This is a genomic window from Shewanella sp. ECSMB14101, assembly GCF_000773485.1.
GTDB classification, from domain to species: Bacteria; Pseudomonadota; Gammaproteobacteria; order Enterobacterales; family Shewanellaceae; genus Shewanella; species Shewanella marisflavi.
In genome coordinates this window covers 1-57,671 of record NZ_JSFF01000016.1, presented here as the reverse complement: position 1 = coordinate 57,671, position 57,671 = coordinate 1, and the positions used below count along the sequence as shown (strand labels likewise).

At 49.7% G+C, this 57,671-nt stretch carries 53 protein-coding genes and 1 other annotated feature; of the genes, 14 read left to right on the top strand and 39 right to left on the bottom strand.

Annotated elements, in window-relative coordinates; translation table 11 throughout:
* Positions 1-55 precede the first annotated feature (55 nt).
* From thrC to thrA, 3 genes are read right to left on the bottom strand one after another with little or no spacing between them, the layout of a single operon-like run.
* Positions 56-1,339 carry a threonine synthase gene (thrC, locus tag NY07_RS13055; RefSeq protein ID WP_033539806.1) on the bottom strand — a complete coding sequence of 428 codons (1,284 nt, stop codon included), beginning with the start codon at positions 1,337-1,339 and terminating at the stop codon, positions 56-58.
* A 10-nt stretch (positions 1,340-1,349) separates the two neighbouring features.
* Positions 1,350-2,303 (bottom strand): homoserine kinase, encoded by a 954-nt coding sequence (thrB, locus tag NY07_RS13050; RefSeq protein WP_033539805.1) that lies wholly within the window; start codon positions 2,301-2,303, stop codon positions 1,350-1,352.
* Positions 2,300-4,768 (bottom strand): bifunctional aspartate kinase/homoserine dehydrogenase I, encoded by a 2,469-nt coding sequence (gene thrA, locus NY07_RS13045; protein ID WP_033539804.1) that lies wholly within the window; start codon positions 4,766-4,768, stop codon positions 2,300-2,302. The genes thrB and thrA overlap by 4 nt, the downstream gene beginning before the upstream one ends.
* A 703-nt stretch (positions 4,769-5,471) precedes the next feature.
* Between thrA and slyD the strand changes: the two genes are divergently transcribed.
* Entirely contained in the window at positions 5,472-6,083 is a 612-nt protein-coding gene (gene slyD / locus NY07_RS13040) for a peptidylprolyl isomerase (RefSeq protein ID WP_033539803.1), read from the top strand.
* Positions 6,084-6,245: 162 nt separating this feature from the next.
* A complete protein-coding gene (locus NY07_RS13035; protein WP_033539802.1) occupies positions 6,246-6,626 on the top strand; it encodes a hypothetical protein in 381 nt (126 codons plus the stop codon).
* Here the strand turns inward: NY07_RS13035 and trpR are convergent, their stop codons facing one another.
* Positions 6,627-6,902 (bottom strand): trp operon repressor, encoded by a 276-nt coding sequence (gene trpR, locus NY07_RS13030; RefSeq protein WP_033539862.1) that lies wholly within the window; start codon positions 6,900-6,902, stop codon positions 6,627-6,629. It abuts the gene before it with no gap.
* 230 nt (positions 6,903-7,132) lie between these two features.
* Here trpR and NY07_RS13025 point away from each other — a divergent pair, with 230 nt between their 5' ends.
* Positions 7,133-7,594 (top strand): c-type cytochrome, encoded by a 462-nt coding sequence (locus NY07_RS13025; RefSeq protein ID WP_033539861.1) that lies wholly within the window; start codon positions 7,133-7,135, stop codon positions 7,592-7,594.
* A 60-nt stretch (positions 7,595-7,654) separates the two neighbouring features.
* Here NY07_RS13025 and NY07_RS13020 read toward each other — a convergent pair whose 3' ends face one another.
* On the bottom strand, positions 7,655-8,338 hold the full coding sequence (locus NY07_RS13020; RefSeq protein WP_033539801.1) for a cytochrome b/b6 domain-containing protein: 684 nt from the start codon (positions 8,336-8,338) through the stop codon (positions 7,655-7,657).
* A gap of 274 nt (positions 8,339-8,612) precedes the next feature.
* Between NY07_RS13020 and hpf the strand changes: the two genes are divergently transcribed.
* Together hpf and pheA are read left to right on the top strand one after the other, a co-directional pair.
* Entirely contained in the window at positions 8,613-8,987 is a 375-nt protein-coding gene (gene hpf / locus NY07_RS13015; RefSeq protein WP_033539800.1) for a ribosome hibernation-promoting factor, HPF/YfiA family, read from the top strand.
* An 847-nt stretch (positions 8,988-9,834) separates the two neighbouring features.
* Positions 9,835-9,954, top strand: a sequence feature (Phe leader region).
* Positions 9,955-9,994: 40 nt separating this feature from the next.
* Positions 9,995-11,965: a prephenate dehydratase gene (pheA, locus tag NY07_RS13010; protein ID WP_033539799.1), complete on the top strand. Its 1,971-nt coding sequence runs from the start codon at positions 9,995-9,997 to the stop codon at positions 11,963-11,965.
* A 56-nt stretch (positions 11,966-12,021) separates the two neighbouring features.
* On the opposite strand, the gene NY07_RS13005 is transcribed toward pheA, so the two are convergent.
* The 10 genes from NY07_RS13005 to ffh form a co-directional block, all read right to left on the bottom strand.
* Positions 12,022-12,357 carry a hypothetical protein gene (locus NY07_RS13005; protein ID WP_033539798.1) on the bottom strand — a complete coding sequence of 112 codons (336 nt, stop codon included), beginning with the start codon at positions 12,355-12,357 and terminating at the stop codon, positions 12,022-12,024.
* Between the two features lie 119 nt (positions 12,358-12,476).
* The gene (locus NY07_RS13000) at positions 12,477-13,523 is read right to left on the bottom strand and encodes a hybrid-cluster NAD(P)-dependent oxidoreductase (protein WP_033539797.1); all 1,047 of its coding nucleotides are present in this window, start codon (positions 13,521-13,523) and stop codon (positions 12,477-12,479) included.
* Positions 13,524-13,584: 61 nt separating this feature from the next.
* Positions 13,585-15,249 carry a hydroxylamine reductase gene (gene hcp / locus NY07_RS12995; protein WP_033539796.1) on the bottom strand — a complete coding sequence of 555 codons (1,665 nt, stop codon included), beginning with the start codon at positions 15,247-15,249 and terminating at the stop codon, positions 13,585-13,587.
* 266 nt (positions 15,250-15,515) lie between these two features.
* Positions 15,516-16,655, bottom strand: a complete 1,140-nt coding sequence (tyrA, locus tag NY07_RS12990; protein WP_033539860.1) for a bifunctional chorismate mutase/prephenate dehydrogenase — start codon at positions 16,653-16,655, stop codon at positions 15,516-15,518.
* Between the two features lie 14 nt (positions 16,656-16,669).
* A complete protein-coding gene (locus NY07_RS12985) occupies positions 16,670-17,761 on the bottom strand; it encodes a 3-deoxy-7-phosphoheptulonate synthase (protein ID WP_033539795.1) in 1,092 nt (363 codons plus the stop codon).
* Positions 17,762-18,071: 310 nt separating this feature from the next.
* Positions 18,072-18,422: a 50S ribosomal protein L19 gene (gene rplS, locus NY07_RS12980; RefSeq protein ID WP_011864870.1), complete on the bottom strand. Its 351-nt coding sequence runs from the start codon at positions 18,420-18,422 to the stop codon at positions 18,072-18,074.
* A gap of 34 nt (positions 18,423-18,456) precedes the next feature.
* Complete coding sequence (trmD, locus tag NY07_RS12975; protein ID WP_033539794.1) at positions 18,457-19,203, bottom strand: tRNA (guanosine(37)-N1)-methyltransferase TrmD; 747 nt, start codon at positions 19,201-19,203, stop codon at positions 18,457-18,459.
* A 15-nt stretch (positions 19,204-19,218) separates the two neighbouring features.
* On the bottom strand, positions 19,219-19,749 hold the full coding sequence (rimM, locus tag NY07_RS12970) for a ribosome maturation factor RimM (RefSeq protein WP_033539793.1): 531 nt from the start codon (positions 19,747-19,749) through the stop codon (positions 19,219-19,221).
* 20 nt (positions 19,750-19,769) lie between these two features.
* Positions 19,770-20,021, bottom strand: coding sequence for a 30S ribosomal protein S16 (rpsP, locus tag NY07_RS12965; RefSeq protein ID WP_033539792.1), 252 nt, complete (start codon positions 20,019-20,021; stop codon positions 19,770-19,772).
* 205 nt (positions 20,022-20,226) lie between these two features.
* Entirely contained in the window at positions 20,227-21,600 is a 1,374-nt protein-coding gene (gene ffh, locus NY07_RS12960) for a signal recognition particle protein (protein ID WP_033539791.1), read from the bottom strand.
* Positions 21,601-21,894: 294 nt separating this feature from the next.
* On the opposite strand from ffh, the gene NY07_RS12955 reads away from it, so the two are divergent.
* Together NY07_RS12955 and NY07_RS12950 are read left to right on the top strand one after the other, a co-directional pair.
* Positions 21,895-22,683 carry a cytochrome C assembly family protein gene (locus NY07_RS12955; protein WP_033539790.1) on the top strand — a complete coding sequence of 263 codons (789 nt, stop codon included), beginning with the start codon at positions 21,895-21,897 and terminating at the stop codon, positions 22,681-22,683.
* Positions 22,684-22,833: 150 nt separating this feature from the next.
* Complete coding sequence (locus NY07_RS12950) at positions 22,834-24,117, top strand: HlyC/CorC family transporter (RefSeq protein ID WP_033539789.1); 1,284 nt, start codon at positions 22,834-22,836, stop codon at positions 24,115-24,117.
* A gap of 72 nt (positions 24,118-24,189) precedes the next feature.
* On the opposite strand, the gene NY07_RS12945 is transcribed toward NY07_RS12950, so the two are convergent.
* From NY07_RS12945 to rpoE, 12 genes are all read right to left on the bottom strand, one after another.
* Positions 24,190-24,729, bottom strand: a complete 540-nt coding sequence (locus NY07_RS12945) for an Mpo1 family 2-hydroxy fatty acid dioxygenase (protein WP_033539788.1) — start codon at positions 24,727-24,729, stop codon at positions 24,190-24,192.
* A gap of 265 nt (positions 24,730-24,994) precedes the next feature.
* Positions 24,995-25,396, bottom strand: coding sequence for a holo-ACP synthase (acpS, locus tag NY07_RS12940; RefSeq protein WP_033539787.1), 402 nt, complete (start codon positions 25,394-25,396; stop codon positions 24,995-24,997).
* A gap of 45 nt (positions 25,397-25,441) precedes the next feature.
* Positions 25,442-26,179: a pyridoxine 5'-phosphate synthase gene (gene pdxJ / locus NY07_RS12935; RefSeq protein WP_033539786.1), complete on the bottom strand. Its 738-nt coding sequence runs from the start codon at positions 26,177-26,179 to the stop codon at positions 25,442-25,444.
* Positions 26,180-26,307: 128 nt separating this feature from the next.
* Complete coding sequence (gene recO / locus NY07_RS12930) at positions 26,308-27,003, bottom strand: DNA repair protein RecO (RefSeq protein WP_033539785.1); 696 nt, start codon at positions 27,001-27,003, stop codon at positions 26,308-26,310.
* Positions 27,004-27,093: 90 nt separating this feature from the next.
* Positions 27,094-28,080 (bottom strand): GTPase Era, encoded by a 987-nt coding sequence (gene era / locus NY07_RS12925; RefSeq protein WP_033539784.1) that lies wholly within the window; start codon positions 28,078-28,080, stop codon positions 27,094-27,096.
* Complete coding sequence (gene rnc / locus NY07_RS12920; RefSeq protein ID WP_033539783.1) at positions 28,077-28,754, bottom strand: ribonuclease III; 678 nt, start codon at positions 28,752-28,754, stop codon at positions 28,077-28,079. The genes era and rnc overlap by 4 nt, the downstream gene beginning before the upstream one ends.
* Positions 28,755-29,672: a signal peptidase I gene (gene lepB, locus NY07_RS12915; protein WP_033539782.1), complete on the bottom strand. Its 918-nt coding sequence runs from the start codon at positions 29,670-29,672 to the stop codon at positions 28,755-28,757.
* A 144-nt stretch (positions 29,673-29,816) separates the two neighbouring features.
* The gene (lepA, locus tag NY07_RS12910; protein ID WP_033539781.1) at positions 29,817-31,607 is read right to left on the bottom strand and encodes a translation elongation factor 4; all 1,791 of its coding nucleotides are present in this window, start codon (positions 31,605-31,607) and stop codon (positions 29,817-29,819) included.
* 108 nt (positions 31,608-31,715) lie between these two features.
* Positions 31,716-32,192, bottom strand: coding sequence for a SoxR reducing system RseC family protein (locus NY07_RS12905; RefSeq protein ID WP_033539780.1), 477 nt, complete (start codon positions 32,190-32,192; stop codon positions 31,716-31,718).
* A gap of 7 nt (positions 32,193-32,199) precedes the next feature.
* Positions 32,200-33,132 (bottom strand): MucB/RseB C-terminal domain-containing protein, encoded by a 933-nt coding sequence (locus NY07_RS12900; RefSeq protein WP_033539779.1) that lies wholly within the window; start codon positions 33,130-33,132, stop codon positions 32,200-32,202.
* Positions 33,133-33,196: 64 nt separating this feature from the next.
* The gene (locus tag NY07_RS12895) at positions 33,197-33,802 is read right to left on the bottom strand and encodes a sigma-E factor negative regulatory protein (RefSeq protein ID WP_033539778.1); all 606 of its coding nucleotides are present in this window, start codon (positions 33,800-33,802) and stop codon (positions 33,197-33,199) included.
* A 39-nt stretch (positions 33,803-33,841) separates the two neighbouring features.
* On the bottom strand, positions 33,842-34,420 hold the full coding sequence (gene rpoE / locus NY07_RS12890; RefSeq protein ID WP_033539777.1) for an RNA polymerase sigma factor RpoE: 579 nt from the start codon (positions 34,418-34,420) through the stop codon (positions 33,842-33,844).
* Positions 34,421-34,619: 199 nt separating this feature from the next.
* Here rpoE and nadB point away from each other — a divergent pair, with 199 nt between their 5' ends.
* A complete protein-coding gene (gene nadB / locus NY07_RS12885) occupies positions 34,620-36,233 on the top strand; it encodes an L-aspartate oxidase (protein ID WP_033539776.1) in 1,614 nt (537 codons plus the stop codon).
* A gap of 6 nt (positions 36,234-36,239) precedes the next feature.
* Here nadB and NY07_RS12880 read toward each other — a convergent pair whose 3' ends face one another.
* From NY07_RS12880 to rppH, 9 genes are all read right to left on the bottom strand, one after another.
* Positions 36,240-36,677, bottom strand: a complete 438-nt coding sequence (locus NY07_RS12880) for a protein YgfX (protein WP_033539775.1) — start codon at positions 36,675-36,677, stop codon at positions 36,240-36,242.
* Positions 36,658-36,897 carry an FAD assembly factor SdhE gene (locus NY07_RS12875; RefSeq protein ID WP_033539774.1) on the bottom strand — a complete coding sequence of 80 codons (240 nt, stop codon included), beginning with the start codon at positions 36,895-36,897 and terminating at the stop codon, positions 36,658-36,660. The genes NY07_RS12880 and NY07_RS12875 overlap by 20 nt, the downstream gene beginning before the upstream one ends.
* 77 nt (positions 36,898-36,974) lie before the next feature.
* Positions 36,975-37,883 (bottom strand): transcriptional activator NhaR, encoded by a 909-nt coding sequence (gene nhaR, locus NY07_RS12870; protein WP_033539773.1) that lies wholly within the window; start codon positions 37,881-37,883, stop codon positions 36,975-36,977.
* 22 nt (positions 37,884-37,905) lie between these two features.
* Complete coding sequence (locus NY07_RS12865; protein ID WP_033539772.1) at positions 37,906-38,289, bottom strand: hypothetical protein; 384 nt, start codon at positions 38,287-38,289, stop codon at positions 37,906-37,908.
* Complete coding sequence (nhaA, locus tag NY07_RS12860; protein WP_033539771.1) at positions 38,286-39,461, bottom strand: Na+/H+ antiporter NhaA; 1,176 nt, start codon at positions 39,459-39,461, stop codon at positions 38,286-38,288. Before nhaA ends, NY07_RS12865 begins: the two co-directional genes overlap by 4 nt.
* Before the next feature lie 308 nt (positions 39,462-39,769).
* On the bottom strand, positions 39,770-40,621 hold the full coding sequence (locus NY07_RS12855; protein ID WP_033539770.1) for a thymidylate synthase: 852 nt from the start codon (positions 40,619-40,621) through the stop codon (positions 39,770-39,772).
* 76 nt (positions 40,622-40,697) lie between these two features.
* Positions 40,698-41,492, bottom strand: coding sequence for a sulfite exporter TauE/SafE family protein (locus tag NY07_RS12850; protein WP_033539769.1), 795 nt, complete (start codon positions 41,490-41,492; stop codon positions 40,698-40,700).
* Between the two features lie 76 nt (positions 41,493-41,568).
* The gene (gene ptsP / locus NY07_RS12845; protein ID WP_033539768.1) at positions 41,569-43,800 is read right to left on the bottom strand and encodes a phosphoenolpyruvate--protein phosphotransferase; all 2,232 of its coding nucleotides are present in this window, start codon (positions 43,798-43,800) and stop codon (positions 41,569-41,571) included.
* A 22-nt stretch (positions 43,801-43,822) separates the two neighbouring features.
* The gene (gene rppH / locus NY07_RS12840; protein WP_033539767.1) at positions 43,823-44,347 is read right to left on the bottom strand and encodes an RNA pyrophosphohydrolase; all 525 of its coding nucleotides are present in this window, start codon (positions 44,345-44,347) and stop codon (positions 43,823-43,825) included.
* 692 nt (positions 44,348-45,039) lie between these two features.
* Here rppH and mutH point away from each other — a divergent pair.
* Both mutH and NY07_RS12830 read left to right on the top strand, forming a co-directional pair.
* Entirely contained in the window at positions 45,040-45,717 is a 678-nt protein-coding gene (gene mutH / locus NY07_RS12835; RefSeq protein ID WP_033539766.1) for a DNA mismatch repair endonuclease MutH, read from the top strand.
* 259 nt (positions 45,718-45,976) lie between these two features.
* Positions 45,977-47,056, top strand: a complete 1,080-nt coding sequence (locus tag NY07_RS12830; RefSeq protein ID WP_033539765.1) for an adenylate/guanylate cyclase domain-containing protein — start codon at positions 45,977-45,979, stop codon at positions 47,054-47,056.
* Positions 47,057-47,422: 366 nt separating this feature from the next.
* Here NY07_RS12830 and oxyR read toward each other — a convergent pair whose 3' ends face one another.
* The 3 genes from oxyR to NY07_RS12815 all read right to left on the bottom strand — a co-directional run bounded on the left by oxyR (position 47,423) and on the right by NY07_RS12815 (position 50,046).
* Complete coding sequence (gene oxyR, locus NY07_RS12825) at positions 47,423-48,334, bottom strand: hydrogen peroxide-inducible genes transcriptional activator OxyR (protein ID WP_052125687.1); 912 nt, start codon at positions 48,332-48,334, stop codon at positions 47,423-47,425.
* Between the two features lie 235 nt (positions 48,335-48,569).
* Positions 48,570-48,935, bottom strand: a complete 366-nt coding sequence (locus NY07_RS12820) for an Hpt domain-containing protein (RefSeq protein WP_033539764.1) — start codon at positions 48,933-48,935, stop codon at positions 48,570-48,572.
* Positions 48,936-49,134: 199 nt separating this feature from the next.
* Positions 49,135-50,046 (bottom strand): TIGR01212 family radical SAM protein, encoded by a 912-nt coding sequence (locus tag NY07_RS12815; RefSeq protein WP_033539763.1) that lies wholly within the window; start codon positions 50,044-50,046, stop codon positions 49,135-49,137.
* Positions 50,047-50,531: 485 nt separating this feature from the next.
* On the opposite strand from NY07_RS12815, the gene gltB reads away from it, so the two are divergent.
* From gltB to NY07_RS12795, 4 genes are all read left to right on the top strand, one after another.
* Positions 50,532-54,980, top strand: coding sequence for a glutamate synthase large subunit (gene gltB / locus NY07_RS12810; protein ID WP_033539762.1), 4,449 nt, complete (start codon positions 50,532-50,534; stop codon positions 54,978-54,980).
* Positions 54,981-54,985: 5 nt separating this feature from the next.
* On the top strand, positions 54,986-56,395 hold the full coding sequence (locus NY07_RS12805) for an FAD-dependent oxidoreductase (protein WP_033539858.1): 1,410 nt from the start codon (positions 54,986-54,988) through the stop codon (positions 56,393-56,395).
* 574 nt (positions 56,396-56,969) lie between these two features.
* Positions 56,970-57,254, top strand: coding sequence for a hypothetical protein (locus NY07_RS12800; RefSeq protein WP_033539761.1), 285 nt, complete (start codon positions 56,970-56,972; stop codon positions 57,252-57,254).
* Positions 57,255-57,287: 33 nt separating this feature from the next.
* Positions 57,288-57,593 (top strand): hypothetical protein, encoded by a 306-nt coding sequence (locus NY07_RS12795; RefSeq protein ID WP_140946926.1) that lies wholly within the window; start codon positions 57,288-57,290, stop codon positions 57,591-57,593.
* The last annotated feature ends 78 nt before the right edge of the window (positions 57,594-57,671 follow it).

The window sequence follows — 57,671 nt, the reverse complement described above, 5'->3', positions numbered from 1 at the left end:
GGGAAAAGACTCGGCTACTCAACGACCTATCTCACCCCTTTATCACTAGTACCGACTAGGCTAACACCTCAAACAGATGCGCCTTAAGCTTAGCGAAGTCTGCGGGGAGCTCTGCCGACAAGATCGGCTTATCCTTCACCGCCTGCAACTCTGGTGGCAGAGGAAGTGTGATTGCCAGCGCCTCTTCGACAACCTCTTTAAATTTTGCCGGATGAGCCGTACCGAGGAAGATCCCTTGCTCGTCTGCTGACAGGGTTAAAGAGAGGGCTTTAGCCGCAATGGCTGCATGGGGCTCAGATAGATAACCACCTTGATGAAGTTCAGCCAATGCCTCAACCGTATCTTGCTCAGACAGTCCAACCCCCACAAGCTCACTCAACGGCCAGTTCATCACCTGCATAATGGCCTCGACTCTAGGCCAGTTGCTTGGCTCAGCCACATCCATGGCGTTTGATAGGGTCGCCACTGTCGCCTTAGGCGACCATTCCCCCTCGGCCAAATAACGTGGCACAGTATCATTACTATTGGTGGCTGCAACGAAACGCTTCACCGGCAACCCCATCGCCTTGGCAAATAGGCCCGCCGTGAGGTTACCGAAGTTACCACTGGGCACAGCGATTACGGGATCACCTTGATTGCTCTGCTTAAATTGGGCGACCGCCTCAAAGTAGTAACAGATCTGCGCCAATAAACGACTGATATTAATTGAATTGGCTGAGTTAAGGTGCAAGCCATCACGCACATCGCTATCTTCAAAGGCAGCTTTAACCATCTCCTGACAGGCATCAAAATCGGCCTGTACCGCCACGGTATGAATATTGTCACCCAGAGTGGTAAACATCTTCTCCTGCAACAGGCTGATCTTGCCCTTTGGATAGAGCACCACTACCTGTACCTTATCCAATCCATAAAAGGCATCGGCCACTGCGGCGCCCGTGTCACCGGAGGTGGCGGTCAATATGGTGAGCTTATCGTCCTGTGCCAGACTATTGAGACACTGGGCCATAAAGCGCGCGCCAAAGTCCTTAAAGGCCAAGGTTGGGCCATGAAACAACTCCAGACAATAGCGCTTGTCATCGGCCTTGGTCAGTGGCAACGCAAAGTTAAAGGCGCGTTCCACCAGCTTATTCACCATCTCCTGACCCAGCTCCTCAGCCAGCCAGGCACCAAGGATCGCCTTAGAGCGCTCGACAAAATCCATCGCCAGCAGCGCGTCGATATCTTCCAATCTTGGGATACTCGCAGGGAAAAACAGGCCGCGGTCCTTCCCTAGCCCTAATTTAACTGCCTGGGTGAAACTGACCTTCTGCGAAGGGTGTTTTAAGTTATAGAGTTCCATCTTGATCCGCCTATTGATCTAAAATTGATTCGTCTACGCGGCGCGTGCCGAGCATATCGATTTGACATATATGGGAAAAACCTGCGCCAGAAGTTACATAATGCGCGTCCAGCCAGGCCTTGGCTTGCTGAGCCGTTTGCAGGTTATCGGTAACCGAAAAGAGCGTGGGTCCGCTTCCTGAAATACCTGTCGTTGCCATACCCAGTTCGGCCAGTGCTGCGCGCGCCTCCTCATAGCCGGGAATTTCCGAGGCGCGGTAAGGCTCCGCCAATACATCCTTTAATACCTCGATGGCCAACTTGGCATCTTGGCGGTAGCTGGCATGTACAAATGCACTCAGGTAACGACCAAAATCAATCGCCACAGATTTATCATATTGCGCCGGCAACAGTGCCCGCATCTTGGCAGTAGAGAGGGAGATCCCAGGGTAAGCCACCACCCAATACCAGTCTTTAAATACGGGGAGTCCCTGACACACGACACTTGGGGTATCCAGCATCAACTGCATGCCACCAAGGTAACAAGGCGCCACATTATCATAGTGAACCGAGCCGCTGATCTTGCCCTCAAACTCCCCCATCAGCCTTAGCAGAGCATCACTGTCATAGGGACGGTCAAAGTGCTCGTTTAGGGCGTACAGGGCGGCCACCACTGAACTGGCACTCGAGCCAAGACCACTGCCCACCGGCAGGTTTTTCTCTAACGTCATGGCGACGCCCGAATCGTTGCCGAGCTGCTCAAGAAAAAAGGTCGCACATTGGAAAACAATATTCTCTTCGCTGGCCGCAGGCAGTTTATCGGCCCAGTGACCCGCTAAGGTCAAAGACACTCCGTGGGGCGCAGATGAAATGGCGACACGGTCTCCTAGCAAGCTACCATCAACAGGCGCCAAGGCGGCGCCAAGCAGGTCAAATCCGACTCCGACGTTGCCCATAGAGGCCGGCGCATAAACCGTTAAACTCATACGCCCATCTCCCGCGTCCAGTTAAGGGTTCTCAATAGATCGGCAAACACACCTGCCGCCGTGACTTCGGTACCCGCGCCATAACCACGCAGCACAAATGGGATCGGTTGATAGTAACGGCTGTAGAAGGCCAGCGCATTCTCCCCACCTTTAACGCTGTAAAGCGGATCATTGGCATCGACCTCGGCGATCTTCACCCGGCAGCCAACCTCATCAATTTGACCGACATAACGCAGCACCTTGCCCTCCGCCTTAGCGCTAGCAACGCGCTGGGCCAGCTCGTCATCTAAGCTACTCAGATTCGCCATAAAGGTTTCGACATCACCAGAGGCATCAAAGTGACTTGGCAACACTGACTCAACCTCGATATCACTCAGCTCTATCTGCATGCCAACTTCACGGGCAAGGATCAGCACCTTTCGCGCCACGTCCATGCCGCTTAGATCGTCTCGAGGATCTGGCTCGGTAAAGCACTTTTCGCGTGCGATACGTGTCGCCTCAGACAGGCTCATCCCCTCATCGAGCATACCGAAGATATATGACAGCGAACCAGAGAGTATGCCATTGAATTTCTGCAGCTTATCACCGGCAAACAGCAATTTTTTAAGGTTGTCGATAACTGGCAAACCGGCACCGACAGTCGTCTCATAGAGGAACTGGCGACGCTGATGCAGCGCCGTCTGTCTGAGTGCCCGGTAGTAGTCAAAATCACGGGTATTGGCCTTCTTATTAGGTGTGACCACATGCAGTCCGGCATTCATTACTGCAACATATTGGTCCGACACGGCTTCGCTAGAGGTGCAATCCACCAGCACAGGATTAAGTAGCTGTTGATCTTTGGCCCAAGCGAGCATCTTATCCAGATCGCACGCTTCTTGACTGTCACTTAGCAAGCCTTGCCAATGATTAAGGTCTATCCCCTTGGCATCGAGCAGCATGTTACGCGAGTTGGCGACGCCACAGACGCGCACCGTAATATGCTGCGCCTTAAGCATTTCAGATTGCTGCTTAACCTGCTCAAGCAGACCAGCACCGACATTGCCGCAACCTACCAGGAAGACGTCCAGATAATGCTGCACATCGAAGAAACTCTGATGACAAGCGGCGATGGCATGCTTGGTCTTACGCAGCTCAATTACCGCCGAAATAGAACGCTCAGAAGATCCCTGGGCAATGGCCACTATGTTGACATTGGCCTGCGCCAACGCCTGGAAAAACTTACCCGCAACGCCTTTGTGGGTGCGCATACCGTCGCCTATCAAAGAAACGATAGCCAGATGATGACGCATGGCGATCTCTTCGAGGATTTCACTCTTAAGCTCCAGCTCAAACTCCTGCTCAAGTGCCAAACGCACCCGCTCGGCATCTTGTGTCGCCACACAGAAGCTGATGCTGTATTCGGATGAACTCTGAGTGATCAAAGATACTGACACCCCGGAGCGAGAGATGGCGCCCAATGTGCGGCTCGCCATACCCACCATCCCCTTCATGCCTGGGCCTGCAATATCAAACATGGTTTGATCGTCAAGGTTGGAGATCGCCTTGACGTTCAGGCCGGTTTCATCGGCTTGATTAGAGACTAAAGTGCCAGGGGCCTGAGGATTGAAACTATTACGTATATAGCAAGGGATATGATATTGAGCGATAGGGGCGATGGTTTTTGGATGTAACACCTTGGCCCCAAAATAGGATAACTCCATCGCCTCTTGATAACTGAGCTGAGTTAGCAGCTTAGCATCGGCAACCACGCGCGGGTCAGTGTTATACACGCCATCCACGTCAGTCCAGATCTCACAGCAACTGGCATCGATACACGCAGACAAGACGGCAGCGGAATAGTCTGAACCATTACGACCTAAGGTCACGATACGACCATTTTTATCGCCAGCGGTAAAACCAGGCATGACCCAGACTTGGTGAGCATCGAGAGAAAGCTGGGCAAAGCGCTGTTTGCTCCAGCCGATATCGACCACCGATTCCAGCGCAGGGCCGTTAGCTACAAATAACTGCTGTGGTACCAACTGGTTGGCCGATACACCTTGAGCAAGCATCAGCTGTTCCATCAGGGCGGCAGAGAGACGCTCGCCACCCACCACGATTTCGGCGCGAACAAAATCGGGACACTCACCCAGTAATACCACACCTTGAAGCTTATCTTGCCAGTGTTTAAGCTGACCGGCCAAAACCTCTTCGAGTCCAGCGGTTTGTTCGGCACTTAAGGATTCAAGCGCAGCCTGACCATATAAGGTCTTAAACACCCCATGTACCTGACCCAAGACCGAAGAGAAATCATCCCCTGCCACCGCCAGATCCACCATTTCCAACAAACCGTTAGTCACTGTTGCTGGAGCACTTAACACCACTGCCGTAGGTTGTTCACTGGCCGAGGCCAATACGATCTGCGCCGCACTGTTAAACCTCTGCCAATTGGCCAGCGAGGTACCGCCAAACTTCATTACCTTCATATTCTCTCCTTAGTACCGCACCCCAGAAACAAAAAAACCCGCTCCTTGATGGGGAGCGGGCTTAGTCATTTCAAATCGTTTCTTTCGAGTATGCTTAGCCGGCCCCCACGCTGGTAATCGTGGTGGTGGTAATAATGGTGGTTACTACTCGGTTTAGGCTAAACATATAAATTCTATTCGGTCACATTCAATGAGTTTGCGTCATGTCGTTACAGAATTGCCTTTTTTGCCCTCAGGTGTCAACCCCTGAAACGAAACTTTATAAAAATACAGTTTCAACAAGCATGGCAGCCAAGAGCGCAAAAACCTATACCCCACGACATCTAAACCATAGACAAAGCGCTACCCACGCTATCCCACAGAAGACACAGCTCAATCAAACATCAAGAATTTTCATTTAAAAACAATAAAATAAAAACACCTCAAGCCCAATCGCTCTAAAAATAAGGTTAAGCTGATAAATCAATTAAAAGCCTCAAAAACCACTATAGAAGGGCGTTAAACCCACTCCTCTAAACAACAATATTTTTTCACCCATAGTGAATAAAAATACAAAAATAGGTTGAGGTAGCCGAACTCTACCTCCCACGCTGCATCTATCAGATCAAAAATTTATCGATTTACCTCTAAGAAGCAGTGTTAGGTCATCGCCAAGTGAGGAAAACCAAGCTAAAATGCCGCCACATTCTGAATTGGAGGCGATATGATAATCACCCAACACACAGCTGTTAGCATCCATTACAGCTTAACGAATCAACAAGGCGAATTGATCGAGAGTTCTTTTGAAGGTGAGCCAATGCTATATCTTCATGGTGCGGAAAACATGATCCCCGGCCTGGAAAAAGCGCTCGAAGGCAAAAGTGTTGGCGACAAACTCGAAGTCACCGTTGAAGCAGAAGAAGCTTACGGTCCTTATCACGATGGTTTACGCCAAGACGTTCCTTTAGCGGCCTTTGGTGATATCGAAGATATCGTTCCTGGCATGCGCTTTATTGCCGAAACAGAAATGGGTCAGCGTCCAGTACAAGTCACCGAAGTGAAAGATGATGTGGTTGTCGTTGACGGCAACCATCCACTGGCGGGCCAAACGCTCAACTTCAGTGTTGAAGTATTATCTGTTCGTGAAGCAAGCGAAGAAGAGATTGCCCACGGTCATATCCATGCTGCAGGCGGCTGCGGTGGACACGAGCATAGCCACGAAGGTGGTTGTTGTGGCGGCGAAAGCCATAGCCATGGCGGTTGCTGCAGCGAAGATACTGAAAAACCAGCCAAAGAAGGCTGTGACGGTAACGGTGGATGTGGCTGTCGCCACTAACTGCTCAATCTCTTAACCTAAAGCGTTACATTGCCTCCAGAGAGTCAAACTCAGGTAGTAATATGAACAAAGCTGGCCACCTTTTACTAGGTGATGCCAGCTTTTTTACTTTATGCTGCAAAGGAAAGTGATTGAAGCCTGTATACGATAAGGATATCGATAATGTTAGCTAAGCCAGTTTATGAAAAACTCCCTACCCTGTATCTGACCATCGGCACTGCAACCATACTACTGAGCGATGGCACCACCCCGAAGCTCTTAGCTATATTGGTATTCATGCTCGGCGCCCACATATTTAATCTGCGCTCACAGAATCGTCGTAGCGACAATCCTAAACGCCGCAAGAGTGGTCTTTGGCCAGATGCCCTCTATAATCTGCTGCCCTATGGCTATCTGCTGGCGGCAATATTTGTCTTTCGCCATGCTTCTTCTAACACCTTGTTACTGCTTGCCGGAGCGTTAGGCTGTTACTCACTATTTCGCCTAGCTCAACGAAGCCACTATCGCAAACACCAGCTGCCACAGGCTATTAGAGTCATATAGCTAGAGGATCAACGCCTTAATTCTATCGCGTTGGGGCTCAGGCATATGCTTTAAGTAATTCGAGCAGCGAGTAATGGTCGCAATACTGATTTCAAACTCAGCGGCAATCTGTCGCTGACTCATCTCGCCGATAAGCAAAGCCTGAAATACCTTCAAACGTCCAGCAATGGCACTGCGCTCTTCTTCGGTTAATAGCAGCTCAAACAGATCGATCAAGGCTTCATGATCTTGATGATTAATCACCTTCTCTAATACCAGATCCCAACTAGCGCGCACATAGCCCCCTAAACTGTACTTGTTTACCATTACACGAAAGTGTACCAAGAATTGACCTACTCTGGCTATGAAGGATTCGCAAGCATTTAGCGAGCCGTATAGGAGTTAGACACATTCGGCAACATTTTGATGAGCATATTAGAGAAAAATCTATAGTATCTGATAGTTAAATAAGATTAGAATGCTTGCGCAAGATCACATAAACCAACAAAGTAGTGAGAATGAACGCCATGAAAAAACAGCTCAAACTTAGCCTGCTAGCCATAGCAGGTAGTGCCCTACTTGCTTCAGCGGTACAAGCCAATAATTTTAAAGAGACTGACGATGCCATTCACTACCGTCAATCTGCGTTTGGCCTAATCGCTCACAACTTTGGCGACATGGGTGCCATGTTAAAAGGCAAAAAGCCTTTCGATGCCGAAGTCTTTGCCATGCGCGCACAAAATGTTGCCGCCTTGAGCAAACTCCCTGCAGAGGGATTTGTCGCCGGTTCTGACAAGGGAGACACTGGTGCTCTAGCAAAGATTTGGAGCGATAAAGCAGACTTTGATAGCAAGATGAGCGCATTTCAAGATAATGCAGCCAAGCTCGCCGTTGCCGCGCAATCTGATGATCAAAACGCTATAAAACAAGCCTTTATGAACACAGGAAAAAGCTGTAAAGGTTGCCACGACGTCTACAAGAAAGATTAATAAAAGACGAATGAAAAAGGGGAGCCAGTTAAGCTCCCCATCTTCTATCTCAAATGAGCCTTATAACATGGCTGCAATAGGCCAAATTAAATAGTTCACCACCAATCCCGCCAAGACCCCTACTAAGGTTAACGCCACCAGGCTAGAGCGAAACTCAAACTGAGTAACATGATCACGACTCACACGCTTATAGCCAGTTATCATCGCACCAACCAATTTATCTCCCTTAATGCCGTGCCAGACCACTGCAAGAATATGCAATAGTGCGAGAAGCAAGAGTAAATTGAAATTTTGCTTATGTAGCCAGGTCAAACTACTGGCCACTTCGCTGCTGACATAAGTGTACAAGGGGCCTTCGGTAAAGATCTCATCGGTCGAAAACAGTCCGGTAGTCAGTTGCACAACCAGCACCAAGATCATGGCAACCACCATATAGCCACCGAGAGGATTGTGACCAATACTGTGCTTTTCGGGCTGCTTAACATAGGCCAGCACCTGAGAAGGCGGTTTAACAAAATGGCTAAAGCGCGAGGTCTCACTGCCTATAAGCCCCCAAAGTACACGAAATACAATCAGGACAAGCAGGCTATAGGCAAATACCTGGTGCCACTGCATCTCTCCCACATCTGCGCTCCACCATAAAGCCGCTAACAAGCAGATCATCAACCAATGAAACAGGCGAGTAGGCAGATCCCACACCTTAATTTTAACTTTGGATTCTATAGCGTGTTTTTCTGAGGACATCCGATTACTCATCACGTTAGAAAATAATGAAATCGATGATATTTGAAGCGTGGTGGGGAGGCAAATAGATTTATGTAAGCAGTGTTATCCAGTCAAATATGCCCACTAAAATTGAGAAATACAAGCCAATCCTAATGTTTATTTTGCAATTTTGTCTAAGGGCTCAAATAACCAACGAACGGATATAACAGGCCTCAAAAAGTTGATCTAGATCACGTTTTAAAGGGGGTGAATTGGTAATCTGAAGTCAAGGAAACAACGAAAGGTTCGACATATGATAAAGATTACAAGTAAAGATTTCGAAGTCACAGCACCTATCCGTGAACGTATCGAGAGCCGTTTAGAGAAATTGAGCAGACACGATGTGCAGCTCATCAATCCACATGTAATCATAGGTCAAGAGAAGCAAGGGTTTAAAATAGAAGCTTCAGTCGGTATACCAAGTAACACCTTATTTGCTCAGGCGAAAGACAAAGATCTCTATGCAGCAATTAATGCAATGGGTCAAAAATTGGAGAAACAGCTAAATCGCCTAAGCCACAAACCAGAAGGAGCACGCTATACCGCTCCGGTGATGGAGCCAACACCTGATAGCGTCGACATCGACGATGAGTATGAAGAGACTTTAGATAAGGACTACGCAGCTTAACAGTTTTATTTAACGGTAAGTGGCGAATCATCGCCTCAGGTAAGATACCGAGGAACGAACGCCAACGAACAGGCACAAAAGCCACTTACCCGACTTTGGTGAATCGCCACCAATCTAGAGGTCTATAGTCAGGCAAAGGGTAACGGGGACGCACAATCAGTAAGCCACAGATGCCATAAATAAGGCAGTGGAATTAAGCTAACAAACTAGCTATGTTGTCCGCCCTTGTTATACTTACAATAAGTCCTGTTTTTAGACGTCAAAATAAAAACAACACAGGAGTAAAAGGTCAAATCAATCTAGAACGAAACGTTATACCGTTAGCTTTGATTTTTACTGACGACTCACACAACCTAAGGCTTTTGATAAGCCCGCAATAGGAAACAGGCATAGCGCCAAACTAGTCGTCCCCTGAAGGTCAAAAGGATCGCCTTGCTAAAACCAATTAACAAACAGCCATCCTGAGCAGATAAAGAGGAGCGCAATCCCATTTTAACATTGAGTTCTTTTTCCGTAACTGAGGCAGCCTGAAAGCCAATAAAGGCAAACCAACGTAATAGACGTTAACAGGCCATTGGATCACCGCAAGTCGATTAGCCCGCTGCCTCTTCCTTATCACTTGCCGCAGCTTATTTATAACTGCAGGCTGACAGAAAAGGAGGATGACCCATTTTAGATTCAGATCTTTTACTCTCTCGGCGCACCTTATTTAGGTGCGCTTTCTATTACAAGCGCCCAACCTCTCAGACCCGAGACAATATGCCAAGCGACGAAAAGGATAAATTCTCACTTTGTCCTTTTTTTGATTGACAGGTCTGGGAGCAAGATTTAATTTGATGACTATGAAAACGATCACTAACGCTTTTTTTACTTTCTTTTTTATTCCACCCTTCTAGGGAGGCGGAATTTCGGTGTAAAAACGAAAGTAAGAATTCCAAAGCCTCCCTTTATGGGAGGCTTTTTTATTTGATGAATACAGCAAGAAGCGTTCAACGACAGAGGACAGCATGACCAAACCACAGCCCCTTAGCCACACACGGGAACAGATCACCGCGCTCGACAATGAACTGCTGGCACTATTGTCCAAACGAAGGGCACTAAGCTTAGATGTTGCTCGCAGCAAAGAGGTCGATATTCGCCCCATTCGCGATACTCAAAGAGAAAAAGAGTTGCTGGCACGCCTGGTAAAACAAGGACGCGAGCAAGGTTTAGACGCTCACTATGTATTATCTCTCTATCAGAACATCATTGAAGATTCTGTATTAAACCAGCAGGCCTATCTGCAAGGCCGAGCCAATCCAGACTTTCAGAAACAGCAATACAACATCGCTTACTTGGGCGCGCGAGGCTCCTACTCCTACCTTGCCGCCACCCGTTACTGCGAGCGAAGACAGGTTGGCATGCAAGATCTCGGCTGTAAGAGCTTCGATGAAATTGTCCAGGCAGTGGAATCAGGCCACGCCGATTATGGATTTTTACCGATAGAAAATACCTCCTCAGGCTCAATCAATGAAGTCTATGATGTGCTACAACACACCAGCCTGGCCATCGTTGGCGAAACCACCATTGAAGTTGGTCATTGCCTGCTAGCCAAACCTGGCAGCAACTCAAAACAGATAAAAACCATCTATGCCCACCCCCAACCTATCAGCCAATGCAGCCGCTACTTAAGTCAGCACCCTGAATTCAAATTAGAGTATTGCTCCAGCAGCGCCGAAGCCATGGAGCGAGTGCTCGAAGCTAATGATGACAGTGTCGCCGCGATCGGCAGTGCCGAAGGGGGAGCCTTGTATCAACTCGAGGCCATTGAACGTGAGCTGGCCAATCAAAAGATCAACCAGAGCCGTTTTATCGTGGTAGCCCGCAAAGCCATCGCCGTGCCCGAACAACTGCCAGCCAAGACTACGCTGATCATGGCTACCGGCCAGAAGCCAGGCGCTCTGGTGGAAGCACTCTTGGTGTTAAAAGCCCATAACCTCAACATGAGCAAGCTTGAATCCCGGCCGATCCCGGGTACGCCGTGGGAAGAGATGTTCTATCTGGATCTCGATGCCAATCTGGCCAGCAAAGAGATGCAACAGGCATTGAAAGAGCTCGAGCGCATTACTCGCTTCATCAAAGTCCTCGGGTGTTACCCCTGTGAAACCGTAAATCCAACTCAGCTAAGTAATAGCCAGCTGGCGATAGAGCCTACTACTAGCCGAGAGGCCCAGCAGGCCAAAGAAAGCTCGGATACCGGACATAAACGCCATGAGCTCTCGCAACATCCACAGGCAACCCAAGTCGTCACAGGCCAGCTGCACATTGGAGATGGTCAATTTGGCGCCATTGCCCAGCTCGCCCTAGGCATAGATCCCAGTCAGTTCAGTCAAGTGGCCAAACAGATTAAAGAAGCAGGGTTTCAAGCGGTCACAGTTAGCGAGTTCAACACCAGCCCAGATGCCAAACAGCAACTGAGTGAAATGAGAAGAGCCCTCAATCAATTCGATCTCGCCTGTATTATTGCCATCGAATACGAGACCGAGCTAGCACTAGCCTGTGACTATGCCGACCTCTTGATGATCAGCGGTAAGCAGATGCACAACAAGCACCTTTTAGAGCGCGTTGGCGCCCTGCATATTCCGGTGATCTTAGAGCGCAATACCATGGCAAGCCTGGATGAATGGCTCGATGCGGCCGAAACCATATTGGCGGCGGGTAATCAGCAGCTGGTACTTAGTGAAGCCGGCATTCGCACCTTTAACGAGCAGCGACCGACGTTAGATTTTTCAGGATTGATCAGCCTTAAACACAACACGCATCTGCCTGTCCTAATCAACACTCGCTACGCTTGCGTAGATGATGAACTGGCGAGTCAGGCGAGCGCAGCAAGAGCACTAAAGGCCGATGGTCTTATACTTGGGATTAGTGACGCTCTGCTGGCGCAGCAACTGCAAACCCATAGCGAGATCCTAAGCCGTCTTTATCGGGGTGACTAATCATCTATCGCCCACAAAAAAGAGGACCTTAGGTCCTCTTTTTTAATTAAACTGCGCTAAATCGCATGACCATCGAGCAGGCTCATCCAGCCCTTAATGGTGCGATGACAAAACCACAGGAGTGCCAATAAAGAAAGGCTGATCGTCAACCAGCCCTGGGGCACCAGATAAGCCAGTAGCAACATCGACATTAGCGACACGATAGACCAACGCTGCCATCGAATGTGAGAATAGAGCAAACTGCTCATCTTATCGCTCTTCTGCCCAAGGCTGATCAATAACGCAAACAGCGGTGGTAGCAGCAACAAAGGGAATGCCGACATCAAAGCATAGAGCAGATGCCCAAGGCTATGGTCGTCCAAGACGACAGGCTGTGACGTAGTCGATACCATAAGGGCAGCTCCAAGCAATCAATAGGGGTTAAACTAATGGTAGAAAGACGCAATACCGTGCCTTCATTATTAACCATACTGTGTCATTGCCCATAGCGCAAATTTGCGAGCTGATTTGATTAAAGCGACAGAGTTACATCCGATTTCAACCGCGTCGAACAAGCCAATACGAAACCTTGCTCTATCTCCATGGGTGTTAGCGTCATTTCACTGCTGGATTCTGTCTCACCGCTTAATACCTGACACTTGCACGCGCCACAGACACCGGATCGACAGGCGGCAATAATAGGTAATCCCTTAGCTTCAATCCCCTCTAGTATCGTCTGCCCCTCATTTAGGCCAGCGGTTACATCACCTATTTGTAGAGTAAAATCCGTCCCGTCTTGAGCGCTTATCTCAGCCGAGGCCGCTGGTGCACCAAAACTCTCCTCATGGTAACGACTCATATCGAAACCCGCATCATGCAGCATAGTCTTCACGACTTGCATGTAAGGCGCAGGCCCACACACAAATACAGTACGCTCAAGATAGTCGGGTACTGCCTCTGACAAGGCCGCTAAAGTTAACCTACCCTCAACGCTCGCGAACGCTTCAAGCCGCTCTCCAGACTCTATAGCATAGAAGAGGTCCATGGCATGATGACGCTCGGCCATCGTCGCTAGCTCGTCATGGAAAATAAGATCTTTGACTGATTTAGCACTGTGCACAAAGGCGATGTCGCTACCAATCTGAGTATCGGTTAACCAGCGCGACATGGAATACATGGGCGTGATACCGCTGCCTGCACTCAAAAATAAATAGCGGCTGGCAGATATATCGATAAGGTTAAAAGCGCCATCTGGGCCGGTCACATTAACGCTGTGACCCACTTTCAAATTATCGATAAGATAATTAGAGACGCGCCCACCGGAGATCCGCTTAATGGTCACGACCAGCGAATAGGGACGCGATGGCGACGAAGAAATGGTATAACTGCGCGCAACACGCTCACCATCTATGTCCAGCATGAAGGTAATAAACTGGCCAGGCTTAAAATGAAACTTTACCCGCTGAGTCCCCTGAAAGCGAAAGCTGGTGACATCATGGGTTTCCTGCCAGCGCTCGACACAGACGAGTCTCACCTCGCCGCGCTGCCAGTTGGGAGATAGATAATCTTGTTGATTCATGGGTGACTTACCGAACAAAAGAAACGCCCACGACATTAGCGCGGGCGTTTAGAGGCATTTTTTACGCAACGTTCAAAATGGCATTGAGGTCTTGTTCAACCGTTGTAGTGCTGCGCAAACCGAACTTATCTTCTAACACCTTTAGCAGATTCGGCGTTAAGAAAGCCGGTGCACTTGGGCCAGTGCGAATGTTCTTCACACCCAGAGACAACAAGGTCAACAAGATGACAATAGCCTTCTGTTCAAACCAAGAGAGTACCAGGCTCAGTGGCAGCTCATTGATCTCACACTCAAATACCTCTGACAAAGCGATCGCCAGCTGAATGGCAGAGTAAGCATCGTTACACTGACCGATATCCAGCAGACGCGGAATACCATTGATATCGCCAAAGGAAAGCTTATTGAACTTATACTTACCGCAACCTAAGGTCATGATGATAGAGTCCTGAGGCGCAGCCTTGGCAATATCAGTAAAGTAGCTACGTTCAGCCTTGTCACCGTCACAACCGCCAACCAGGAAGAAGTGCTTAATCGAACCGTTTTTAACATTTTCGACAACGGCAGGCGCGGCGGCCATTAACGCATTGCGGGCAAAACCTATGGTGATGTGATGGGGGATCTCATCATAGGCAAAGCCCTCAAGGGATAAGGCCTTATCGATCACCGCAGAGAAGTCATCCCCCACGATATGGGTCACGCCCGGCCAACCCACTATGCTACGGGTAAAGATACGGTCGGCGTAGTCGCCCACATTAGGATCGATAATACAGTTAGAGGTCATCACCACCGCACCAGGGAAGTTGGCGAACTCTTTCTGTTGGTTTTGCCACGCACTGCCGTAGTTGCCGACCAGGTGTGGATACTTTTTCAATTCTGGATAGGCCAACGCTGGCAGCATTTCACCATGGGTGAAGACGTTAATGCCCTTACCTTGGGTTTGTTGCAAGATAAGCTCTAGATCTTTCATGTCATGGCCCGACACTAAAATCGCCTTGCCCTTCACCGCAACCGTATTGACCTGAGTCGGCTCAGGGTGTCCAAAGGCCTGGGTCTCGCCTTCATCAAGCATCGCCATAACCCGATAGTTAAGCTGACCAATCTCCATGGCAGTAGCAAACAACTTGTCGGCATCGACAGAATCAGAACCTAAGAAGGCCATGATCTGGTGAAACTTAGCTGCCACATCACTATCTGTCTGCTCCAGTACGCGGGCATGCTCCATATAAGCGGCCGCGCCTTTAAGACCATAGAGACACAGTAAACGTAGCCCCATAATATCTTCATCGACCTGATCTTTACCGCGATTAGGCAGTGCCTGAGCCGCTTGCGCCAACATCTCTTCCTTAACACTGGCAAGTACTAAACTTGCTGCTGGGATAAGCGTCTCAACTGTCTTACCTTGTGCCTTACACGCTGTCTCATAGGCCGTTTGCAGTTGGGTGCGATAGGCATATGCCTGCTGGGTATAGGCTATGATACGCGCATCATCAAAGTTAACATTGGTCAGGGTCGCGAAGAATGCCTTGGGAACGAAGGTGTCGATAGCCTCGTCAATAATGCCAAATTCACGGGCTTTCTCAGCATAGGCAGACACGCCTTGCAGAATATAAATGAGTAGATCTTGCAGATCTGAGGTCGCGGCCAGCTTGCCACACATACCTTGAGAATAACTACAACCATTACCGGCAGGGGTTCGAATCGTTTGCTCACACTGAATACAAAACACAATACTGCTCCTTTATTTAATCATGCCTTTTTTTTGCATGTTTTGTAGCAGTCTACTGTGGTAGCTTCAACGACAAAAGTGAATCTTGATAGCAATGTGAGAAACTATGAAGCGGATCAAATTAGTATTTTCGAATCTAAACCGTCAAATTAAAGAGTAAAGAAATTTTAAAACAGTTACTTGCTTCGATATCTCCCCATAAAAAAATGGCGCCATTAGTGAAAGTCACTTGGGCGCCCATAGGGAGGTTTGATCGCTAATAAGGGTTAGCCAGTCTTCATATCGTTGACTGATTGCAGCATGGCTCGACTCTCACGCTGGAATTGCGGCGCGAAATCCCCAAACCAGGCGGCGACTTCTTCAAACTCGCGGATAAAGCCCTGCCTGTCACCACGTTTCAAGAGTTCGAGTGCCTGAGCATAGTTGTCCAGGTAATCCCCAATGGCCGTTAGGCTCTCCTGCTGAGCGAAAATAATGTCGGCATAAAGCTCAGGACTCTGGGCAAAAAGGCGCCCCACCATGGCCAGTTCGAGCCGGTAAATCGGCGAGCTAAACTGCAACAGATTGTCGATATCGGCCGCCTCTCGGTATAGATTCAAACCATAAACGAAAGAGGAGAAATGACGCATCGCCTGCACTAACTGCATCGCCTTATCATGCTGCTGGGCATCGGCCTCAACCAGCCGCGCGCCCCATATACCTATCTGCTCCAGCAACCACTCATATTGCTCGCGACCACGTCCGTGACACACTACTACCACTTGCTTTGCCAAGCTGCCCACATCTGGACCAAACATGGGGTGCAGCCCCACAACAGGGCCAGGATGGCTGGCGAGCATCGCCTCAAGCGGCTTCTCTTTGACCGATGTCAGATCGGCCAAGATACAATGACTTGGTAAACGGGTTAACTTGTCACGGATCAACTCACAGGTGATACTGATGGGCACGGTGACTATCACTAACCCAGCCCCATCGAATATGGCCTCGGCCTGCTGCCAGTCATCTTTATCAAGTGACTTCACCTGGTAGCCAGACAAACTCAGCATCTGCGCAAACAGACCGCCCAACTTGCCCTCACCACCGACGATCACCACATGGCCAAGATCTGTCTTCACCTGTTTGAAACCGACATCTTTCTCGTTGAGATAAGACTCACGCATCAAACGGCGCAAAATATCTTCGATTAGCTGGGGCGAGACATTCATCTTAGCCGCCTCTTCCCGACGCTTGGCCAACATGGAAGCCTCTCGCTGCGGCGCATAGATAGGCACACCGGCGGCATGCTTGACGCCGCCCACTTGGGCGACCAGATCCAGACGCTTACGCAGCAGATGCAACAGCTGTTGATCGACGCTGTCGATATGTTCTCTCAATTTTTCCAGTTCTTGGGTGGTTTTCTCACTCATTTGCGCGTGTTCCATCAAGCATTGACCGCCTTGAGCATATCAAATCTGTTGGGTAAAACCGATGCTAATTGCGCTGCGCCCTGACGTAAAAGCTGTTCGGTAGTCTGCCAGTCAATGCAGGCATCGGTGACCGACACCCCATAGGCCAGCTCACTCATCGGCTTATCACAACTCTGATTACCACCATTTAAATGGCTCTCTAACATGACACCGATAATCGACTTGTTACCATTGGCGATCTGATCGAACACATCTTGGCAGACCATGGGCTGCTTGGTGTGATCTTTACTCGAGTTACCGTGACTGCAGTCCACTATCAATCTGGCATTGAGATTAGCCGCATGTAACTGCTGCTCACTCTCGGCCACACTTTTGGCGTCATAGTTAGGTGTCTTACCACCGCGTAAGATCACATGCCCATCAGGATTACCCGCAGTTTGCAGTAGTGCGACCTGCCCTGCCTGGTTAATCCCCATAAATCTATGACTGCTGGCCGCCGATTGCAGCGCGTTGATTGCCACACCTAACTTACCGTCAGTGCCATTTTTAAAGCCCACAGGCATGGAGAGGCCTGAGGCCATCTCTCTGTGAGTCTGTGACTCTGTGGTTCTCGCCCCAATGGCCGACCAGGTCACTAGCTCAGAGATGTACTGTGGGCTGATAGGATCAAGTGCCTCGGTGGCCAATGGCAGCCCAAGTTCTGCTAACCAAATCATCAGCTCACGAGCCTGGCGTAAGCCTTTCTCGACATCGAAAGATTCATCCATATCCGGGTCATTGATCATCCCCTTCCAGCCCACGGTAGTACGTGGTTTCTCGAAGTAGACACGCATCAGGATGTAAAACTCATCTTTAAGTTCATCGTGTAACGTCTTTAGTCGCAGCGCATACTCTTTGGCCGAAGCGATATCGTGAATAGAGCAAGGTCCACTCACCACCAATACACGGTTATCACGCTTGTGCACTATGTCCGATACCGTTTTGCGTGCATTAAGCACGTAATTATAGGCAGCATTCGACAGGGGCAGTTGTTGCTTTAACTCTTCCGGGGTCACCAGCACTTTTTCTGAACTGATGTGAACATTATTAATCGTATCTTGCTGCATACCTGTCACCAACCTAACGTCTCTTCTCATACCAACTTGTAATATTGTAATGCTGCACCATTACACCAATGGAGTAACTATGCCTGTTGACCAAATTTAAATCAAGCAGAAATTAGCTTTTCAAACATAATTCACGATCAAAACCAATATGAGGTTACATAAACGCTGGGAGATAGGTTTTAACTGTCACTGAAAATGAGGGAGTAGGAACTTGGTGCCTAATACTAGAAAACTACTAGAAAACAAAAACCCGCCATTTAGGCGGGTCATTGTGCGAACACTGCATCTTATTTTACGTTTTAACGAGTGCTTACTTAGCAAGCTTCTCGCGGATACGTGCAGACTTACCTGAACGCTCACGTAGGTAGTAAAGCTTAGCACGACGAACACGGCCGCGACGCTTAACTTCGATGCTAGAGATGAGTGGGCTGTGAGTCTGGAACGCACGCTCAACACCTTCGCCATTAGAGATCTTACGTACAGTGAATGCAGAGTGCAGACCACGGTTACGCTTAGCGATAACAACGCCTTCAAACGCCTGTAGACGCTCTTTACCGCCTTCAACAACACGTACTTTTACAACTACTGTGTCACCTGCACCAAATTCTGGTACGTCTTGCTTCATTTGCTCATCGTTGAGCATTTTAATGATGTTATTCATGAATAAACTCCATACTAGTAATAACTGACCACTTTTACTCGCCTGCTTGGGCGGTATTAACAAACTCGGCTAATAGCTTGGTTTGTTCGTCAGTCAGAGCTAGATTTTCAAATAATTCTGGTCGTCGTAACAAAGTTCTTCCGAGACTCTGCTGCAAACGCCAGCGTCTAATATGTTCGTGGTTGCCACTAAGTAATACTGCCGGTACATCGATACCATCAAGGCTTTCGGGGCGAGTATAGTGGGGGCAATCCAGTAATCCGTCAGAGAAGGAATCCTGCTCTGCCGATGCCTGTTTTCCAAGAACCCCTGGAACCAAGCGTGATACCGAATCAATCAGGGTCATCGCTGGGAGTTCACCGCCCGAAAGCACGTAATCCCCTATCGACCACTCTTCATCCACTTCCGTTTGTATAATGCGTTCATCGATACCTTCGTAGCGACCACACACTAGAATCAAACGCTCCGATTTAGCTAACTCTTCGACGCCCTGCTGAGTCAGTTTGCGTCCCTGAGGAGAAAGATAAATCACCTTTGCCTTGTTACCCGCCGCCGCTTTAGCAGCGTGGATGGCATCGCGTAGAGGCTGCACCATCATCAACATGCCAGGTCCGCCGCCATAAGGCCTGTCGTCCACTGTTCTATGTTTATCATGGGTGAAATCTCGAGGATTCCACGTCTGCAACTCTAACAAACCGTTACTTACGGCCCGACCCGTTACACCAAAGTCTGTTACGGCACGAAACATCTCTGGAAACAGGGTTACTACCCCTAACCACATCTGTTGTCCCTCGACTTAGAAGTCCGGATCCCAATCCACCAAAATTTGTTTTTCCGTTAGGTTCACCTCAAGGATGAACTGCTCGGTAACAAAAGGAATCATACGTTCCGTTTTGCCAAAGCCATCTTTCGCGTTGGCCTTCACAAGTAGCACGTCGTTCGATCCTGTTTCCACGATCTGGTCGACCTTGCCCATGTTATAGCCTTTCGTATTCACCACGTCACAGCCGATAAGGTCACGCCAGTAGAACTCGTCTTCTGGCAGTTCTTTCATCGCCTCGGCGGGAATGGCAATCTCACAGTTAGTGAGCATTTGCGCTTGGTCTCGAGTGGTAACACCTTCTAACACGGCGATAATCGCCTTGCCTTGGTAGCGCCACTGTTCAACCTTGACTTCGCGCCATTCACCTTGCTCTTTAATCAACCAAGGAGAATAGTCAAAAATATCTTCGACAGAATCGGTATAGCTAGTGATCTTCAACCAACCTTTAATGCCGTGACTAGCGCCTAATTTGCCTAGTACGACCGGGTCTTGGTGACTACTCATCAATCTATACCTTAACGCTATTAAGCAGCAGCTTTACGAGCGTCTTTGATCAGTTTCGCTACACGATCAGTAGTAGCAGCACCGTTAGCAACCCAGTGTTCTACACGATCAAGATCTAAGCGAAGAGCTTCTTCTTGACCTTGAGCAACAGGGTTGAAGAAGCCAACACGTTCGATGAAACGACCGTCACGAGCGTTACGGCTATCAGCAACAACGATGTTATAAAATGGACGCTTTTTTGCGCCGCCTCGAGCTAAACGAATGGTAACCATGCGTCTTTTATCCTCTAATGATTTGCTTCGTTATGAAGCAAAAATAAAAACTGGAACCCCGTGTTCGCGAAGAGTCCCAGATAGAAAGCCGCACGATTCTACCTGAATCGGCGACGAATGCAACGTTTTTCACGCAAAAATAGCCAGCGCACTAAGGGCCAGAAACCCTTAGTGCGCTGAGCTAAATCTATACAAAATCTACAGATTAACGGCCAGGCATCTTCATGCCTGGAGGCAGCATGCCACTCATGCCGCGCATCATCTTCTTCATGCCACCTTTACCCGACATTTTCTTCATCATCTTCTGCATCTGGGTAAATTGCTTGAGCAGGCGGTTCACATCCTGGATCTGAGTGCCCGAGCCCATGGCTATACGACGCTTGCGAGACCCTTTGATAATATCAGGGCGCTTACGCTCAGCAGGCGTCATAGAGTTAATAATAGCCTCCATTTGCCCGGTTAGCTTACCATCTTGCACCTGAGCCAAGGCTTCTGGCGGCAACTGACCCACACCGGGTAGCTTCTCCAGCATATTCATCATGCCGCCCATGTTTTTCATCTGTTGCAGTTGCTCGCGGAAATCTTCTAAGTCAAAGCTGCCGCCCTTCTTGACCTTAGAGGCCAGCTTCATCGCCTTCTCTTTGTCGACGCCGCGTTCAACCTCTTCGATCAAAGAGAGGACATCGCCCATGCCAAGAATTCGTGAAGCAACACGATCCGGATGGAAAGGCTCTAACGCATCGGTCTTCTCGCCGACACCTAAAAACTTAATTGGCTTGCCAGTGATATGACGAATCGACAAGGCCGCACCACCGCGGGCATCACCGTCGACCTTAGTCAACACCACACCAGTCAGTGGCAACGCCTCATTAAAGGCCTTGGCGGTATTGGCCGCATCCTGACCTGTCATGGCATCGACCACAAACAGGGTTTCGATAGGCTTAACGGCGGCGTGTAATGCCTTGATCTCATCCATCATGCTTTCATCGACATGCAGGCGACCTGCGGTATCGACAATCACCACATCGATAAACTTGAGCTTGGCGTGAGCCATGGCTGCGTTAACGATATCGATAGGCTTCTGGCTAACATCCGATGGGAAAAATTCAACTTCGACTTCGGCGGCCAAGGTTTCCAGCTGTTTTATCGCCGCGGGGCGATAAACATCGGCACTAACCACGAGTACCGATTTTTTCTCTCTTTCGCGTAGGAACTTAGATAGCTTGGCGACACTGGTGGTCTTACCCGCACCTTGCAGGCCCGCCATCATGATCACCGCGGGTGGCTGCGCCGAGAGGTTTAATGCCTCGTTGGCTTCGCCCATGGCGTTTTCCAGTTCACTCTGGACGATTTTGATAAAGGCCTGGCCAGGACTCAGACTTTTAGAGACTTCCTGGCCGACGGCACGTTCCTTGACGCTGTTGACGAAGGCTCGTACAACGGGCAAAGCGACGTCTGCTTCCAGTAGCGCCATGCGCACTTCGCGTAACGTTTCTTTAATATTGTCTTCAGTTAAGCGACCACGGCCACTGATGTTCTTCAGGGTTCGTGATAATCTGTCGGTTAGGTTCTCAAACATTATCGCGTTCTTTACCGGTTAGAATTTACATGATTGGGGCGTATTATAGCGATGCACAGATATTATGCTACCGCACTGCGTAAGTTATGGCTGGGACATCGCACTATTTTGCAGGCAAGAAAATGTCAAAACTTAGGAGTAACGCTCAGAAAGTGCTAATTTTTGTGTGTAAAGCCTCTGCCCAAAATAGTCTCCATCGTGTTATTCTAACAATCAACTAACGAGACAAACTCGGCCGCTTAGTGCGAGCCGTTTTACAACAAGAAAGCTAACATAACGGTAGGTTAATTTTCGATGGTGATTTTTTCGGCTTCTGCCATTCTATTTTACAGTATCGCGCTCGTCTTAGTGGTCAGTCGACTGTTTCATGCTGATGGCCCTAACCGTAAAGCCGTCGCGGCCGTTGCCGCTGTGGCCGTGGTACTTCATGCCGCCGCACTGTATCAGGCCATCTTTACCGGTAACGGTCAAAACTTTAGCCTGACCAATGTGATCTCCATGGTGAACTGGATCATCGCCTTCACCTTTACCATTTTGATGTTCCGCCTTAAGGTCATTGTGGTTGTGCCGGTTGTCTATGCCTGCTCGGTGATCTCTGTCGCCTTGCTGTGGCTACTACCGCCCGAATATATCACCCACTTCGAACTCTATCCTGAAGTCCTTGCCCACGTGGTGCTGTCGCTGATGGCATACAGTGCGCTGATGATTGCTGCCTTGTACGCCATTCAACTGGCGATGATCCAAAACAAGCTGAAAAAGAAACAGTTGATGCTCAGCCCGGCAATTCCCCCATTAATGACTGTTGAAAAACAGCTGTATCATCTGGTGATTATCGGCGTGGTACTGTTAAGCCTATCGCTGGCAACCGGCTTTATCTTCCTGGACGATATGTTTGCCAATGGCCAAGGCCATAAGGCTATTCTCTCTATCATGGCTTGGTTTACCTATATCGCCATGTTGGGCCAACAATACTGGGTAGGCTGTAAGATCCGCACCGCGGTCGCCTACACCTTGATAGGAGCGACTCTGCTCTCTCTCGCCTATTTCGGCGCCCGTATCGTTAAAGAGTTAATCCTGCAATAGTGAGCCCAGCAGAGGCTAAGTACTAGCATTCATCTGGGTCAGTATTGACTAAAGTGCTACCCAGGTGAACTTGACTCTTTGTCCAAACCGCTGTATTTACTTATGCCTTAACGCTATTCTTACTCATCAACGCCAAAGTGGGGCCACTGATTGGAAGCTATATCCACCAGCGTACTTCTAATACTTCTATTTGTACTCATTATTATCTCCGCCTACTTCTCTGGCTCAGAAACCGCCATGATGTCGCTCAACCGCTATCGCTTACGGCATCTGGCTAATAGCGGGCACAAGGGCGCCAAGCGAGCCATCAAGCTGTTAGAGCGTCCTGACCGTTTAATAGGTTTGATTCTGATCGGCAACAACCTGGTGAATATTCTCGCCTCGGCCATTGCCACCATCTTAGGTATACGCTTATTTGGCGATCTGGGGGTCGCCATTGCCACAGGTGTGCTTACCTTAGTGGTGCTGGTGTTTGCCGAAGTGACGCCGAAAACCGTGGCGGCCTTGCACCCTGAACGCATCGCTTTTCCTTCGAGCATACTGCTCAAGGCGCTATTGGTCGTCCTATCACCTCTGGTGAAAATCGTTAACTTTATTACCTCCACTTTCCTGCGCTTACTGGGAATTCGTTCGGTGAAGGCCGATGATGCCCTGAGTCAGGAGGAGCTGCGCACTGTGGTGCACGAAGCGGGCGCCCTGATCCCTCAGCGCCACCAGGAGATGTTGCTGTCTATCATGGATCTGGAAAAGGTCACGGTCGAAGACATCATGATCCCCCGCTCGGATCTCTACGCCATCAACATTAACGATGACTTTAGCCGCATCAATAGACAGGTGATTCAGAGTCCCCATACCCGGGTATTGCTATACCGCGACAACATAGATGATGCGGTAGGCTTTGTGCACTTAAGAGATGCGCTGCGACTGCAATCTAAGCAGCAATTCAGTAAGTCCTCACTGCTAAGGGCAGTAAAAGAGATCTACTTTATTCCAGAAGGAACGCCCCTTAACGTGCAGCTGGCTAACTTTCAGCACAATAAGGAGCGCATCGGTCTAGTAGTGGATGAATATGGTGATATTCAGGGGCTAGTGACACTGGAAGATATTCTCGAAGAGATCGTCGGCGACTTTACCACTTCGATGATCACCACACCCAGCGAAGATATCAACAAGCAGCAAGACGGCAGCTTTTTGATTGATGCCACCATCAACATCCGTGATCTGAACAAGGAGATGGATTGGCATTTCCCTATCGACGGACCTAAGACACTTAACGGGCTGATCTTGGAATACCTGGAAGAGATCCCCGAGCCCAATACTTCGATGCGTCTGTGTGGCTATCCGCTCGAGGTGGTAGAAGTTGCAGATAACATGGTCAAGACGGTACGGGTGATACCCCAGCACTACAAGGCGCCCAAGGGCAGTCGAAAATAGTGTTCCACCACTCACAAAAAAAGGCGCTCTAAAGCGCCTTTTTGCTTATTATCACTTATATGAACACTGTTATTAGCCGCCCTTACTGGCATGGGTTAAGGCGCGGCGCTTCTCTATCGCCAGTGGCGTTATCGCCTTGTCCAGCTCCTTCTCCAGCCCTAGCATAAAATAGAGCTCAGCCATCAGGAAAAAGGGGCCAATAAGCAGCTGGTTCAAGTCGTCGATAAAGGCCGGCTTAGCTTTCTCATACTTGTGGCCAATAAGCTGAAAAATCCAGCCAATCACGAAGATACTTATGGCGATAGGCCAAGCCTGATCCTGCAGTGACACTAAATAGGAGGTGTAGAGCACAGGAAGAATAAACAACATCAGCCCAAGGGCGAGTCTCGCATGCAAGATGAAATAATAGAGCAATACACAAACGGTAAACAGCCCAGCCACATTAAATACCAGACCCGATGGTTCATGGGTAAAAAAGGTCACAGGTATGCTGTTTAACATCACAAAAGCCGCCCAGATGATCAGCGGTATCCCCACAAAATGCGTCTTAATATTAGTGGGATTGAGGTGAACGCTCTTATAGGTGGATAACTGCTCAATCGCAGATTTCATGGTTAGCTCCATTATCTTATGGCTTTTAGCGTTCCATCAACTCTTCCCAACCAGGCCATTAAGACTCAAGGGATGAAGCACAACGCTTGTCTGATTCAACCTAAGCTAAAACATTTCATCAACAGATACCAGCCTAAAACAAGAGCAGCATAAGTTTTTATAAATCAGGAATATAAGACTCAAACACGCTAGAGCACTCAAGCCGAGTACTCGCGCGAATCCGAAAGAAGATTTCAAACAAAAAAGGTGGGGTTAGCATCCTGCCTTAGCAGGATTCCAGGATCACGGTTGCCGTAGCATAATGCTTTTCATCGGCAATGGAGATATGTGCGCGCGCACCGCCAAGTGTTGTCAGCCTATCTGCCGCACCATCGCTAAAAGTGATTGAAGGAGCACCATTGACATCGTTACTGATGGCAATATGTTGAAATGAGACGCCGCGCCCTATTCCGGTACCCAATGCCTTGGCGGCAGCTTCCTTAGCGGCGAAGCGTTTGGCTAGGTAGCGCCCAGGCTGCGCGGAGGCAACAAATATCGCCATCTCAGTCTGGGTCAGCACTCGCTTGGCCAGTGGACATTTAGCCAAGGCTAACTCATCACCCGCCTCGGGCACCTTGTTGACGATACGCGCGATCTCGACGATATCAGTCCCTAAGCCTACGATCATAAGTTCTCCTTCAACACGCGCCCAATAAGGGCGCATGCCTATACACTACTGACCGCTACGGCCTTCGACCATCAACTGCTTCATGTCGCGAACGGCCTTATCTAAACCGTCGATAGCGGCGCGGGCAATAATGGCGTGGCCAATATTAAGCTCATAGAGCTCAGGAATTGCCGCGATAGGCTTAACATTGTGATAGTGCAGACCATGACCCGCGTTAACCACTAAGCCTTTACCATGGGCATAGGTGGCCATCTCTGTGATACGCGCCAGTTCTTTAGCCTGCTCTGCATCAGTCTCGGCATCGGCATAGCAACCTGTGTGAAGCTCGATAACTGGGGCGCCCACGGCGACCGTTGCATCAATCTGCACGGGATCGGCGTCGATAAACAGCGATACCTTGATGCCAAGTGCGGTCAAACGCTCAACTGCGGCGCGGATCTTCTCCTGCTGACCGGCTACGTCTAAACCACCTTCTGTAGTCAGCTCTTCGCGCTTCTCTGGCACTAAACAGACATAGGCAGGCTTAACCTCACAGGCGATATCCAACATCTCCTCGGTCACCGCCATCTCGAAATTCATGCGCGTCTTGATGGTCTTAGCCAACAGATAGATATCGCGGTCGCAGATATGACGTCTGTCTTCACGCAGATGCACGGTAATGCCTTCGGCGCCCGCATGCTCGGCAACGGCTGCAGCATGTACGGGATCTGGATAGCTGGTCCCACGGGCCTGACGTAAGGTAGCAATGTGATCAATATTAACGCCTAGATGAATGCGGCTCATGGAGATTCCTTAAGTGTAGAGTTTAGCGATTTGAATTTTGTGCCTATTTTACTCAAGCTTAAGGGAAGGCCACAAGGAAAACACCAAATGAAAATACTCAAGTCTACGCCCTCACCGCGACTGCAGCGTTACTTACTGTAGCGAGATGGACGGTTACCCTTTAAAAACAGTGCCCGGGACTTGAGTGGCTTGTCTCCCAACAGAGGCGCCAGCAGCTGCCGCATCAACAGCTTAGCCTGCTTAAATTGGTCTGCGACTAGCTTATCTTGCTCCAGCGCCAGCAGCATCTCGCCACTAAAATGGTTAGGCTTAGGGCCAAGCGCCGTGCTAAAGCCCTCTTCAGACAGCAGGCGATAATAGTAATCGGCTTCGATAGGGCTACCATCGATATCCCGGCTCAGAGAAGGCATCACCCCAAGCTCTTTAAGCAGTGCTAACTCAAACTGTCTGAGCTGGGCCTCGCTAAAGCTTGCCGCCATGGCCATCAGCGTCTTGTGATAGGTAAAGAAAAACTGCTCGGCGCCATGTTCAACCGACAGACAGCGTACCATCAACTCGTTAAGATAGAGACCAGCAAAGCTGTCGCTGCCACTTAAGGGCACGGCCGGACTGGCCGCTTCCACCTGGTACAGGCTCTTAAGACTGCTTCGACCCGACAGTTGAAACAATAGGGGCTGAAAAGGTTGCAGTATGCTCTTGATGGACGATTTACCGCTGCCAAGGCGCGCCACGGCATCGACCCGGCCGAGGCCATCCACCAATAGATTAACCAGCACACTCGACTCCCTGTAAGGGCGGGTGTGTAGTACATACCCCCTTTGCATGTATCCTTTTCCTTAATCGATACTCATAAAAAAGCCGAGATGACAAAAGCACTCACTTTCATCATCTCGGCTCTATCTTATCCTGCCGGCCTAGCTTTCGCCATAACCCAGTGAGCGCAGGGCACGCTCATCATCCGCCCAGCCGGACTTGACCTTAACCCATACCTCGAGGAACACCTTATTATCGAATAAGACCTCCATATCCAGGCGGGCCTGGGTGGCTATGGTACGGATGCGCTCACCCTTGTTACCGATCACCATGCGTTTTTGGGTCTCACGCTCCACCAGAATTAGAGCATTGATCTGATAGACGCCATTTTCCATCATCTTAAACTGCTCGATCTCCACCGTGGCATCGTAAGGCAGTTCATCCCCTAAGAAGCGCATCAACTTCTCACGCACTATCTCAGATGCCATAAATTTCTGCGATCTGTCGGTCACATAATCTTCCGGGAAGAAATGAGGTGACTCAGGCACAGACTCGAGCGCGAGATCCATGATGCGCTGCACATTGGTGCCATGGGTAGCCGAGATAGGCAGAATCTCATCAAATTCAAATTTAGCAGCTAAGCTCTGCAGATGCGGAAACAGCGCTTCCTTATCCTTGATGTTATCCACCTTGTTGATCGCCAGAATCGTCTTACGACCATCATCACGGCTTTGGAGCTTCTTCAGCACCATCTCATCGTCGGCGGTCCAGTTAAGACCATCGACCACAAACACCACCAAGCTAACTTCCGCCAGAGAGCTGGACGCGGCGCGGTTCATCAGGCGGTTGATGGCACGTTTTTCTTCGATATGCAGTCCTGGGGTGTCGATAAACACCACCTGACGCGGCCCATCGGTATGGATCCCCATGATGCGGTGACGCGTGGTCTGCGGTTTCTTGGAGGTGATCGAAATCTTTTGGCCTAACAACTTATTCAGCAGTGTCGACTTACCCACATTGGGACGACCAACGATCGCCACCATGCCGCAGTAGGTCACTTCATATTGAGTGCCACTGGCCCCTTGGTTCATTCGAGCCAAGAGTTCATCTAAACTGGGCTCTTGTGCCTGTTCGGGTTTATCGCTCATGATTTAATACGCTCCAATACTTCTGCCGCGGCAATCTGTTCTGCCTTTCTGCGGGAATTTGCCACGCCAACAACGGCCTCTTTCAACTGCTCCACTTTGCATTCCACGGTAAAGGTTTGCGCGTGGGCTTCGCCGCTAATATTCACCACCTTGTATACAGGTAGTGGCTGTTTAAATCCCTGCAGGTGCTCCTGCAGCAGGGTCTTTGGATCTTTCTGATTCACCGGCTCTATCACCGCCAAGCGGCTCTTATACCAGTTTAGTACTAAAGTGCGACAAGCCTCGATATCAGCATCAAGATAGATGGCGCCGATAATGGCTTCCATGGCATCGGCCAGAATAGATTCACGGCGGAATCCGCCACTCTTAAGTTCGCCAGGGCCTAACTTAAGATAGTCGCCAAGCTTAAACTCTTTGGCGATCTCTGCCAGCATCTTGCCACACACAAGCGTGGCACGCATGCGGCTAAGATCGCCTTCGGTCGCCTTGGGAAACTGTTGATACAAGGCATCTGAGATCACGATTGAGAGAATCGAGTCACCTAAAAACTCAAGTCTTTCATTATGCTTGCTGGCCGCACTCCTGTGGGTCAGCGCCTGCTCTAGCAGGGCAATTTGCTGAAACTGATAACCTAAGGTTCTACCCAAACGCGGCAGATTTTTAATGGGTTCCATCTACACAATTCCGCCTACACGGTTAAAACGTACACCTGTCGGTACCCAAGTGGGCAAAAAGTCCGATGGCTTACGCTCAAATTCAAAACTAATCCAGATTGCTACCGCCTTGCCGACTAGGTTCGCTTCAGGCACAAAGCCCCAGAAGCGCGAGTCGGTACTATTATCGCGGTTGTCGCCCATCATGAAATATTGTCCCTCTGGCACCACAAACTCACCCACTGCCAGATTGCCTTCACGGAAGTAGTAAGAGGTTGGCTCACCGCGCCCTGGGTTGATCAAGATATCATGGGTCACATCCCCTAACTGCTCCTTGTAACGTAGCAGTGGAATATTATCTTGGGTGAACTCTCCCTGATTGACCCCAACGCGCGCTATCTTCTCAAGCTTTGGACATTCACTCTGTCCCTCTGGGCAGGCTTTTTGAATATAGAGGTCCTTGTTACGATAGACGATGCGGTCGCCCGGCAGGCCGATGACACGCTTGATATAGTCAATTTGTGGATTTTCCGGATATTTAAATACCGCCACATCACCGCGCTCAGGCTTGCCTGTTTCTACCAGTTTACTGCGCCACACAGGATCTTTTAGTCCATAGCTAAACTTCTCTACCAGGATAAAGTCACCCACCAACAGGGTTGGCATCATAGAACCTGAGGGAATTTGAAACGGCTCATAAAGAAAAGAGCGTAAGATCAACACGAAAGCGATAACTGGAAAAATAGAGCGCGAGGTTTCCACTATGGCGGATTCACGCACGATTTTTTCAGCACTCTCTTCACTGATCTCCTGATTAGCGGCCTGAGCTATCGCCAGCTTCTGTTGGCGCTTCGGCGCTAACACCAGGGCATCGAACATCCAGATCAAGCCACTGCCCAGTGTCACCAAAACCAAAATAAGGGAAAAATAAGCTGCCATACGCTAACTAACTCCTGCGAAATGAGATTGTCGGTACCTGCCTAGGGAGCAGGTCAATAGCCCATTTATACTGTAACAAACAAAGCGCCGCAAACCGCGGCGCTCATTATCGATCACTATTAACAATTATTAACTAAAAAGTGATTACTCGTTGAGCTTGAGCACTGCCAGGAAGGCCTCTTGAGGCACTTCAACATTACCCACCTGCTTCATACGCTTCTTACCCTCTTTCTGCTTCTGCAGCAGTTTCTTCTTACGCGACACGTCACCACCATAACACTTAGCGGTTACGTCTTTACGCAATGCTTTCACTGAAGAACGGGCAATGATCTGACTGCCAACGGCGGCCTGAATTGCGATATCAAACATCTGTCTAGGAATAAGCTCTTTCATCTTGTTGACCAAAGCCAGACCTTGGTAACGCACGTTAGCCTTATGCAGAATCATCGCTAGGGCATCGACGCGATCGCCGTTAATCAACACATCCAGACGCACCATGTCGGCGGCCTCGAAACGCTTAAAGTTGTATTCCAGCGACGCATAACCACGACTGGTTGATTTCAGACGATCAAAGAAGTCCATCACCACTTCGGCCATAGGCATATCATAGGTGATTGCCACCTGATTGCCGTGGTAGACCATGTTGGTCTGTACACCACGTTTCTCGACACAAAGGGTGATCACATTACCCAGGTATTCTTTCGGCACCAGGATATTAGTCTCCACGATAGGCTCGCGCATCTCTTCGATATTATTCATCGGTGGAAGATCCGATGGGTTATCGACATAGATTGTCTCGCCCTTAGTGGTCGCCACCTCATAAACTACCGTAGGTGCTGTCGTGATCAGATCCAGGTTATATTCGCGTTCCAGACGTTCCTGAATGATCTCCATGTGCAGTAGGCCGAGGTAACCGATACGGAAACCAAAGCCCAGTGCCGATGAAGTTTCTGGCTCGAAGAAGAGCGACGCATCATTAAGACTCAGCTTGTTGAGCGCATCACGGAAATTTTCATAATCATCGGTCGAGATAGGGAATACGCCCGCATATACCTGAGGCTTCACCTTCTTAAAACCAGGAAGAGGCTTGTCGGCGCCATTCTTGGCCAGCGTCAAAGTATCGCCCACTGGCGCGCCGTGGATCTCTTTGATGCCCGCAATCACGAAGCCCACTTCACCCGTATTCAGCTGAGTCGTATCTGTCTGCTTAGGCGTGAAGATACCGACGCGATCGGCTGTATGAGTTTGGCCGGTCGACATCACCTTAAACTTGTCACCCTTCTTAAGCATGCCGTTCTTGATGCGCACCAAAGAAACCACGCCCAGGTAACTGTCAAACCAAGAATCGATAATCAAAGCCTGCAGCGGCGCATCAGGATCGCCTTTTGGTGGCGGTATCTGCGCAACAATCGTTTCCAGCACATCGCTAATACCAAGACCCGTCTTCGCCGAACAGCGCACCGCGTCAGTGGCCTCGATACCTACAATATCTTCAATCTCTTCAGCGACTCGCTCTGGGTCGGCCTGAGGTAGATCTATCTTGTTGAGTACCGGCACCACGTCGAGATCCATTTCGAGGGCGGTATAGCAGTTTGCCAGGGTCTGGGCCTCAACACCTTGCCCGGCATCGACCACTAACAAGGCGCCTTCACAAGCCGCCAGTGAACGCGAAACTTCATAGGAGAAATCCACGTGGCCAGGAGTATCGATGAAGTTAAGCTGGTAGGTTTCACCATCTTTGGCTTTATAGTCGAGTGTCACACTCTGGGCTTTAATGGTAATACCGCGCTCACGCTCGAGATCCATTGAGTCCAAGACTTGCGCCGCCATCTCGCGGTCAGACAAGCCACCGCACTCTTGAATAAGACGGTCAGAAAGGGTTGATTTGCCGTGATCAATATGGGCAATAATCGAAAAGTTTCTAATATGCTTCATTGTGCGAAATGACTAAACTCGAAATTGAAAATTATCTAAAAGTGCCGAATTGTACCCGATCGACAACCTAATACCAATTGGAATCATTCAGACGGTGAAAATAATAGACTAGCTGACTGAAGACACCTTGCTAAGGGGGTGCCCCAGACGTGAGATGATAACAGGTTGACTGTTTACCTCTATGGCCTTGGCCCAGCGGCGCCCGACCATCCAGGCACTAACAGCCCCGAGAATACCTGTGACAATGGCTGGTATATCATTGCCAGCGAGATCCAGGCTTTGCGCCATAAAATGGCCTATGCCTGCGCCGATAAATAAACCCGCCAGCGGCATTAGATAGACGATGGCAGCGGCCTTTAAGATCACGCTTTCAGGCAGGCCAAGCTTAAGCAGTTCGCCCGCTTCATATTGGGTATTACTGGGCAGCGAGAATCGCTGCACTTTAGGAGAAAAAGCCTTGGATACGGCAGAAGTTCCACAACTCTCATTGTTATCACAATGATTACAGGCATTTTTAACTTTCACTTCAACAGTAACCCAGCCATCACCCGGGCACCTGATCACTGTGGCGGTTTCTTCCATCATAATCAGATCACTCTATAGTGATGCTTTTTGCGATACGGCTTAGTGTCTCTGCAGGCACCTTGCCCACCGCAACGACTTCGGCGTTACCCACCCTTTCAGTTGCTAAGGACAAACCGTTACGTGTCATCAACTCATCGGGCAGCGCGGTATCACCGGCTCTGGCCACATACACTGAGATATTGACTAAACCATCGCTTAGGGCAATGTACTCCACCGCCTCATGGCTACCAATTAACCTGTGATTATCCTTCACCAATATCTTAAAACCTTGGGGCAACCAAGTGAATTGCCAGTTATCGGCCTGTTCCCTTTGTGGCTGCGGCATGATCTCGGGCCAATCCTGCTTATAGGCTTCATGCAAAATCGCTGGCGCGTCATCTAGCACAATCAGCTCTACGACCAGTATCTGCTCGAGTAACTGCTTCTCAAGATTGAGCATGTCATAACGTAGAGGCAGATAGGTATCCATATCCAGCCACACCTGATAACCGTATCTATGGTCATCATTAGGAATAATTCGCACCAACTGACTGGGGCGCCCTGCAAGTCGCGAACGACCGCCGAGCACAAACTGATACCCAGTTTCCAGGTTGGAGATAGAGCCAGCAAAGGCGGGAGGTAATACCCCTTGGATACGATCAGCTCTCACGCTATAGGCGGGTTGGTCATGTTCGATAAAGGTGACGGTATTGCCGACACGCACGGCGTTTTTCGGCGGACCATTAAGGTGTTCGAGAAAAGCCACCTCTTGGTCATCGACCATACCGTGAATATAAACCAGGGGACGAATGTGATCCGCTTGAAGGTGGATCAAGGACATCTTGAATTCTTGCCCTTTTAAGGCAAGGCTCATATTTTCAAGCCAAGCCTTAGCTGACAGTTCTTCCTGCGCGCTGACAGGAAAAACCAGGACTAACAGGGCCAACCAAATAAGACGCAAGCTAACTCCTTAACCATACTAATCTACACATATGGGGTAACAGTGTGACCAGTATAAAAAGCTTTTAGTGATTAACCGGGATCGGTGTCATCTCACCATTGTCGTCTATATTGGCACTGTTGTTCAATCTTTGTTGCAGCATATGATCTTGAATATAGGTGTTAATGCGATGACGCTGCTCCATCACACGCTCATTGGTATAGCTTTGATTTTGCTGAACAGGGCCCGTCTGCAAACTCACCGGTGATGCACTACCAATCAAGGGACGGGTATTGAGTACCGGCATAGGCGCCGCATCTTCGATACCAGTCTGATTATAATTTTGTACACCAATCACGGCTACCAGTGCCACACTGGCCGCAATGGCATACTGACCAAACTGCTTAAATAGCGGGACAACCTTGGCAAACTGACTTTGGGGCGCGACTTCAGGCGTATCGACACGCTTAGGCACCAGGATACTAGGCTCATGCTCGATAGCCGCAGCGATATTGGCACTGAGATCTAAATTGATCGCAGCTGGCAACTCACCACGCATAGCATCACCTATCATGTGATAATCACGCCACTTTTCATGCGAATCCGTATCGGCTGCCAATTCAGCCAATACCTGCTCGTCGACTTCACCGTCAACGGCAGCGGAGACCCATTCCTGACCTAATTTATCCATTTATCACCCATATAAATTTAGTGTATCGAGTTAAATGCTTTATCGTTCCAGCAAAGGCTGCAACTTCTTGTCGATGGCTTCACGCGCTCTAAAAATACGAGAACGCACAGTACCCACAGGGCACTCCATCACATTGGCAATCTCTTCATAACTCATCCCATCGAGTTCACGTAAAGAGATGGCCATCTTCAATTCTTCCGGCAAGGTATCGAGCGTATCGAAAACCACTTTCTGAATCTCATCTGACAACATAAGACGCTCTGGGGAGGCGAACTCCTTTAGCGCATCACTGCCGTCATAGTATTCGGCTTCTTCTGCATCGACATCATTGGCAGGCGCTCGCCTGCCCTGTGCCACTAAATGATTTTTCGCGGTATTCACCGCGATGCGATACAACCAAGTGTAAAACGCACTCTCACCCCTAAAGTTAGGCAGCGCACGATAAGCTTTAATAAAGGCTTCCTGTGCCACATCCGCCACATCCGCCTGATTCCGCACATAGCGGGCAATCAGATTAATGACTTTGCTCTGGTATTTCTGTACCAGCAGGTTAAAAGCGTTTTTGTCTCCTTGCTGCACTCGCTCAACGAGTTGTTGATCACTTATCTGTCCACTCATCCGAGCCGACTACTCCTAAATCTAAAATGCTGATTTCTCAGTCGCTCGAATCATATTCACATATGTAGACTAGCCCACACCGAAAAAGTTCTAAAAAAAATTGCGATATCCAAATTTATTTTCTACCGCGAGATCTGTATCCATAAATTCCGTCTTGGTTTACCATAGACAATACTCGCATAACTTACCATGATACCTGATGAAACAAGTAGTTGAACATCAATCTGACGTTTTGGTTATCGGCAGCGGGGCTGCTGGTTTGACTTTAGCATTACATCTGGCTGAAAAATCAAACGTTATCTTACTCTCCAAAGGTCCACTCAGCGAAGGCTCCACCTATTATGCACAGGGTGGCATCGCCTCAGTATTCGATGAAGAGGATACCATCGAATCTCACGTGACCGATACCCTGATTGCCGGGGCGGGGTTATGCGACGAAGAAGTTGTGACCTTCACAGCCGAAAACGCCAAGAGCTCTATGGAATGGCTGATCCATTGCGGTGTCGCCTTCGACAAGGAAGAGACCGCCGACGGTGATAAAAGCAAGGCGCCGTACCACTTAACCCGTGAAGGTGGCCATAGCCATAGGCGTATCTTGCACGCGGCCGATGCCACGGGCAAAGAGGTACAAGTAACGCTGCAAGAGCGCGCCCTCACCCACCCCAATATCAAGGTACTGGAGCGCTACAACGCCATTGACCTGATCACCACCCGTAAACTCAAACGACCAGGCAACCGTGTTCTCGGTGCTTATGTATGGAACCGCGACGAAGAGCATGTGGAAACCGTCAAGGCACGCTTTGTTGCCCTGGCCACAGGTGGTAGCTCAAAGGTATACCAATACACCTCAAATCCTGATATCGCTTCGGGTGACGGTATAGCCATGGCCTGGCGCTCGGGTTGCCGTGTAGCCAATATGGAGTTCAACCAGTTCCATCCGACTTGTCTCTACCACGCCGATGCGCGCAACTTCCTATTGACCGAAGCCCTTAGGGGCGAAGGGGCCTATTTGAAACGCCCGGACGGCACCCGCTTTATGCCCGACTTCGACGAGCGTGGCGAACTTGCCCCTCGTGATATCGTGGCTCGTGCCATTGACTATGAGATGAAGCGTCTGGGCGCCGATTGTGTCTATCTGGATATCACCCATAAACCCGCTGACTTTGTGATCAAACATTTCCCAACTATCTACAAACGTTGTCTGGAGCTGGGTATAGATATCACTAAAGATCCTATCCCTGTCGTACCTGCCGCTCACTATACCTGTGGGGGCGTGATGACAGATCTCCACGGCCAAACCGATCTCAATGGCCTCTATGCCATAGGTGAAGTGGCTTATACAGGTCTGCATGGCGCCAACCGCCTCGCCAGTAACTCACTGCTAGAATGTTTAGTATTCGCCCGCGCCGCAGCCGAAGATATCGAGAGCCAGCTGACTAAAATCCCTATGCCGGGTGCGCTGCCCGCCTGGGATGAGAGTAAAGTATCCAACTCAGATGAAGAGGTGGTGATTGCCCACAACTGGCATGAACTGCGTCTTTTCATGTGGGACTATGTGGGGATCGTACGCTCAGACAAACGCCTTGAGCGCGCGCTGCGTCGCTGCGCCATGCTACAGCAGGAGATCCAGGAGTATTACAGCAACTTCAAGGTGAGCAATAACTTACTTGAACTGCGTAATCTGGTTCAGGTTGCCGAGCTGATCATTCGCTGCGCCATGGAACGTAAAGAAAGCCGTGGGCTGCACTACAATATCGATTACCCGAATAAGGGCAATAACCCGCTACCTACCATATTGCTCCCAGAGCAATAACCTAAGTTAACCAAATCTGAGCAATAGACGACACAGGTGCCGATAGCCTGTGTCGTCAAACATATCCCGCCACAGAATCACTAAACGCTTATTGTCATCACTACAAAGCCAAAAAAGTACGGCAAAGGGACTCACCCACACCCGCCGATAATACAGAGCCACACAGTTTTCTGTTTGCGCAGCGCCTTGCGACTTTTCATCCAGCCCAATCTTACCGGACTCATCCAGCCAGAAGCCAAATGACCAGTGTTTGAGTATCCAAAATTGATAAACAAAGAAACCGACCACTGCCGATAGCAGGGCGTATTTGATGATAACAAACCAGAGAAGGGAAATTGGCGGCCAGACCAAGAATGAACTTAGACAAACGGCCGCAAAACATATCAGCGAGAGTCGCTGATCAAATGAAGCGACAAGGTGAAACTTATGGCGCCGCCCGGCCACGAACTTTTACGACCATATCGGCAAGCAGTGGATCGGGACACACTTCATGACCCATAAACCAGGCAAACAACTCGGGATCTTCACACTCTAACAAACGAACAAAAACAGCTTTGTCATCATTAGAAAGATGCTCATATTGCGTTTCAACAAAGGGTTGAAACAATACATCAAGCTCTAACATGCCGCGTCGGCACGCCCATCTCACTCTGGCAATGTTCATTGGCTCTGACACACAACTACTCCCTTATTTTTAATTGGCGATAGTGTACCAGTTAGGCTAACGGCTTCACACCGTTTTTATAAGCGTTCCACCTCAAGATCTTTACCGGCAAACAGATCACTAAAATCGGTTTCCAACAATGATTTCACCGCAGGATGCTGAATCATGCGCTCGGCAAACATTACATGATAAACCTCTTTAATATCATTAGTTTCCCCTAAAAGATGAATATCATGGGCGAGAATATCTTGCTTATAGATGGAGGGCGCCACAAAGATCCCCTTCTTAAAGAAACCGAAGGCTTTCATCATGGCAGCATCATCGAACTCTCCAAGAATGGTCACATCCAGGCCATTCTCATCAAACCAATGGTGCAGCTGCTGGCCAAGCGAAGTACGTTTGCCCGGGATCAGCAACTTGCCCTGCTCCAGACAAGCGGGAAAGGGTTGTTCATAGGTAGTCGATGAGAAAAATGCCACGCCGCACTCCCCGAGCTTCTTAGATAAGATCTCGGGATATTTGAGTGACTCGCCGGCACAGTCGGACAAGATCATATCCAGCTTGTGGGCTCTTAGGCGTTCCATCAGGCTCTCGTGAGTCGCCTCATAGCAAGCCAGGTGCATAGAGCCATCGCTGGGGACAACAGAAAGTAACACGCGGCTGGCCAACGCCTTGGACAAGGCATCGGCGATGCCTACCTCAAACAAGATGTTATTATCCTTTTGATAGTTAAGGATATCTAACATCTCATAACTCAGACTAAACATCTTGTCCGCATAACGGAATACCAGCTCACCCAGCTCAGTGGGCTCAAGGTTACGCCCTACCCGCTTAAATAGCGTGCCGTTGAGACGCTGCTCCAATACGCGGATCTGTCCAGTTACCGTCTGCGGGGTCAAACATAAGGTCTCGGCGGCCTTAGCCACCGAGCCTTTTTTGTGCACCATCCAAAAATAGTAGAGATGGTTGTAATTAAGATGGGACATCAAGGTTTGCGAATCTCCCGTCCTATTTCAGACGCTGGCAATCCATCAGGTCGTACATCACTTCGCTGAGGGAATCGACAGAATCGATTTTGCCCATCTCAAACGCCTCAGCGAGTCCCTGTACCAAGGTTTCTCTCTCTGGTAGACGGCTCTCGCAATAGGTACGGTTTGCTTCTTCGAAGCGTTTACCACTGCGATACTTAAGAGCGCGAGACTCATAACCATTACTCTCGACTCTTTTCCCCATAGCATTTGGCTTATACATCAGCGCACCGTCAACCACCCCTTCAAGGTAGTGCTGACAAGACTCGCTATTGATATCCTGATTACAGGCGGCCAGTTGGCTAGCCGAGGCGCCCCCAGCTAATCCTAACGAGAGCATGAGTGTCACGACGATTTTTTTCATGATTTTTCTCCTTTCTCTGGCAGCACTTTAGATAACCAAAAATACCCTATTGCCGCCGACGCGATAGATCCTGTCAATATGCCCAATCTTGCTAAATCGCCATAGGCTTCACCTTCACCGATAAAGGCCAGGGACGAGATAAACATCGACATGGTAAAACCGATACCACACATTACGGCTACGGGCGCAATATGACGCCAGCCCATACCATCTGGCAGTGCGGCAAGTTTGAGCTTCACGGCCACAAAACTAAATAGCAGTACTCCAAGCGGCTTACCGAGCAAGAGTCCCAAGGCGATCCCTACTGGTACAGGCGATAGCAGATCCCCTAAACTCATACCCGACAGATCCACGCCCGCATTGGCAAAGGCAAAGATAGGCAAGATCACAAAGGTACTCCAAGGGTGCAGACTATGCTCTAAATTTTCAGAGGGTGAGCTACCGTCTTTCGCCCGCAGTGGAATACAGAAAGCAATAATAACGCCCGCCAAAGTCGCATGGACCCCAGATTTGAGCACGGCGATCCACAGGATCAGGCCCACTACGCCATAAGGCGCCAGTGAGGTGACCCCCTTACGGTTGAGCCCAACCAGAATCACTATCGCCAGCGCTGCCACCACCAAGCTGATGGTCGACAAATCTGTGCTGTAGAACATGGCAATGATCACCACCACGCCTAAGTCATCGATAATGGCTAACGCAAGCAGAAAGACCTTAAGCGCTACCGGCACTCGGCTACCCAACAGGGCCATGATACCCAATGCAAAGGCAATATCTGTTGCAGCAGGAATCGCCCAGCCCACCTGAGTGATGGGGTCGGAATAGTTAAAGATGAGATAGATCGCCGCCGGAAAGATCATGCCACCGATGGCAGCAAAAGTGGGCAGAGACGCCTGCTCACGGCTCGACAATGCGCCTTCAAGCAGTTCACGCTTCACTTCCAAGCCGATCAGCATAAAGAACAGGGCCATCAAGCCATCATTAATCCAATGAATGAGAGTCTTATCGATATCTAGGCTACCGACTCTCACCTGCATTTCTGTATGCAAGAAACCCTGGTACAAACCAGACAAGGGAGAGTTGGCCATGATCATGGCTAGTAGCACTGCGGCCATCAAGAGGATGCCGCCAGCTGATTCTTGGCTTAGAAAATTTCTAATCGCCTTTTCCATAAATTAAACTCCAAAAAACACTTAATGGATCGAGTCTAGCGGAATGCAACCTAACTGAATAATCGTTTGCATCAGCATTAAACATCGGTAATTCCGAAGTATCAAGTGTAGACTCTCTATCGAGACTAATCAACGTGATGCAATTTGACAGCTTGTTTACCAAGCCTAAACCTTTATGTGACAACACATACAGGCATATACTCGATAAATAGAGGTTTTTTTATGCAGAATAAATTAATAAAGCTCCAGTGACGATAATCCGCCGCTGGAGCTTTACCTCAGAAATTCCTCAGTCTTATGACTGAAGGTTATACAGAGAAAGGGTACTGGATCGCGTCATGATGCTGGTAACCTGTTACTTCGAAATCATCCATAGTGACCCAGGTTTCAAGATCTTCGAGCGACTTGATATCAGGATTGATATGTAGCTGAGGCGATGGGAAGGGCTGACGCTTGAGCTGCACTTCTTGCATTAAAGGCAACTGATCTTCGTAAATATGAGCGTTGACTATCTTGTGGTAAGCCTTACCCGGTTTATGGCCAGTGATCTGAGCGACAATGGCCAACAGGGCAAACACCTGCACCTGATTAAAGTTAAGTCCAAGCGGGACATCGCATGAGCGCTGGAAACTATTGAGATAGAGAGTGTCACCTAGAAAGGAAAAGTTATGGGTGTGCATACAAGGGCGCAGACAGCCCATATGGAATTCGCCAGGATTATAAAAGCTTAAGATCTCGCCGCGATCATCTACTCCCCTGGAGAGGTTATCGATAATTTTTCGAAGCTGATCCACTGTGCCGCCATCAGGTTTCGCCCAAGCTCTGCCCTGAACACCATAGACCCGGCCCATATCATCATGACCTTTACGATGGGGATTGTTAAGCCAAGCGGCATTTTCGTTAGCGTTAGCATCCCAAGTCTTGGCACCTAACTTTCTAAAATCGGCGGCGTTGTCATAACCTCTGAGATAACCCAAAAGCTCAGCGATAGCCCCTTTCCAAAAGCTTTTGCGTGTGGTGATCAAGGGAAACTCATTACCGGCCACATTATATTCCAGATCGGCGTTAATCACGGTTAAGCAGCGCTTGCCCGTACGTTCGTTCTCGACCCAAACGCCCTCATTGATGATTCGCTCACATAACGCCAAATACTGTTTCATCTTGTCCTACTTTTTATTGTTACTTATAAGTGCGCGCAAGACGCCCACTGCTTGTTCATCCTTCCCCATTTGCCGATTAGGTCAGGGCTATCTTGATTCCCGTAAAGAATAACATGACGGCGAAGATCTTTTTCAGTCTTGCCGTCGGCCAAATACTGGCAGCTTTCGCCCCCAAGGGCGCCGTCAACATTGAGGTGCAGACTATGCCCAGCAAAGCCGGCAAATAGATATACCCTAAGGTGTACTCAGGCAGGCCTTGGGTCACCCAGCCAGCAAAGACATAACTCAGGCTACCAAACAACGCGATCATCAGACCTGTGACCGATGAAAAGCCGATAGCATGGCGCATCTGCACGCCAGCCCAAGTCAGGAAAGGGATCAACAAGATACCGCCACCAATTCCCATCAGCGCCGCAATAACTGCAATAATACAGGCCGCAAGGAATAAGTAGGGCGCAGGGGGTAAGGAGCGCTCTACCTCTGTAGCCTTAACGGGAAAAACCATCTGCACAGCCATAAGCACCAAGAAACCAGCAAATATCTGCTTAAGCAACTCGGCGGAAAAGAGTGAAGAGATAAAGCCTGCCGACAGAGCACCAATGATAAAACCCGGCAACATAATAGTCAGTAAATGCCAGGGAATATTACCACGGCTATGATGCGCCCTGGCTGAGGAAAGTGAGGTTAAAATAATCGCCGCCAGGGAGGTTGCTATCGCCACATGGGTCAGATGCTCCGGTACCACGCCCGCCTTAGGTAACAAAAACAGCAGTACAGGCACAGCGATCACACCGCCCCCTATGCCTAACAGACCTGCCATAAAGCCAATAAAGGCACCTAAAGCAATGCAGCTAACAACTATGGTGAACATGAAACCTCTATCGCGATGGCAAAATGAGGCATTAGCTTAATGGAAATAATGGCAGATTGAAATTACCCTAGCCCAGTTATAAGAACTCATCCAATTCGTTATCTTTAAGATATTGAGTCAATAGCTGCCTCACCTCGGCTCCATTGCTGAGCGATAGTGCCTCATTGAGGATGGCACTGAGATCGCTATAGGAGACTCTGCGGATCAAATAATTGATCTTGGCAAGGCTACCCTGGTTCATACTCAACTGGGTGTAGCCCATAGCCACGAGCAAAAGGACACCTATCGCCTCCCCCGCCAGCTCACCACAAACACTGATTGGCAGTCGATAGTGCTTACAGGCCAATCTCGCCTGCTTCAAGGCCCGTAAAATACCTGGATGGTAGCAATCGTAAAGGGTGCTGACTCTGGGGTTGTTACGGTCGACCGCCAGTAAATATTGTGTCAGGTCGTTGGATCCTACTGAGATAAAATCGACCCGTTTAGCTACCTCTTCCAGCTGGAACAAGAGCGCTGGCACTTCCAGCATGATCCCTAGCTTAGGTCGCTGTAGATCCGGATGAACATCTTGCTTCACCTCAAGATAGGCCTGCTCAAGATAGGCGATAGCCTGATCGATCTCATCGAGGCAACAAACCATTGGTAGCAAAATATGTAACTGATCGCGCCCACCGGATGCATTTAACATAGCTCTTAGTTGCACCAGGAAAAGCTCTGGATGATCTAGGCTTAGGCGTATTCCTCGCCATCCTAGGAAGGGATTCTCTTCGGTGATAGGCAGATAAGAAAGCGGCTTATCACCACCGACATCTAAGGTACGCATCACCACCGGTCGGCCAACCGCCGCATCTAATACCTGGCGATACACCTCGACCTGCTCAGCCTCACTGGGAAAGCGAGTCTGCAACATAAAGGGGATCTCGGTACGATACAGTCCAATACCATCGGCCCCTTCGGCTATTTCCGAAGCCAAGCTGCTCAACAGTCCGGCGTTAAGATAGAGATGAATACGACGCTCATCGAGAGTTGTAGCGGGTTGTGAAAGCTCAGCCGCATACCGCTTTTGCAACGCCTTCTCGGCCGAAATCAGACTGCGATATTCACTAATCAGAGTCGGCGTTGGCGAGATGAGCACCTGCCCCCGATTGGCGTTGAGAATTAACTGCTTACCATCAATACCCGCATTAAGGATCCCCTCCACCCCAATCACAGCTGGAACACCAAAGGCGCGCGCCAAAATCGCGGCATGGGAGTTTACGCCCCCCTGCTCAGTGACAATCCCTACGAGCTTATGCTGGGGAAACTCCGCCAACATGGTCGCCGTGGCCTCCTTAGTCACCAAGATCACCGGCACATCGAGTTCCAGCTGCATCTTTTGCGGCTCAATCAATTCACGCAGAACACGCTGACCTAAGTCTCGAATGTCGGTGGCGCGCTCTTGCATATAGGGGTCTTGCATCTTAAGGAAGTGGTCGATGTAGCGCAGCGACACACGGCTCACCGCAGAGATCGCCGTCCAGCCCGCTTGGATCTCCCGCACATACTCACCGCCTAAGCTGGTATCATCAAGCAGTAAAAGCAACGCCGAGAAGATAGATTGCACCTCTTTCTCATTCTCGCCATCGAAACGTTGCGACAGGGCACTTAGGGTATTGCGACAAGCATCTAACGCCTGACTCAATGCCTGTAGCTCAGTTTCGATATCCTGGGTCTGATGCAGCTGTTGATCTAAGGCGATTTCACCACCTAGCACCATAGCATGGGCAATCACCACGCCACTGGCCGCTGAAGTCCCGGTATAAAGACACTTATCTGGCGCCGATTTCACCTCGGCCTTCTTACGCTGCTCTCGTACGGCTACCGCTAATTGGGCAGCCAGGGTCATCAGGAAGGCTTCTTCGGCCTCACTAAACTGGCGGGCATCGGCCTGCTGCACAACCAGCACGCCTAAGATCAATTTTTGAAAGATGATGGGAACGGCGAGAAAGGCACGAAAATCTTCCTCGTCGACTTCGGTAAACAACTTGAATCTGGGGTGTTGCTGGGCATCAGCCAGGTTAACGGGTTCTTCGCGCTCGGCCACTAGTCCGACCAAGCCTTGGCTCATGGGCATCTTGACTCGGCCAACGGCCCTGGGGTCCAGACCATCGGTCGCAGAAAGCACCAACTCCTGCTCCTCTAAGATATAGATAGAGCAGCATTGGGTTTCCATTGCCGATTTAGTTTGGCTAACGAGTAGCGATAAGGCAGATTGAAGATCTTCGGCTGCGGCTACGGCCTGAGTAATATCCCTGAGCGTTTTTAACACAGCCTATCTCTCCATCTTAATCTTACCTGCGGCGACCTCGCCTTCTGCCACTATGGGTATTTTCCTGCGCCTGAAACGCTAACGTCGTCGGCGCAAACTCTTTCATCACCTTGCGGTAAACATCACGTTTAAAGGATACCACCTGCCTGACAGGATACCAGTAACTGACCCACCGCCAATCATCAAACTCAGGATGCCCCGTGGCCGCCAGATCGATAGCCGACTCCTGACTCTTTAATTGTAATAAAAACCACTTCTGCTTCTGTCCGATACATAAGGGTTTACTGTCTTGCCTAATTAACCGTTTTGGTAATCTATAACGCAACCAGGAACGAGTTGAGGTTAACACCTGTACATGCTCAGGCTTTAACCCAACCTCTTCATACAACTCCCGATACATGGCTTGTTCGGCACTTTCGCCTTCATCCACGCCACCTTGCGGAAATTGCCAGGAATGTTGACCAAAGCGTCTGGCCCACATCACCTGCCCAAAGCGATTACAGATAATGATGCCTACATTTGCACGAAAGCCGTCACTATCAATCACATGGACTCCAAATTGAAATATTCTAATGAATCGATTGTTTCACAAAGCGGCGTCGGCGGCAATTCCCCGTTAACAGATATTGATTGGATAAAAAACCAATTTTTTTGCTTTTATCAACAGACACTCTCGATATCAACCGAGGATATCCACAAAATCTGTGGATATCTCTGTTTGAAACTCAGTTAAAATTGTCAATTTAGCCTAAATGAAGATCAAAAGCCTTCATTTGAGCCTGACAAAATACAAAGCTAAAACACTGAATAAAAATAGAAAGTTTTTTAAAAACCATAGGATCATTTGTTCACAAACTGCGATCGCACAAAAAACACCCAAAGGGTGAATGGAATAAAAAGACACTTGCACTTATTTAAGGTTATTCACAGATAAAAGCAATTATGTGATATTGCGGCGCTAAACAGCCCGCTAAATCCCCTTGACATGAGCCTTTTTGTTCATCTTGCCGATCAACACTCACAGTTATCCAATAATTCTGTGGATAAGTATGTTGGAAAGAGTGGGGAAATCACGGAGTAACTCGATAAGCGACCAGAAGTTATCAAGATTAAATAAGAGTTAATAGTTAAATTTCATTAACTTAAGCAAAGCTTCAGCTGTGATTAACTCAGCCCAAAGATTTCGGGCAAATTTTAACCGTGATTGCTAAAGTGTATAACTCGGGTAGAATCCTTCCTATGAAAAGCAGATCCTTACCACCGGCCTCCATCGACGAACTCATGTCTCGGGCCCAAGATATGGCAGGCCTTACCTTAGGCCAACTGGCCGAGCTACACGCCATTGCTGTACCCGACAATCTCAAACGTGATAAAGGCTGGATAGGCCAACTCATTGAGCTTGAGCTGGGTGCCACCGCAGGCTCAAAACCTGAACAAGATTTCTTGCACCTGGGCGTAGAGCTCAAAACGATTCCTGTGGATGAGTCAGGTAAACCCCTTGAAACCACCTATGTCACTGTGGCACCACTTATCAACATCAGCGGCCTCAGATGGCAAGACAGTCTGGTCTTTCATAAGCTACAGCGGGTGCTGTGGATACCGGTAGAAGGAATTCGCCATAAAGCCGTAAGCGAAAGACGCATAGGTACGCCTATCCTCTGGACCCCCAGCGAAGAGGAGCTGTCACAGATCCGCCAGGACTGGGAGGAGATCATGGAGCTAATCGCGCTAGGCAAGGTAGAGCAGATCACAGCCCGCCACGGCGAAGTACTACAGCTAAGACCCAAGGGGGCTAACAGCCGAGCCCTCACTCAAAGTATCGCCAGTAATGGCCAAATAAAACTGACCAATCCCAGAGGCTTCTACCTCAAGATCCCTTTTACTCAGCAGATCCTTAACCGTTATATCTGTCCTTAATCAACGCCAAAACCGAGTGTGTTGATCCTCAAGTAGACTTATAAGCAATGGGCAGGCTGGCTAAATTTACATCAGTAAACGCTAAGAAAAAACAACAAACACGGTAACTTAACAATTTAGAAACATAAAATTGTCGCTTTTTTGGCACATCTAGACTTCATTTGACCTAGATCACAAATATCACTGGAAATTGTAGGGGTGTTTTCTATACACTAGCGCATCCTGAGATTTGTGTAGCAGTTAGGAATTATCTGTCACCGTGAGAGCACGCATTCAAGCAAAGAAGCTCATATTTGCCATTTTCGCTTGGGCTATCGCCATGGCGGCGTTCGTCTTTTTCCGCTATGCCCAAACACCAGAGCTACCGCAATGGGCGGTAGGGACTGCCGATCTCGCGACGCTGGCAATCTACATGGGGATCATCTTTGGTAGCCTGCATTGGATGTCGAATCTCATCGCAGACTATAGCGCCATCAACCGCCTGCCCTATCTGTTTTCGGTGATCTTTAAGGGACTCTTCCTTCTGCTTGGGGCCACAACGCTGGCCTATATGACCCAGTTCCTTAACATGTGGGCCATCGAAAACCATATGTCGACCCTCAGACAGATGCTGACCGCCCATATTCTATACAGTCCCGCATTTCAGGCACTTATCATCTATCTCGTCGCGGTACGTGTGGGTCTCGCCTTTATCGAGCAGATGGCACTGCTGGTCGGCCCTCGAATCTTGCTCAATATTGGCTTGGGGAAATATCACAGACCCAGATATGAGCAGCGTCTGTTTCTCTATCTGGACATGGTAGCCTCGACCACCCATGCCGAGTCTCTAGGAGATTACCGCTTCAGTCGTCTGATCCAGGACTGTTTTAGCCTACTGTCGGATACCGTGGTGAATAATGATGCCGAGATCTATCGCTACATGGGCGATGCTGTGTTGATACACTGGCCACTGGAAAACGGCATCATAGAAGATCGCAGCTTCAACATTTACTATGAGTTCAGTCAGCAACTCAACTGGCAGCGCAAGTATTTCGAAGAGCAGTATGGTTTTGTGCCTAAATTTAAGGCCGCAGCTCACTGTGGGCAAGTGGTCGCGGCAGTCGTGGGTGTGCAAAAGCAAGAGATTAGCTTCTTTAGCGACGTGCTCAACACCCTGGCAAGATTGCAAGATCAGTGTAACCCTATGGGTCAACGCATGTTGATCTCAGGCTCCTTGCAAGCCCTCATAGATACCAGTAAAAGTCATTACGACTTCGCCAATCTCGGGCCGATTAAGCTCAAGGGGAAACAACACTCTATCGAGGTATATGGCGTTTCCCCCAAGGGTAGCAATAATTAGGACCGATTTTCCTTTCAGATTTCATTTTTGTTCAATCTAAATCCGTTTTGCTCAAGGCATGAGTCTCGAAACATGAGTAATGATGCATATTGGTAATATGTGAATTGCAAGCACCTAAGAACGAGCAACTAAGAACGAGCACCTAAGAAATTGTCTGAAACGATCTCTAACAGCTTTGCAGGCCATTTCATAATCAACAGGGTGCGTTTAGAAGAATACCCTTGCGCAGTATTTATGGGGCAGCGCTTGTAGGCCTTTGCTACTGCATTATCGCCGGTTTATGTCGCTCACTACAGATCACCGACTCTGCTAAATACAAATCACCTACAAACTTTCGCAAAAACAAACAACAAAGATCAACAGCCCTTAGCTTTCCGCCTGCTCCAACAAACTTTGAATCGCCTTGCCCAAGGTTCTAAAGGTCATGATACGGCTGGAAGTCTGACGCCACACTAAACCTATGTCTCGATAGGGCGCCTCACCAGGTGGGGTCAATGCAATCAGATCTGTGTCGTTCAAAATCCCTGCATCTATCGCCATCTGTGGCAAAAAAGTGGTGCCTAACTTGCTGTTTACCATCTGCACTAAGGTATGCAGACTCGTAGCGGCAAAGGGGTTGATCTTATCACTGTCGGCCAGACGACAGGCACTGATGGCATGGCCAGTAATACAGTGCTCAGATTGCAGCAGGAAAATACTCTCATCGGGCAGCGCTTTATAATCGATCGGCTGTTGTACCTCGCTGCTCAGCTCCTTATGCATCACCAGTTTAAAGGGATCTATGCCCACTTTCATGCTGTGGTATCCGCTGGTATCGACCGGTAACGCTAACAGTAAAAGATCCAGCTCGCCCTTCCCTAGCGCATCAAGTAACCGCTCTGTGGTATCTTCTTTTAAAAACAGGGTCAGCTCTGGATATTCCTGCTGACAATGTTTCACCACCCGGCTTAGCAGAAACGGCGCTATGGTAGGGATGCAGCCCAGACGAATGTCACCTGTCATGGGTTGCCCCTGGTGCTTGACCAGCTCCACCAGATCATCGACATCGGTCAGTAGCTTGCGTGAACGCTGAACCACCTCTTCGCCAATGGCGGTAAAGATAAAAGATTTATGATCCCGCTCGATCAATTGATGGCCGAGTTGCTCTTCCAGATTTTGAATGCCACTCGACAGGGTAGACTGGCTGACATGGCACAGCTTGGCCGCGCGATTAAAATTCTGTTCCTGATAAAGATTCACCAGGTAGTAAAGGTTCTTTAGACTTGGCAGATGTTTCATAAAATCGATTACCAGCTTCCATTTACATTCAAATACTCTATCTAACTCTAGCACAAGCACCATTAGGATTAACCCACTCTTGTGCCAGAAGTGTGAAGCGCTACCCAAAAGCGGCTAATTAACGCACAAACTAAAACGCCCCCGATGATCACTCATCAGGGGCGTTGGTAAACTCAGTAGCTTAAGCTTAGCGCTTAGGCTTAGGGCTTAGGGCTTAGGGCTTAGGGCTTAGGGCTTAGGCTTTCGACTCTAAGTAAGCCTTAAGCTCAGCCAAGTCGTTGCTAGCATTATCGACAATCACCTGTAACCAATTAGCGTGCTCGGCCGCCCACTCTGGCGCTTCGCCATGTTGTAATAACTGAGCATACTGCTGGATACGCTTTAAGCCAACAGAACCGGCTGCGCCCTTAAATTTGTGCGCTTCAGAACATAAGGTATCTTTGTCTTGTGCTTCTTTAGCATTCACCAGGTTGCCAACATACTCAGGCATCAACTGCTCAAACAAGACAACACTCTTAAGCAAGGTGCCTGCACCAATAGCGCTGCAGTACTGCTCAAGGGTATTGAGATCCAATATTGATTCTAACTCGGCTGTTGCCATATTAAGGCACCTCTCGAAAAAATGCTGACGGGACAAGAATAAAATTTACCCCATAATAGCGCCTAGAATGGTGGACGCAACTAATTGAAGCATATGCAAGTTAAATAGGCTCTTATTTAACCTTTCATTAACCACATATTAAATTAGTTGCCCAATTATTCACTTTTTTAGCCCCTAAATTGAAAATTGATTACTTAGCCTATCGGGTCAAATAATGCCCTTGTCCCCCGAGAGATTCGAGGTTCTTCACTATCGCGACTAACCCTTCCCAGCGATAGGCGCACCAATCGGGTGCCAACAAGATAGGCTTCTTAGCATAAGCAGTAACACGATGAAAAATCACCTCTTTAGGCGTATGGCGTATCAACTCTCCGACACTGTCGGCATAGGCTTGCTGGGACAATAATGTCATTCGCCCGGCGCGCCAAGCCTTAGCCATGGTGCTGCCTTCGACGATATGTAGTGGATGAATTTTTAATCCATCGACACCCGCGGCAAGTACCGCTTGGTGGCTGGCTAAAAAATCCTCATGTGTTTCACCGGGTAGCCCTAAAATAAGGTGGGTACAGACCTTTAACCCCGCCTTTCTTGCCCGCGTCACTGTGTCTCGATACTCCTCAAACCCATGACCACGGTTGATTCGCTTAAGCGTCTCTAGATTGGCGCTTTGCAACCCAAGTTCCAGCCAGACCTCAAGGCCGCGCGCCTGATAGCCCGCCAGTAACTCAATCACTTCATCACTGACGCAGTCGGGGCGCGTACCGACACACAAGCCGACAATATCTTTATCGGCCACCGCCTCATCATAGCGCTGCTTAAGCAATCGATACTCATCATAGGTACTGGTATAAGCCTGAAAGTAAGCGATAAACTTTGTGGTCTTGCCTTGAGCACGCTCGCGCCCCTTCGCCAGTTGCACCGCAATGGAGTCGACAGTGCCATGCTCATGACTAAAGGAGGCCACGTTACAGAAGGTACAGCCACCTCGCCCCAGACTGCCGTCTCGGTTTGGACAGGTAAATTTAGCATCTAAGGTCAGCTTCTTTAGGCGCTGGCCATATTTGGCTTTGCAATGCAGACCAAAGGTATTGACGTGACTATCCAGTCCCACGGGGTTCTCTCTCGAAAAATAAAAGGCAGGGATTGTAACTGGCCCTAAAAATGAGTTCTTGGCGCTACATCAATGTTTAGCCCCTTAACCCGTGCCCCACATCACAAACTGAAGCTAAACTTAGCCCCGCTGCACACTCTGACTAATACATTGGTCTTAGATTTGTTAAAAAATTCACTGTATCTGCAATAAAAATCATTTTTTTAGATTAAAAGACAATAACCCCATTTGTTACATTTTGGTAAAAGACTTTTGAGGCTCAAATCAAAATTCTTTTTATTCATAATGTTATAGCGAACCAAAAACAGTTTACGTTAACGTAAGGTTAAATTTGAAAGCGTATAAAACACGCCTTACCAGTCACATTTTATGCATAAATTTGAATTGACCTTTTGCTGGGCAAAAGTTAATTTGGATGGTTCGGGTGCACATCAATCGCATGAATTTCCCCGACGAAGTATTGGTTAGTATTAGGGAGTTTTTATATGAGCTTGTATCACCCCAGTTTTGAACGGGATAACTGTGGTTTTGGCTTAATCGCCCAAATGGATGGCGAAGCCAGCCATAGAATTGTACGTACTGCCATTCATGGCCTGGATCGCATGAAACACCGTGGTGGTATTGCTGCCGATGGCCGTACCGGCGATGGTTGCGGCCTGCTTATGCAACTCCCCATTAAATTCTTCGAAGCCGTCGCCAATGAAAACGACTGGCACCTGAGCCGCAAGTTTGCCGTGGGCATGCTGTTTTTAAGCCAAGATGAGGCGGTAGCAGACTATACCAAGCGCACCCTTGAGCGTGAGTTAGAAAAAGAAACCTTAAGCGTAGCCGGTTGGCGTGAAGTCCCGGTTAATCCTGAGGTGCTTGGCCCTATCGGTCAGGCCAGCCAACCTAAGATCTGGCAAGTATTGATTAATGCCCCTATCGGTTGGCGAGAGAAAGATCTCGAGCGTCGCCTCTATATGGCGCGTCGCCGTCTCGAACAACAGATGACAGACTGTAAAGACTTCTATGTCGCCAGTCTCTCCGGCCAGGTGATCGTCTATAAAGGGCTAATGATGCCCGCCGATCTGCCAGCCTTCTATCCGGATCTGGCCGATATTCGCCTACAAAGCTCAATCTGCTTATTCCACCAGCGTTTCTCAACCAACACTTCGCCCAAGTGGCCTTTGGCGCAGCCGTTTCGCTATCTCGCCCACAACGGTGAGATCAACACTATCACGGGCAACCGCCAGTGGGCCCGCGCACGTGCCTACAAGTTTAATGCGCCGCTACTACCGGATCTGCAGCAAGCCGCTCCCTTTGTGAATGAAAGCGGTTCTGACTCCTCATCGCTGGATAACATGCTGGAGATGCTGCTTGCCGGCGGTATGGATCTGTACCGCGCCATGCGTTTGCTTATTCCGCCTGCATGGCAGAGTAACCCAGAGATGGATGATGAGTTAAAGGCCTTCTACGACTTCAACTCCATGCATATGGAGCCTTGGGATGGTCCAGCGGGGATCGTGATGACCAATGGTCGCCATGTGGCCTGCGCGGTGGACCGTAATGGCCTGCGTCCGTCACGCTATGTGATCACCAAAGACAGAATCCTGACCCTGGCATCAGAGATCGGCATCTGGGACTATGGACCGGACGAGGTACTCGAAAAAGGCCGTGTTGGCCCAGGTGAGCTATTGGTGCTCGACACCCTTAACGGTCAGCTCTACTCCTCGTTCGAGATTGATAACGATCTTAAACGCCGCCACCCTTATAAAGAGTGGATGGCCAAGAACAGTCAAACCCTGATCCCCGCCGAGCAGATGCCTGGCGAGGCCCAGGGCGTATGCGAGTTCTCTGCTGACACCTTAGTGCAATACCAGAAGCAATTTGGCTACTCTCGCGAAGAGTTAGAGCAAGTGATCTGGGTGCTGGCCGAGAAAGGCGAAGAAGCCACAGGATCCATGGGCGACGATACGCCTATGGCGGTGCTGTCGAAAAAGTCTCGTACTCTGTACGACTACTTCCGCCAGAAATTCGCTCAGGTAACCAACCCTCCTATCGATCCCCTACGGGAGAAACATGTGATGTCGCTGGCCACCTGTGTCGGCCGCGAACAGAACCTGTTTAATGAAACCACGGGCCACGCCTACCGCGTGATGTTTAACTCGCCAATCCTGCTCTACAGCGATTTCAATCAACTGCTGGCGCTGGATTCGACCTACTACCGCGCTAATACGGTGGATCTCAATTACGATCTCAGCGAAGGACTAGAGGCGGCGATTCGCCGCGTCTGCGACGAGGCCGAGCGCCTGGCGCGCACTGGTACCACTCTGCTGATCCTGTCCGACCGAGCCACCGACAAGCGCAAGCAAGTGATCCCCGCCGCCATGGCCGTGGGCGCCGTGCAGCAGGTGCTGGTCGACAAGAGCCTAAGATGTGACACCAACATCATAGTCGAGACCGCCTCGGCCAGAGACCCGCACCACTTCGCCGTGCTGCTGGGCTTTGGTGCTACCGCCATCTACCCTTACCTGGCCTACGAGAGTATCTCTGCGCTGGCCAGCCGTCATGGCGTACGCGAAACCCAGCAGCTGATGCTCAACTTCCGTCAGGGCATCGACAAAGGGCTGCGTAAGATCATGTCCAAGATGGGGATCAGTACCGTTGCCTCTTACCGCTGTAGCCAGCAGTTTGAAGCCATCGGCCTCTCATCAGATGTGGTCGAACTCTGCTTCAAGGGTGTGGTCAGCCGCATCGAGGGCGCTAACTTTGCCCTGCTGGAGAAAGATCAACAGGCGCTACAGAAGCTGGCCTTCCAAGCCCATCAACCGCTACCTCAAGGCGGTCTGCTGAAGTATGTTGAAGGCGGTGAGTACCACTGCTTCAACCCGGATGTGGTTAACACCCTGCAGCAGAGCCTACGAGACCAGGACTATGGCATCTACAAGCGCTTCACCGAGTTGGTGGACGACAGACCCGTGGCAACTCTGAGGGATCTCTTCACCGTTAAGGCTGACAATAAGGCTGCCGAACTCGATAAGGTCGAAGCCGCCGAGACCCTTTACCCAAGATTTGACAGCGCCGCCATGAGTATCGGCGCCCTCAGCCCTGAGGCTCACGAGGCGCTGGCTGTTGCCATGAACCGCCTCGGCGGGCGCTCAAACTCGGGCGAAGGCGGGGAAGATCCGCGTCGCTTTAATTCTGAGCGTAATTCGGCCATCAAGCAGATCGCCTCGGGCCGCTTCGGCGTCACGGCGCACTATCTGGTGAACGCCGAGGTACTGCAGATCAAGGTCGCCCAAGGCGCTAAGCCCGGTGAAGGCGGTCAGCTGCCTGGCGACAAGGTGAGCGTAGAGATCGCCGCGCTGCGTAACGCACGCCCAGGCGTCACCCTGATCTCACCGCCGCCGCACCATGATATCTACTCTATCGAAGACTTGGCTCAGCTGATCTTCGACCTTAAGCAGATCAATCCTAAGGCGATGATCTCGGTCAAGCTGGTATCTGAGCCCGGCGTGGGCACCATTGCCACCGGCGTGGCCAAGGCCTATGCCGACATGATCACCATCTCAGGTTACGACGGCGGTACGGGCGCTAGCCCTATCACCTCGGTGAAATATGCCGGCAGCCCGTGGGAGCTGGGTCTGGCCGAAGTACACCAATCACTGGTGGCTAACGGACTGCGCCATAAGATCCGCCTGCAGGTGGACGGTGGTCTTAAGACTGGCACCGACGTGATCAAGGCGGCCCTGCTAGGCGCCGAGAGCTTCGGCTTCGGTACCGTGCCTATGATCGCCCTTGGCTGTAAATACCTGCGTATCTGTCACCTCAACAACTGCGCTACAGGTGTCGCGACCCAGAACAAGCAACTCAGAGACAATCACTACCACGGCCTGCCCGAGCGCGTGATGACCTACTTCGAGTTTATGGCCCGCGAGATCCGTGAGTGGATGGCGGCATTGGGCGTCACCGAGTTTGAACAACTGGTCGGTCGCAGCGACTGGCTCTCGGCCTTAGAAGGCACTACAGATAAACAGCAGAAGCTGGATCTGTCGGCCATTCTCTATAAGCCAGAAGTACCAGAAGGCTGCGCCCTCACCTGGCGTGAGACCAACCCAACCGATGACAAGGGCGAGCTTAACCAGAAAATTCTAAGTCATTGTCAGCAGGCAGTAGATCAGGGCGAAGCCTTAGAGGCACGCTTTGAGATCAACAATACAGACCGCTCAGTGGGCGCAGCCCTGTCTGGCTATATCGCCACCAAGGTTGGCCGCCAGGGTGCCAAGGCACCGATACAGCTTAACTTTAGCGGCAGCGCAGGTCAGAGCTTTGGCGTGTGGAATGCACCAGGCCTGTCCCTGAACCTCTGCGGCGATGCCAACGATTATGTGGGTAAAGGCATGTCGGGCGGCAAGATCACCCTCTATCCGCCAGTGGGCAGCATGTTCCAGAGCGAGAAGAGCGTGATCCTGGGCAACACCTGCCTTTACGGCGCCAGCGGCGGCAAGCTGTTTGCTGCCGGTCAGGCAGGCGAACGTTTCGCCGTGCGTAACTCAGGCGCCATCGCCGTGGTCGAAGGACTGGGCGATAACGGCTGTGAGTATATGACTGGCGGCATCGTCGTAGTGCTGGGCAAGACAGGCGTTAACTTCGGCGCAGGTATGACAGGCGGCTTCGCCTATGTATTCGACCGCTTCGGCCACTTCAACCGCCGTCTCAATACTGAGATGGTGGATATGCAGAAGGTGACGGCGCCGATACAGCAACAGCACCTAAAAGGATTGATTGAAGAGCATGTAGCCGAGACCGGCAGTGAGCACGCCAAGATGTTGTTAAACGATTTTGAAAACTGGATCGATTGTTTCGTCCTGATCAAGCCTAAGAATGTGGCGCTCGATGATCTCTTGCGTCTGGAACAATCTGAACCTGCATTAGCAGTGGTAGCGGGGTAATGGCCATGAGTAACGATTTTCAATTTATTGAAGTAGGCCGTAAGGATCCGACCAAACACGACGCCAAGAAACGCGCAACGCAGTTTATCGAGATCTATCAGCCCTTTGCACAGCCTCAAGTGAAAGAGCAGGCTGACCGATGCCTAGACTGTGGTAACCCCTACTGTGAGTGGAAATGTCCGCTGCACAACTATATTCCCAACTGGCTGCAACTGGCCAAACAGGGACGCATTCTCGAGGCGGCTGAGTTGGTCCATGAGACCAACACACTGCCGGAGATCTGTGGCCGCGTCTGTCCTCAGGACAGACTGTGTGAAGGTGCCTGTACCCTCAACGACGAGTTTGGCGCCGTCACCATAGGTAACGTAGAGAAATACATTACCGACACCGCTATCGCTCAGGGCTGGCGCCCAGATATGAGCAAGGTGGTTGAGCGTAAGGAGCGCGTCGCCATCATAGGCGCGGGCCCGGCTGGCCTTGGCTGCGCCGATATCCTCGCCCGCAACGGCGTCAAGGCGGTGGTGTTCGACAAGCATCCTCAGATAGGCGGCCTGCTCACCTATGGTATTCCCGCCTTCAAGCTGGATAAATCTGTTATGGCGACCCGCCGCACCGTCCTCGAAGGGATGGGGATAGAGTTCAGACTCGGCGTTACCGTAGGCGAGGATATCGGCTTCGATACCCTGCTGGACGAATATGATGCCGTCTTCCTCGGCATGGGCACCTACACCCCGATGAAGGCCGGTCTGGAAAACGAAGATGCCCAGGGCGTCTACCAGGCCCTGCCCTATCTGATTGGCAACACCCACAACGTCATGGGCACCACAGACGATGAAGCCCCTTATCTGAGCCTGGCCGGTCAGAAGGTGGTGGTACTCGGTGGTGGCGACACCGCCATGGACTGTGTACGCACAGCCGTTAGGCAAGGCGCCAGCGAGGTGACCTGTGTCTATCGCCGCGACGAGGCCAACATGCCAGGTTCGCGCCGCGAGGTGCAAAATGCTCGTGAAGAGGGGGTCAACTTCCTGTTTAACCGCCAGCCGACGGCTATCAAGACTCATGATGGTGTGGTCAGCGGTATCGAATGTGTCGAGACAGCCCTGGGTGAGCCTGACGAGTCGGGGCGTCGTCGCCCTGAGCCGATTGCAGGCAGCGAGCAGCTCATCGAGGCTGATGCCATCATCATCGCCTTCGGCTTCCAGCCGAGCCCAGCCAAGTGGTTTGCCGACTATGGTATTGAGCTGGATCAGTGGGAGCGCGTGGTCGCCCCTAAGGTCGCCGACAATCCGTTCCAGACCAGCAACCCTAAGGTGTTCGCCGGTGGCGACATGGTGCGCGGCTCAGATCTTGTGGTCACAGCCATCGCCGAAGGCCGTGATGCAGCATTAGGGATCTTAAACACCTTCGAAGCTTAGGTTCGTTAACTTGAGAATCTAAACTTCAACCGTTTGGCTTGTGATTGGCGCTTTAACTTTGAGTGAGAGTTAAAGCGCTTTTTTCGCCTGGGGAAAACCAGGCTGGTTTTTTGGTGGTTTAACTTTTGACCTTGTTGGGGGTTGAGCGAGTTTGTTTGAAAGTCGCACTTTCATTGATGCTTATAGCCTGCGGCTCGCTTATGTGCAGATACATCTGCTACACGCCGTGAATCCATCCGTGGAGGCTCGACGATGGCATCCCTGCCATCGACGTCCGCAGATGCATCTACACCCGGTATCTAACGTCTCTTCGATTTGACGACATTTTTAATACTCTAAAAACCAGCCTTTTCCGTTTTGGATAACGCGGAAGGTCTCACCCTTTCTTAAAACAAATGGAAGTCTGGTTTCGTTTTGAGGCTACTCACTTTCTCCTTGTTATGTAATGCTGTTATTGATACAAATTTCAGATAGTTAAAAAAATTTGTCGCGATGTACATTAGTTGGAAGCGATTTACATAAGCGGCATTCTCGCTAATAAGCATTAAACCGTACATGTATTCGGAGATATCCTTTGTTTTATGAAAAGATAGGTGGCTTTGAAATTAGAGCTTTTTTTGACAAAGAACAACGCAAGCTCATCAATAAAGTTACTTACCGTAGAAAGCTTCTTCCAACGCAGATTTTAGATGACAGACTTTCTCAAAGTTACATTGGCTACACTTTGATTCTTGCTGATCTTAAAAATGTCGTAGCTTGGGGTAATATTGCTCTTGGAATATTAGAACAAAATAACGTAACTTCTGAGCAGCGCACAATTTTAAATAGCCTTTTGGTATCAATCGTTACGACGTACTAGAAATGTTTTGCTGACACGAAAGGGCGACATGGAGTGCGTTTGCATGTTAACCAGATCCAAAATGAGTATAAATACATTCACCATGAAATCAGAAGAATCCGCCATAACTACGCTGCTCACAGTGGTGAGGACCCTTTTGAAAGTGGTTATGTTTTATATGTTGAAGATATTGTGGGCAAAAACAGATTTGAGCCATTTACAATCCCTATCCATCGCCGTGCAAATTATGGCGATAAAAAATTGACTAGCAATATCATAAAGCTGAGCGAAAGTTTGATAGAAAATATCAACCGGAAGCAAGAAAAACTATTGGATAGGATCAAGGAAAGTACGGTTTAACAAACTGTTCACCGCGGCATTCGTAAATCCATTCACATCAGATGTCAGCAGAGCCCTGTAGGATCCCCTCATAATTCA

Bases quoted from the DNA above. Each gene is read 5' to 3' on its own strand.
- thrC (WP_033539806.1), bottom strand. From the start codon at position 1,339: ATGGAACTCTATAACTTAAAACACCCTTCGCAGAAGGTCAGTTTCACC.
- thrB (WP_033539805.1), bottom strand. From the start codon at position 2,303: ATGAGTTTAACGGTTTATGCGCCGGCCTCTATGGGCAACGTCGGAGTC.
- thrA (WP_033539804.1), bottom strand. From the start codon at position 4,768: ATGAAGGTAATGAAGTTTGGCGGTACCTCGCTGGCCAATTGGCAGAGG.
- slyD (WP_033539803.1), top strand. From the start codon at position 5,472: ATGATAATCACCCAACACACAGCTGTTAGCATCCATTACAGCTTAACG.
- NY07_RS13035 (WP_033539802.1), top strand. From the start codon at position 6,246: ATGTTAGCTAAGCCAGTTTATGAAAAACTCCCTACCCTGTATCTGACC.
- NY07_RS13025 (WP_033539861.1), top strand. From the start codon at position 7,133: ATGAAAAAACAGCTCAAACTTAGCCTGCTAGCCATAGCAGGTAGTGCC.
- NY07_RS13020 (WP_033539801.1), bottom strand. From the start codon at position 8,338: ATGTCCTCAGAAAAACACGCTATAGAATCCAAAGTTAAAATTAAGGTG.
- hpf (WP_033539800.1), top strand. From the start codon at position 8,613: ATGATAAAGATTACAAGTAAAGATTTCGAAGTCACAGCACCTATCCGT.
- pheA (WP_033539799.1), top strand. From the start codon at position 9,995: ATGACCAAACCACAGCCCCTTAGCCACACACGGGAACAGATCACCGCG.
- NY07_RS13005 (WP_033539798.1), bottom strand. From the start codon at position 12,357: ATGGTATCGACTACGTCACAGCCTGTCGTCTTGGACGACCATAGCCTT.
- NY07_RS13000 (WP_033539797.1), bottom strand. From the start codon at position 13,523: ATGAATCAACAAGATTATCTATCTCCCAACTGGCAGCGCGGCGAGGTG.
- tyrA (WP_033539860.1), bottom strand. From the start codon at position 16,655: ATGAGTGAGAAAACCACCCAAGAACTGGAAAAATTGAGAGAACATATC.
- NY07_RS12985 (WP_033539795.1), bottom strand. From the start codon at position 17,761: ATGCAGCAAGATACGATTAATAATGTTCACATCAGTTCAGAAAAAGTG.
- rplS (WP_011864870.1), bottom strand. From the start codon at position 18,422: ATGAATAACATCATTAAAATGCTCAACGATGAGCAAATGAAGCAAGAC.
- trmD (WP_033539794.1), bottom strand. From the start codon at position 19,203: ATGTGGTTAGGGGTAGTAACCCTGTTTCCAGAGATGTTTCGTGCCGTA.
- rimM (WP_033539793.1), bottom strand. From the start codon at position 19,749: ATGAGTAGTCACCAAGACCCGGTCGTACTAGGCAAATTAGGCGCTAGT.
- rpsP (WP_033539792.1), bottom strand. From the start codon at position 20,021: ATGGTTACCATTCGTTTAGCTCGAGGCGGCGCAAAAAAGCGTCCATTT.
- ffh (WP_033539791.1), bottom strand. From the start codon at position 21,600: ATGTTTGAGAACCTAACCGACAGATTATCACGAACCCTGAAGAACATC.
- NY07_RS12955 (WP_033539790.1), top strand. From the start codon at position 21,895: ATGGTGATTTTTTCGGCTTCTGCCATTCTATTTTACAGTATCGCGCTC.
- NY07_RS12945 (WP_033539788.1), bottom strand. From the start codon at position 24,729: ATGAAATCTGCGATTGAGCAGTTATCCACCTATAAGAGCGTTCACCTC.
- acpS (WP_033539787.1), bottom strand. From the start codon at position 25,396: ATGATCGTAGGCTTAGGGACTGATATCGTCGAGATCGCGCGTATCGTC.
- pdxJ (WP_033539786.1), bottom strand. From the start codon at position 26,179: ATGAGCCGCATTCATCTAGGCGTTAATATTGATCACATTGCTACCTTA.
- recO (WP_033539785.1), bottom strand. From the start codon at position 27,003: ATGCAAAGGGGGTATGTACTACACACCCGCCCTTACAGGGAGTCGAGT.
- era (WP_033539784.1), bottom strand. From the start codon at position 28,080: ATGAGCGATAAACCCGAACAGGCACAAGAGCCCAGTTTAGATGAACTC.
- rnc (WP_033539783.1), bottom strand. From the start codon at position 28,754: ATGGAACCCATTAAAAATCTGCCGCGTTTGGGTAGAACCTTAGGTTAT.
- lepB (WP_033539782.1), bottom strand. From the start codon at position 29,672: ATGGCAGCTTATTTTTCCCTTATTTTGGTTTTGGTGACACTGGGCAGT.
- lepA (WP_033539781.1), bottom strand. From the start codon at position 31,607: ATGAAGCATATTAGAAACTTTTCGATTATTGCCCATATTGATCACGGC.
- NY07_RS12905 (WP_033539780.1), bottom strand. From the start codon at position 32,192: ATGATGGAAGAAACCGCCACAGTGATCAGGTGCCCGGGTGATGGCTGG.
- NY07_RS12895 (WP_033539778.1), bottom strand. From the start codon at position 33,802: ATGGATAAATTAGGTCAGGAATGGGTCTCCGCTGCCGTTGACGGTGAA.
- rpoE (WP_033539777.1), bottom strand. From the start codon at position 34,420: ATGAGTGGACAGATAAGTGATCAACAACTCGTTGAGCGAGTGCAGCAA.
- nadB (WP_033539776.1), top strand. From the start codon at position 34,620: ATGAAACAAGTAGTTGAACATCAATCTGACGTTTTGGTTATCGGCAGC.
- NY07_RS12875 (WP_033539774.1), bottom strand. From the start codon at position 36,897: ATGAACATTGCCAGAGTGAGATGGGCGTGCCGACGCGGCATGTTAGAG.
- nhaR (WP_033539773.1), bottom strand. From the start codon at position 37,883: ATGTCCCATCTTAATTACAACCATCTCTACTATTTTTGGATGGTGCAC.
- NY07_RS12865 (WP_033539772.1), bottom strand. From the start codon at position 38,289: ATGAAAAAAATCGTCGTGACACTCATGCTCTCGTTAGGATTAGCTGGG.
- nhaA (WP_033539771.1), bottom strand. From the start codon at position 39,461: ATGGAAAAGGCGATTAGAAATTTTCTAAGCCAAGAATCAGCTGGCGGC.
- NY07_RS12855 (WP_033539770.1), bottom strand. From the start codon at position 40,621: ATGAAACAGTATTTGGCGTTATGTGAGCGAATCATCAATGAGGGCGTT.
- NY07_RS12850 (WP_033539769.1), bottom strand. From the start codon at position 41,492: ATGTTCACCATAGTTGTTAGCTGCATTGCTTTAGGTGCCTTTATTGGC.
- mutH (WP_033539766.1), top strand. From the start codon at position 45,040: ATGAAAAGCAGATCCTTACCACCGGCCTCCATCGACGAACTCATGTCT.
- oxyR (WP_052125687.1), bottom strand. From the start codon at position 48,334: ATGAAACATCTGCCAAGTCTAAAGAACCTTTACTACCTGGTGAATCTT.
- NY07_RS12820 (WP_033539764.1), bottom strand. From the start codon at position 48,935: ATGGCAACAGCCGAGTTAGAATCAATATTGGATCTCAATACCCTTGAG.
- gltB (WP_033539762.1), top strand. From the start codon at position 50,532: ATGAGCTTGTATCACCCCAGTTTTGAACGGGATAACTGTGGTTTTGGC.
- NY07_RS12805 (WP_033539858.1), top strand. From the start codon at position 54,986: ATGAGTAACGATTTTCAATTTATTGAAGTAGGCCGTAAGGATCCGACC.